Origin of the sequence: Anoxybacillus sp. PDR2 (assembly GCF_009834045.1) — a bacterium.
Classification (GTDB): Bacteria; Bacillota; Bacilli; order Bacillales; family Anoxybacillaceae; genus Anoxybacteroides; species Anoxybacteroides rupiense.
The window spans coordinates 3,523,529-3,581,199 of record NZ_CP047158.1 but is presented as its reverse complement, the minus strand read 5'-3'; the positions used below and the strand labels follow the sequence as shown (position 1 = coordinate 3,581,199).

51 protein-coding genes and 2 pseudogenes (2 of these 53 running past the window's edge) are annotated in these 57,671 nt (G+C 44.7%); 34 read left to right on the top strand and 19 right to left on the bottom strand.

All coding sequences use genetic code 11. The features are described from left to right. Positions 1-932, bottom strand: the beginning of a protein-coding gene (locus GRQ40_RS17245) for a DEAD/DEAH box helicase (protein WP_159720548.1). The gene continues 1,837 nt to the left of window position 1, outside the view; 932 of the gene's 2,769 nt are visible here — the first part of the coding sequence; its start codon is at positions 930-932; its stop codon lies beyond the left edge, outside the window. Beyond that, a complete protein-coding gene (locus tag GRQ40_RS17240; protein ID WP_159720546.1) occupies positions 925-2,505 on the bottom strand; it encodes a hypothetical protein in 1,581 nt (526 codons plus the stop codon). Before GRQ40_RS17240 ends, GRQ40_RS17245 begins: the two co-directional genes overlap by 8 nt. Positions 2,506-2,706: 201 nt before the next feature. Here GRQ40_RS17240 and GRQ40_RS17235 point away from each other — a divergent pair, with 201 nt between their 5' ends. Next, positions 2,707-4,335 carry a C40 family peptidase gene (locus tag GRQ40_RS17235; protein ID WP_159720544.1) on the top strand — a complete coding sequence of 543 codons (1,629 nt, stop codon included), beginning with the start codon at positions 2,707-2,709 and terminating at the stop codon, positions 4,333-4,335. 111 nt (positions 4,336-4,446) lie between these two features. Here GRQ40_RS17235 and GRQ40_RS17230 read toward each other — a convergent pair whose 3' ends face one another. Further along, positions 4,447-5,379 (bottom strand): polyisoprenyl-teichoic acid--peptidoglycan teichoic acid transferase TagU, encoded by a 933-nt coding sequence (locus GRQ40_RS17230; protein WP_159720542.1) that lies wholly within the window; start codon positions 5,377-5,379, stop codon positions 4,447-4,449. Between the two features lie 165 nt (positions 5,380-5,544). Between GRQ40_RS17230 and wecB the strand changes: the two genes are divergently transcribed. From wecB to GRQ40_RS17195, 7 genes are all read left to right on the top strand, one after another. Further along, positions 5,545-6,690 carry a non-hydrolyzing UDP-N-acetylglucosamine 2-epimerase gene (wecB, locus tag GRQ40_RS17225; protein WP_080861632.1) on the top strand — a complete coding sequence of 382 codons (1,146 nt, stop codon included), beginning with the start codon at positions 5,545-5,547 and terminating at the stop codon, positions 6,688-6,690. A 204-nt stretch (positions 6,691-6,894) separates the two neighbouring features. Then, the gene (locus GRQ40_RS17220) at positions 6,895-7,290 is read left to right on the top strand and encodes a hypothetical protein (protein WP_044742431.1); all 396 of its coding nucleotides are present in this window, start codon (positions 6,895-6,897) and stop codon (positions 7,288-7,290) included. A gap of 361 nt (positions 7,291-7,651) precedes the next feature. Then, on the top strand, positions 7,652-8,986 hold the full coding sequence (locus GRQ40_RS17215) for a UDP-glucose dehydrogenase family protein (RefSeq protein ID WP_159720540.1): 1,335 nt from the start codon (positions 7,652-7,654) through the stop codon (positions 8,984-8,986). Positions 8,987-9,099: 113 nt separating this feature from the next. Further along, positions 9,100-10,407 (top strand): nucleotide sugar dehydrogenase, encoded by a 1,308-nt coding sequence (locus GRQ40_RS17210; RefSeq protein ID WP_159720529.1) that lies wholly within the window; start codon positions 9,100-9,102, stop codon positions 10,405-10,407. Between the two features lie 11 nt (positions 10,408-10,418). Next, positions 10,419-11,126: a WecB/TagA/CpsF family glycosyltransferase gene (locus GRQ40_RS17205; RefSeq protein ID WP_044742434.1), complete on the top strand. Its 708-nt coding sequence runs from the start codon at positions 10,419-10,421 to the stop codon at positions 11,124-11,126. 10 nt (positions 11,127-11,136) lie between these two features. After that, entirely contained in the window at positions 11,137-12,660 is a 1,524-nt protein-coding gene (gene murJ, locus GRQ40_RS17200; RefSeq protein WP_080861650.1) for a murein biosynthesis integral membrane protein MurJ, read from the top strand. A 14-nt stretch (positions 12,661-12,674) separates the two neighbouring features. Next, on the top strand, positions 12,675-13,943 hold the full coding sequence (locus tag GRQ40_RS17195) for an oligosaccharide repeat unit polymerase (protein ID WP_080861654.1): 1,269 nt from the start codon (positions 12,675-12,677) through the stop codon (positions 13,941-13,943). Between the two features lie 146 nt (positions 13,944-14,089). On the opposite strand, the gene GRQ40_RS17190 is transcribed toward GRQ40_RS17195, so the two are convergent. Together GRQ40_RS17190 and secA2 are read right to left on the bottom strand one after the other, a co-directional pair. Further along, entirely contained in the window at positions 14,090-14,983 is an 894-nt protein-coding gene (locus GRQ40_RS17190) for an accessory Sec system S-layer assembly protein (protein WP_044742437.1), read from the bottom strand. A 2-nt stretch (positions 14,984-14,985) separates the two neighbouring features. Beyond that, positions 14,986-17,349, bottom strand: a complete 2,364-nt coding sequence (secA2, locus tag GRQ40_RS17185; RefSeq protein ID WP_159720519.1) for an accessory Sec system translocase SecA2 — start codon at positions 17,347-17,349, stop codon at positions 14,986-14,988. Between the two features lie 236 nt (positions 17,350-17,585). Here secA2 and GRQ40_RS17180 point away from each other — a divergent pair, with 236 nt between their 5' ends. The 3 genes from GRQ40_RS17180 (at position 17,586) to GRQ40_RS17170 (ending at position 24,557) form a co-directional block, all read left to right on the top strand. After that, a complete protein-coding gene (locus GRQ40_RS17180) occupies positions 17,586-21,044 on the top strand; it encodes a S8 family peptidase (RefSeq protein ID WP_159720517.1) in 3,459 nt (1,152 codons plus the stop codon). 285 nt (positions 21,045-21,329) lie between these two features. Continuing rightward, entirely contained in the window at positions 21,330-22,949 is a 1,620-nt protein-coding gene (locus tag GRQ40_RS17175; protein WP_159720515.1) for an S-layer homology domain-containing protein, read from the top strand. A gap of 147 nt (positions 22,950-23,096) precedes the next feature. Next, positions 23,097-24,557 carry an S-layer homology domain-containing protein gene (locus tag GRQ40_RS17170; RefSeq protein ID WP_159720513.1) on the top strand — a complete coding sequence of 487 codons (1,461 nt, stop codon included), beginning with the start codon at positions 23,097-23,099 and terminating at the stop codon, positions 24,555-24,557. 90 nt (positions 24,558-24,647) lie between these two features. Here the strand turns inward: GRQ40_RS17170 and GRQ40_RS17165 are convergent, their stop codons facing one another. After that, a complete protein-coding gene (locus tag GRQ40_RS17165) occupies positions 24,648-25,631 on the bottom strand; it encodes a C40 family peptidase (RefSeq protein ID WP_159720511.1) in 984 nt (327 codons plus the stop codon). 429 nt (positions 25,632-26,060) lie between these two features. Here GRQ40_RS17165 and GRQ40_RS18705 point away from each other — a divergent pair, with 429 nt between their 5' ends. The 16 genes and pseudogenes from GRQ40_RS18705 to GRQ40_RS17080 form a co-directional block, all read left to right on the top strand. Then, positions 26,061-29,618 carry an S-layer homology domain-containing protein gene (locus GRQ40_RS18705; protein WP_236546367.1) on the top strand — a complete coding sequence of 1,186 codons (3,558 nt, stop codon included), beginning with the start codon at positions 26,061-26,063 and terminating at the stop codon, positions 29,616-29,618. Between the two features lie 448 nt (positions 29,619-30,066). Further along, positions 30,067-30,576 (top strand): JAB domain-containing protein, encoded by a 510-nt coding sequence (locus tag GRQ40_RS17155; RefSeq protein ID WP_159720509.1) that lies wholly within the window; start codon positions 30,067-30,069, stop codon positions 30,574-30,576. 14 nt (positions 30,577-30,590) lie between these two features. Beyond that, positions 30,591-30,890 carry a hypothetical protein gene (locus GRQ40_RS17150; RefSeq protein WP_159720507.1) on the top strand — a complete coding sequence of 100 codons (300 nt, stop codon included), beginning with the start codon at positions 30,591-30,593 and terminating at the stop codon, positions 30,888-30,890. A gap of 39 nt (positions 30,891-30,929) precedes the next feature. Continuing rightward, complete coding sequence (locus tag GRQ40_RS17145) at positions 30,930-31,181, top strand: hypothetical protein (protein WP_159720505.1); 252 nt, start codon at positions 30,930-30,932, stop codon at positions 31,179-31,181. Between the two features lie 396 nt (positions 31,182-31,577). Continuing rightward, on the top strand, positions 31,578-32,489 hold the full coding sequence (locus GRQ40_RS17140) for a tyrosine-type recombinase/integrase (protein ID WP_159720978.1): 912 nt from the start codon (positions 31,578-31,580) through the stop codon (positions 32,487-32,489). Between the two features lie 19 nt (positions 32,490-32,508). Continuing rightward, positions 32,509-32,904, top strand: coding sequence for a hypothetical protein (locus GRQ40_RS17135; protein WP_159720503.1), 396 nt, complete (start codon positions 32,509-32,511; stop codon positions 32,902-32,904). Between the two features lie 19 nt (positions 32,905-32,923). Next, positions 32,924-33,199 carry a DUF960 family protein gene (locus GRQ40_RS17130; protein WP_159720501.1) on the top strand — a complete coding sequence of 92 codons (276 nt, stop codon included), beginning with the start codon at positions 32,924-32,926 and terminating at the stop codon, positions 33,197-33,199. Between the two features lie 197 nt (positions 33,200-33,396). Beyond that, positions 33,397-33,822 carry a hypothetical protein gene (locus tag GRQ40_RS17125; RefSeq protein WP_159720499.1) on the top strand — a complete coding sequence of 142 codons (426 nt, stop codon included), beginning with the start codon at positions 33,397-33,399 and terminating at the stop codon, positions 33,820-33,822. Between the two features lie 408 nt (positions 33,823-34,230). Beyond that, a complete protein-coding gene (locus tag GRQ40_RS17120; RefSeq protein ID WP_159720497.1) occupies positions 34,231-34,371 on the top strand; it encodes a hypothetical protein in 141 nt (46 codons plus the stop codon). A gap of 35 nt (positions 34,372-34,406) precedes the next feature. Beyond that, positions 34,407-36,215, top strand: coding sequence for a DUF927 domain-containing protein (locus tag GRQ40_RS17115; RefSeq protein ID WP_159720495.1), 1,809 nt, complete (start codon positions 34,407-34,409; stop codon positions 36,213-36,215). A gap of 60 nt (positions 36,216-36,275) precedes the next feature. Next, positions 36,276-37,148: a tyrosine-type recombinase/integrase gene (locus tag GRQ40_RS17110; protein ID WP_236546365.1), complete on the top strand. Its 873-nt coding sequence runs from the start codon at positions 36,276-36,278 to the stop codon at positions 37,146-37,148. Positions 37,149-37,214: 66 nt separating this feature from the next. Next, entirely contained in the window at positions 37,215-38,009 is a 795-nt protein-coding gene (locus tag GRQ40_RS17105; RefSeq protein WP_236546364.1) for a hypothetical protein, read from the top strand. Between the two features lie 900 nt (positions 38,010-38,909). Continuing rightward, positions 38,910-39,551 carry a toxin-antitoxin system HicB family antitoxin gene (locus GRQ40_RS17100; RefSeq protein ID WP_080860014.1) on the top strand — a complete coding sequence of 214 codons (642 nt, stop codon included), beginning with the start codon at positions 38,910-38,912 and terminating at the stop codon, positions 39,549-39,551. A 305-nt stretch (positions 39,552-39,856) separates the two neighbouring features. After that, positions 39,857-40,087 carry a site-specific integrase gene (locus GRQ40_RS17095; protein WP_255458234.1) on the top strand — a complete coding sequence of 77 codons (231 nt, stop codon included), beginning with the start codon at positions 39,857-39,859 and terminating at the stop codon, positions 40,085-40,087. 338 nt (positions 40,088-40,425) lie between these two features. Then, on the top strand, positions 40,426-40,908 hold the full coding sequence (locus GRQ40_RS18700) for a helix-turn-helix domain-containing protein (RefSeq protein WP_231734683.1): 483 nt from the start codon (positions 40,426-40,428) through the stop codon (positions 40,906-40,908). Between the two features lie 18 nt (positions 40,909-40,926). Further along, a pseudogene (locus GRQ40_RS17080) lies at positions 40,927-41,122 on the top strand (ATP-binding protein); the annotation flags it as partial. Positions 41,123-41,587: 465 nt separating this feature from the next. On the opposite strand, the gene GRQ40_RS18695 reads toward GRQ40_RS17080, so the two are convergent. The 3 genes from GRQ40_RS18695 to GRQ40_RS17070 form a co-directional block, all read right to left on the bottom strand. Beyond that, positions 41,588-41,782 carry a PD-(D/E)XK nuclease domain-containing protein gene (locus tag GRQ40_RS18695; RefSeq protein ID WP_052660992.1) on the bottom strand — a complete coding sequence of 65 codons (195 nt, stop codon included), beginning with the start codon at positions 41,780-41,782 and terminating at the stop codon, positions 41,588-41,590. Positions 41,783-41,808: 26 nt separating this feature from the next. Then, positions 41,809-41,952: a hypothetical protein gene (locus tag GRQ40_RS18690; protein ID WP_236546362.1), complete on the bottom strand. Its 144-nt coding sequence runs from the start codon at positions 41,950-41,952 to the stop codon at positions 41,809-41,811. Between the two features lie 464 nt (positions 41,953-42,416). After that, positions 42,417-42,896 (bottom strand): hypothetical protein, encoded by a 480-nt coding sequence (locus GRQ40_RS17070; protein WP_159720491.1) that lies wholly within the window; start codon positions 42,894-42,896, stop codon positions 42,417-42,419. 452 nt (positions 42,897-43,348) lie between these two features. Between GRQ40_RS17070 and GRQ40_RS17065 the strand changes: the two genes are divergently transcribed. The 5 genes from GRQ40_RS17065 to GRQ40_RS18830 all read left to right on the top strand — a co-directional run bounded on the left by GRQ40_RS17065 (position 43,349) and on the right by GRQ40_RS18830 (position 45,299). After that, positions 43,349-43,633 carry a hypothetical protein gene (locus GRQ40_RS17065; protein WP_159720489.1) on the top strand — a complete coding sequence of 95 codons (285 nt, stop codon included), beginning with the start codon at positions 43,349-43,351 and terminating at the stop codon, positions 43,631-43,633. Positions 43,634-44,095: 462 nt separating this feature from the next. After that, the gene (locus GRQ40_RS17060; protein ID WP_159720487.1) at positions 44,096-44,404 is read left to right on the top strand and encodes an AbrB/MazE/SpoVT family DNA-binding domain-containing protein; all 309 of its coding nucleotides are present in this window, start codon (positions 44,096-44,098) and stop codon (positions 44,402-44,404) included. Beyond that, complete coding sequence (locus tag GRQ40_RS17055) at positions 44,404-44,790, top strand: type II toxin-antitoxin system PemK/MazF family toxin (RefSeq protein WP_044744379.1); 387 nt, start codon at positions 44,404-44,406, stop codon at positions 44,788-44,790. The genes GRQ40_RS17060 and GRQ40_RS17055 overlap by 1 nt, the downstream gene beginning before the upstream one ends. Positions 44,791-44,847: 57 nt before the next feature. Then, positions 44,848-45,168: a hypothetical protein gene (locus GRQ40_RS17050; protein ID WP_236546361.1), complete on the top strand. Its 321-nt coding sequence runs from the start codon at positions 44,848-44,850 to the stop codon at positions 45,166-45,168. Beyond that, positions 45,165-45,299: a hypothetical protein gene (locus tag GRQ40_RS18830; RefSeq protein ID WP_255458232.1), complete on the top strand. Its 135-nt coding sequence runs from the start codon at positions 45,165-45,167 to the stop codon at positions 45,297-45,299. The genes GRQ40_RS17050 and GRQ40_RS18830 overlap by 4 nt, the downstream gene beginning before the upstream one ends. A gap of 271 nt (positions 45,300-45,570) precedes the next feature. On the opposite strand, the pseudogene GRQ40_RS17040 reads toward GRQ40_RS18830, so the two are convergent. Next, positions 45,571-46,447 (bottom strand): annotated as a pseudogene (locus tag GRQ40_RS17040) (Rpn family recombination-promoting nuclease/putative transposase). Positions 46,448-46,555: 108 nt separating this feature from the next. Then, on the bottom strand, positions 46,556-47,194 hold the full coding sequence (locus tag GRQ40_RS17035; RefSeq protein ID WP_159720486.1) for a Bax inhibitor-1/YccA family protein: 639 nt from the start codon (positions 47,192-47,194) through the stop codon (positions 46,556-46,558). A gap of 107 nt (positions 47,195-47,301) precedes the next feature. Here GRQ40_RS17035 and GRQ40_RS17030 point away from each other — a divergent pair, with 107 nt between their 5' ends. Beyond that, positions 47,302-47,454, top strand: coding sequence for a hypothetical protein (locus tag GRQ40_RS17030; RefSeq protein ID WP_159720484.1), 153 nt, complete (start codon positions 47,302-47,304; stop codon positions 47,452-47,454). A 185-nt stretch (positions 47,455-47,639) separates the two neighbouring features. Here GRQ40_RS17030 and glpK read toward each other — a convergent pair whose 3' ends face one another. The 7 genes from glpK to GRQ40_RS18820 all read right to left on the bottom strand — a co-directional run bounded on the left by glpK (position 47,640) and on the right by GRQ40_RS18820 (position 54,823). Next, entirely contained in the window at positions 47,640-49,130 is a 1,491-nt protein-coding gene (glpK, locus tag GRQ40_RS17025) for a glycerol kinase GlpK (protein WP_159720482.1), read from the bottom strand. A gap of 34 nt (positions 49,131-49,164) precedes the next feature. Beyond that, entirely contained in the window at positions 49,165-49,995 is an 831-nt protein-coding gene (locus GRQ40_RS17020) for an MIP/aquaporin family protein (protein WP_159720480.1), read from the bottom strand. A gap of 304 nt (positions 49,996-50,299) precedes the next feature. Beyond that, positions 50,300-50,572, bottom strand: a complete 273-nt coding sequence (locus tag GRQ40_RS17015) for an HPr family phosphocarrier protein (RefSeq protein ID WP_080860026.1) — start codon at positions 50,570-50,572, stop codon at positions 50,300-50,302. Between the two features lie 24 nt (positions 50,573-50,596). Next, a complete protein-coding gene (gene dhaM / locus GRQ40_RS17010; RefSeq protein ID WP_159720478.1) occupies positions 50,597-50,989 on the bottom strand; it encodes a dihydroxyacetone kinase phosphoryl donor subunit DhaM in 393 nt (130 codons plus the stop codon). Then, complete coding sequence (dhaL, locus tag GRQ40_RS17005) at positions 50,986-51,615, bottom strand: dihydroxyacetone kinase subunit DhaL (RefSeq protein ID WP_159720476.1); 630 nt, start codon at positions 51,613-51,615, stop codon at positions 50,986-50,988. Before dhaL ends, dhaM begins: the two co-directional genes overlap by 4 nt. A 49-nt stretch (positions 51,616-51,664) precedes the next feature. Continuing rightward, entirely contained in the window at positions 51,665-52,660 is a 996-nt protein-coding gene (gene dhaK, locus GRQ40_RS17000; RefSeq protein WP_159720474.1) for a dihydroxyacetone kinase subunit DhaK, read from the bottom strand. Between the two features lie 117 nt (positions 52,661-52,777). Then, positions 52,778-54,823, bottom strand: coding sequence for a sigma 54-interacting transcriptional regulator (locus GRQ40_RS18820; protein ID WP_159720472.1), 2,046 nt, complete (start codon positions 54,821-54,823; stop codon positions 52,778-52,780). 399 nt (positions 54,824-55,222) lie between these two features. Between GRQ40_RS18820 and GRQ40_RS16990 the strand changes: the two genes are divergently transcribed. Beyond that, positions 55,223-56,887 (top strand): glycerol-3-phosphate dehydrogenase/oxidase, encoded by a 1,665-nt coding sequence (locus tag GRQ40_RS16990; protein WP_159720470.1) that lies wholly within the window; start codon positions 55,223-55,225, stop codon positions 56,885-56,887. 271 nt (positions 56,888-57,158) lie between these two features. Here GRQ40_RS16990 and GRQ40_RS16985 read toward each other — a convergent pair whose 3' ends face one another. After that, positions 57,159-57,671 carry the 3' portion of a LysR family transcriptional regulator gene (locus tag GRQ40_RS16985; protein WP_044744366.1) on the bottom strand. It continues 396 nt past the right edge of the window, so 513 of the gene's 909 nt are visible here — the last part of the coding sequence; its start codon lies beyond the right edge, outside the window — the gene reads right to left on this strand; its stop codon occupies positions 57,159-57,161.

The window sequence follows — 57,671 nt, the reverse complement described above, 5'->3', positions numbered from 1 at the left end:
GAAGAAGACTTCACTTTTGCTTTTAGCGTGAGGCGTGTCTGTTTGACCGCTTCCCACCAAGAAGGCAATAAAATGCGCACGCCGGCTTCTACGAGCTGTTCGCTTGCCTCCGATAAAAAGCGCCATGCTTGTTCATCATCCAAATCAACCAAAAGCCCGCCGTTTTCATCGGCAAGCCAAGGTACGACTTTCATCCAGAGGCGATAGGCGCGCTGAATGGCTTGTTCGTGCTCCCGCCATCCATCTGGCCACTCCATGGACTTGTGCCAGACGAGCGCTTCCGTTTCATCATGAGCAACGAGCACCGTTTCTAGAGACCAATGGGAGAAATCCTCCATCGGCTCGGTAAGGCGCAGCGCTACCATAAAAGGAGGACGCTGGCCATTCCAGCCAATTTCATACAGCCAGTCGTCTTCATTGGTGAGCCAATAGGGGATATGGCTGGTAGTGAGCGGATAGGTGCGAACAATTTCCTCCCATGTTTCGTTTAGCTCGCGGTCGCGTCTGATCCACTCATTGATCGCAAGCGCCCGCCATTTTATTAAAAAGGGATCTTCATCAGCTCCATCCTTCCGTTTCCAACCGAATCCGCCTTTTTTCCATGCGGAAAAATCGGGCATGAGGCGCATTTCGCAAATATCGTCCATCATTTCTTGCGCCCACTGTCGCCAAGTAGACAAGCTTTCGCTCCACTCAAGCGGAGCCAGCTCATTTTCAGGGGAAAGTGCAAAAAAAGTAGCCGCTTCCCATGGAGAAAGCAAAACTCCTTCCTCATGGCCTATTTTGGCACTCGACAAAAGCGTGCCGTAAAAGCTTTCCTCATGCCAGGAAAAAGCGATCGTTTGCCAAAGATTCAAAGGGACGTTGCTGTAGAGGAAAAAAGCTTCTTCCTCATCAAGCCATCGTCCCATAAGTGTAATGGTCTTAATCATTCAGCAACTTTCCTTTCTGCATTTCTTCATAAAACGCTCGCATCCGCTTCGTTTCGACCAACAATCGCTCACGGTATTCGAGCCATATATGATATTTGCCCAATGACCGGTAATAGGAGCGCAGCTTTTTTAAATATTTAACGGCGCGTTTATAAGCTTGGCGATTTTTCATTTGAATCATTTTTTGTACGCCGTGATGGTAAAGCGGCAGCAATAATGAACGATCGCTCTTTTCGATCTCGGCCAAAAACGAGCGGTGGATATCTTCAATTTCCATATGGGCAATGAGATGCAAATCGACCCATTTTTTATATTGGCCGCTTGCCATGAGAAAATGGCTGTAATCATAGGCGCTATATGGAAGCAGCTTTTGCAGCATCCTCTCGTAGTAGGTTCCATCTCCAGTAGTCTCTGTATAGTGTTCCAATAGATGGAGCACTTCTCTGATAATTTGCGTTCTATTATGATGAGAGATGGTCTCGAGCGAAGCGACAGCATCTAGGCACAGCGGCCACCACGCCTTCATCCGCGTCCACTGTCGAGTATGGGAAAGCTCCCGAAGCCAAAACAGCAAATACGAAACAACCGGCATATCAGACTGTTTGAGAAACGCGAATGCTTCTCCATCATGACGGCGCAAAAAGGCGAGATGGGCTAAAGCGATCAGGCTTTCCTTCTTTGAAGAGGGATGCTCTAGCTTCGGCTGCAGCTTCTCTCGCTCATGCTCCGTAGACAATCCGCCTTGAACGAGCATGTTCCATACGGTTTGATACACGCGAATGCGCAAGTCCGGCAAATTTGGACCGGTAAATAAGAGAGAATGCACATATTCTTGAGTTTCTTTCAGCAGTGTGGAATAGGCTGCTGGTATGGACATGCTGGCAAGAGATGCGCATTTATTGTGAATGACGCTTACGAAGTCAGAAGCGGCTGCTTCCCAATAGGAGCGATGGTAGGAATATCGCTGAAACCGTTCGCTATATTCGATCAGCTGCTCAAAGGTAAACAGTGCAGCGTGAAGATGATAAAGCTGTTTTTCAACGGACAAATCAGGAGCTTTATCGAGCAGTGATGGAAAAAAACGGTCGCATAAATGATGGGCGAACCAATAGTCAATCATGCGATAATGAGTTAAAAAGCGGTGATAAGCCTGTTCAAATTGTTCCCGCCAACTGCTCGATGAACCTGACGGCTTTCCGCTTTGGCTGGCTTTGGTCAGCTTAATCGATGGTTGTCTTTGAGTCCACGTTCGGACCAGTTCTCCGACGGGACCGACATTTGCGTACAAATAAAAAAAGAGCGCCAATCTGTGCGAGCATATAGGAGCGGCTCCGCATTCGCAGCGGCCTTGTGAAAGATCGGTAAAATGAAGCGTTAATTGGTGCACCTTTTCGTCTAATACGTGAGCGTGCACCGTTTGAGAATCGAGTAAATGAGCGTTATAGACGAAGCCTTCTCGATAAAGCTTCAATCCTTTTTTTAAATCGGCTTCGTGCAAAGGAAAGGCTATTTCTCGTTGAAGCTGGCGGGCCGTTTCCTCCAGCGCCGCTTTCGACAGACTTGTTTGCAGCAACTGTTCTCATCCTTTCCCGAATCGTTTCTATTCTTTCATTCTAATTGCTTTTCTCGTCATTTATACAAGAATTATAACAAAAGTCTCCTTCAATAAAAAAGAAAGTTTCGTTATACTAGAACTAGCGCCAGTCGAAAAAAAGAATTCAAGTGCTGGATTCCTTTTTTCGACATGGCGAACGGTTAAAGGAGGGAGAGCAGAATGCAATGGAAGGCGCGGCACGTCATCATGACATCGGCATTTGCTTCAGCGCTGTTTATGCTGCCTACAGAAGGGAAAGCGGCGCAGTTGAAAATCGGCATGAGCGACGCGAAAGTCAAAGAAGTGCAGCAGCTGTTAAAAGCGGCGGGTTTTTTCACGTATCCAACGGCAACTGGCTATTATGGAACGATCACGGAGACGTCGGTAAAAAATTTCCAATCCTCTGTTAAGCTTCCAGTCACAGGGGTGGTCGACGATCAAACGTATGCAAAATTAAAGACCGCATCCAGCCCGCAGCCTGCATTAAAGCAAGGGGCTTCTGGTGAAGCGGTTAAAACGCTGCAACAGCAATTAAAAACGCTCGGCTTGTTTACCTACTCAGAAATTACCGGATATTACGGAACGATCACGGCCGACGCGGTGAAAAAATTCCAAAAGCAAGCAGGGCTTCCCGCGACAGGAGCGGCGGACAATGCGACGCTTACCAAGCTGAAGGACGCGGCAAATGCAAAGACAAAGACGTCGACGTCCTCTGTTAATAAGGCGACGATCTACTTAACGATTGGATCAAGCGGCGATTTGGTGAAGGAAGTGCAGACGAAGCTGAAGCAGCTCGGTCACTTCACTTATCCGGAAATTACAAGCTATTATGGAACGATCACAGCCGATGCGGTGAAAAAATTCCAAAAGCAAGCGGGCCTTTCTGCGACAGGGACGGTGGACAATACGACGCTTACCAAGCTGAGGGAAGCGGCGCAGCCGAAGGAGACCGCGCCATCGGGCGGCAATCAGGCGACTGTCTACTTAACAATTGGGTCCAGCGGCGATTTAGTGAAGGAAGTGCAGACGAAGCTGAAGCAGCTCGGTCACTTCACTTATCCGGAAATTACAAGCTATTATGGAACGATCACGGCTGACGCGGTGAAAAAATTCCAAAAGCAAGCAGGGCTTCCCGCGACAGGAACGGTGGACAATGCGACGCTCACCAAGCTGAGGGAAGCGGCGCAGCCGAAGGAGACCGCGCCATCGGGCAGCAATCAGGCGATCATCTACATAACGATTGGGTCCAGCGGCGATTTGGTGAAGGAGGTGCAGACGAAGCTAAACCAGCTTGGTCTTGTCACCTCTGCGCAAATTACCGGCTATTACGGAACGATTACAGCTGATGCAGTGAGGCAATTTCAGCAAAATGCCGGCTTAAAAGTGACAGGGATTGTTGATGATACGACTTATCAACGGCTCAAGACCCAAAATTCGGTACAGAAGGTCGATCCGATTGAGCTGGTAGCGGATGCCGCTTTATTGTTGGGCAAGCCATATGTATGGGGAGGACAAACCCCGGAGCAAGGCTTTGATTGCAGCGGGCTTATTTATTACTTATTCCAGCAGCAAGGCGTCAAGGTGCCGCGAACGGTCGCTACGATGTGGAACGCGGGCACTAGTGTTTCCTCTCCTTCCATTGGCGATATGGTCTTTTTCAAAACGGAAGGCAATACGGTTTCCCACGTGGGAATCTATATCGGCAACAATCAATTTCTTCATAGCGGCAGCTCTACCGGAGTGACGATCAGCTCATTTAGCAATTCTTATTGGAGCTCTTGCTATGTGGGAGCGAAGCGATATTGGTAATCCGACCAGTTGAAATTGGGAATGGACGGACTTGAAAATGGTTGGCAGACAAGGAAGGCAGTGGAGCGCGGGATGAAAGCTTTTGTCAACCGTTTAGAGCGGCTGATCGCATCAGCCGCTCCTTTGCTGCTTCACTTCTAAATGGGTTTTTAATGCATTCGACACGGCCAACCGCTCTTTTTCAGAGATAAGCACATAAAAAATGCCATTTATTTTTGTTCCGGTTCCTTGTAAATGGAGCTGCTCCATATGCTGGCGTGCCTCTTTGTACCTCTCTTGAATATCTCTCATTTGTGCGAGTGTTAAATTCGTTTTGACATGCTTGGCAATCGCCGCCAGCATATCGTCGTAATAGACGAATGAAGAAAGGCTGGCTCCTTTTTGAATCACGGCTTCAATGATTTGTTTTTGTCGATCCTCACGCCCAAAATCGCCGCGGGGATCATCATAGCGCATGCGGGCATACTTCAACGCTTTATCTCCATTAAGAGCCACTTCTCCCTTTGGAAATGTCACGCCGTCATATGTAAAGGCAAAGGGATTATCTACAGTGACTCCGCCGACGGCATCCACGATATCTTTAAAACTTTCCATATTGACTTTCATATAATAATCAATAGGAATATCAAGAAACTTTTCAACGGTAGCGATGGTCGTATTGACGCCGCCGAATGCGTAAGAATGGTTTATTTTATCCATTTTCCCTTTTCCGACCATTTCGACTCTCGTATCGCGCGGGATGCTGAGCAGCTTAATGGATTTTTCATTTGGATTGACGGTCAAAACGATAAGCGAATCCGCTCGACCACGGTCGCCCTTGCGCTCATCTACGCCAATCAATAAAAAGGAAATCGGGGTTTGCCTTTTTAATGACACAGGCTTTGTGCGTTTTTTGGGAGCGATTGGTGTAACGGGTTCATAAATTTGTTGTGCCGTATGTTTGACGTTGGAATAAATAGAATAAGCATATGCTCCAATACCAGCGAGGGCGAGAACCATTGTTATTCCGATCACCCATATCCATTTTCGCTGTTTCGTTTTCATGTGTATCTCCTTTGTTCGACGTCATGTCTCTATTTTGGAAAGAAGCAAGGGTTATGGACGTATTTTCCTTGGCAAAGATTGAGTAAAAATCAACTTTTCATTGCCGAACGCACATGTTAGAATAGGAACAGACTTTTTATAGCCATCAATATTGTAGGTGAAAATATGAAGCAAAAATTAAAAGTGATGACCATTTTTGGGACGCGGCCAGAAGCGATCAAAATGGCGCCTCTTGTATTAGCATTAGAAAAACATGACCAACATATACAATCAATTGTGACCGTAACGGCACAACATCGTCAAATGCTTGATCAAGTATTGGACGTGTTCCGAATTACGCCAGACCACGATTTGAATATTATGAAGGACCGCCAGACGCTCGCCGATATTACCGTCCGGGCGCTTTCTGGATTGGATCAAGTCATGAAGGAAGTCAAGCCGGATTTAGTGCTTGTGCATGGCGATACAACCACTACGTTTGTCGCAAGCCTTGCGGCGTTTTATAATCAAATTGCCGTAGGGCATGTGGAGGCGGGACTGCGGACATGGAACAAATATTCACCGTTTCCAGAAGAAATGAACCGCCAGCTGACAGGAGTCATGGCTGATCTTCATTTTGCCCCGACCCAACAGGCGCATGACAATTTAGTGAGCGAAAATAAAAAACGCGATTCCATTTTTATTACAGGCAATACCGCCATTGATGCGCTGAAAACAACGGTGAGCAACGATTACGACCACCCTGTGCTGAAGCGGATGAATGGAAGCCGGATGATTTTGCTGACGGCCCACCGCCGGGAAAATTTAGGAGAGCCGATGCGAAATATGTTTCGCGCGATTAAACGGTTAGTGCAAGAGCATGATGATATTCAAGTCGTCTATCCTGTTCATTTAAATCCTGCCGTCCGGGAAGTGGCGAACGAGATTCTCGGCCAAGATGACCGCATTCATTTGATTGAACCTTTAGGCGTCGTCGATTTTCATAATTTTGCGGCACGCTCGTTCTTGATTTTAACAGACTCCGGAGGGGTGCAGGAGGAAGCGCCGTCTCTTGGAGTGCCTGTGCTTGTGCTTCGCGATACGACCGAGCGCCCGGAAGGAATCGCAGCTGGAACGTTAAAGCTGGCCGGCACAAGCGAGGAAACGATTTATCAAATGGCGTTTGAGCTGCTGAACGATCCAGCGGCCTATGAACGGATGGCCAAAGCGGCCAATCCTTATGGAGATGGAAAAGCGTCCGAACGGATTGTCCAAGCGATTCTTTATCATTTCGGAAGAACGAATCAGCCTCCACAGCCGTTCAGCTGTTAAGCCAGCCATTCCCGCATCCATGTCGAGCGAGACCATGGTGCGGGGATATTTTTCGTTGTTTATGTACAAAGTAATAAACAAATTCGTCATTCATTGGCAAGCAACGATCGAAAGAGGCCGTTGCCGCTTGGAAATCATTTCGATTGGTAAGGCTATATATACAATCATGTGACAGCACAAAAAAATTTTGGAGGTTTTTTCTTTATGCTAAAAAATCTTCCTCATGGAACAAAAATTAGCATTTCCCGTTCCATTGCTTTCGTTTTTGAAAAATATATGAATCAAATTCAGTGGCAGGAAGAACAGTTTGATCCGGCCGTCTTTATGCAGCACTGGCGGCAATATATTGAAAAACAAGCCGCTTGGTTCCATTCATTAGATGAAGAAATAAAGCAAAGCCCGTCCTTTCATCAAGAATTAGCCGCGAAAATTAATGAAATCATGGAAAAAGTCCTATCAGAAAAGCCGACTGAAGAGCAGTTGCAAACTATCGAGCAGTTGACAAAAGAGCTGCAAATAGAGGATATTCCCGTTTCTTGCAAGGCGGAAGCCAACTACTATATTGAACAGCTTCAAGAAAAGAAAAAGCAGCGCGTGTAACAAGAGAATGCTTTAGAGCACCTATTTCTTCACGTCACAGTCAGGACTAGGAACGATGAGGAGCCATCTATTTTAGTCCACTCGATTTTGGCAGGAGCATTTAGATATCGCAGTGTCAGTCAAAGGATGAACTGGCAAGCCGCCCAACGCATATGCTATAGCTATAATGGCTGTAGCTTTTTTTTGTGGAAAATGCATAGATAGCGGATTTTTCATTTTCCTGTGACCTTTGTTTCAGAGAGGGTTTTTAAAAGTAAAATAATGGATGGGGTATGCGGATGACATGTATTTGCTTTCTTTTCCCCTTTGGTTATTATAGAATGAGGGATATGAGATGATGTCATCGTAGGAGGAACATAGTGTGAAAATCACTGTTACAGGTACAGGATATGTAGGCCTTGTTACGGGGGTTTGTCTTGCAGAAATCGGACATGATGTGATTTGTTATGATATTGATGAGCCGAAAGTGCAAATGATGAAGCAAGGAATCTCGCCGATATACGAACCTGGTTTAGACGAATTAATGAGAAAAAACATGGAGCAAGGTCGGCTTTTTTTTACAGCGGATGAAGAAATGGCGTATGGACAAGCTGATATTATTTATATTGCTGTTGGCACGCCAGAAAAGGAGGATGGCTCCGCTGATTTGACCTATGTGGAAGAAGCGGCGCTGGCCATTAGCCGTTATGTTCGCAAACGAGCGATTGTTGTCATCAAAAGCACCGTTCCGGTCGGTACGAATGATCGCATTCAAAGGATGATTCATGAACATAAAGCGGAGGAAGCGGATATTACCGTTGTTTCCAACCCGGAATTTTTGCGGGAAGGCTCCGCCATTTACGATATGTTTCACGGCGACCGCATTGTCATCGGCGCCAATGATCCCGAAGCTGCGGCCCTGATCGCGGATATTAACAAACCGTTCGGCATCCCGATTATTCATACCGATATTCGCAGCGCAGAAATGATTAAATATGCCGCCAACGCATTTTTGGCGACGAAAATCAGCTTTATTAATGAAATTGCCAATATTTGCGAAAAGGTTGGCGCCAATATTGATGATGTTGCTTATGGAATTGGGCAGGATCACCGGATCGGGCCGCATTTTCTAAAAGCCGGCATCGGCTACGGAGGCTCATGCTTTCCAAAAGATACAAAAGCGCTTGTGCAGCTGGCGGGAAATCTCCAGTATCAGTTTGACCTGCTTGAAGCGGTCATTCACGTCAATAATAAACAGCAGTTATTATTATATACAAAAGCGAAAGAATTATTCGGTTCACTCGCAGGAAAAAAAGTAGCGGTTCTTGGGCTTTCCTTTAAGCCTAACACAGATGACATTCGCGAGGCTGCCTCGCTTGTTTTCATCCATCGATTGCTTGCCGATCAGGCACAAGTCACCGTGTATGATCCGATTGCAATGGAAAAAGCTAAAGCTATACTTGGAGATCAAGTGGTTTATGCGTCATCTGCTGCTGAGGCGCTGTGCGACCAAGAAATTGCCTTTATTGCGACCGAGTGGGAGGAGATCAAAGCGCTGCCGTTTTCACTTTATGTGGAACAAATGAAGGATCCAGTCATTTTTGATGGCCGGAACTGTTACGATATCAAAGAAGCGGAAAGATTTCCGCTCACCTACATCTCGATCGGAAGAAGGCCGATTGTGCAGGCTCCTTCTATGGAGGGCAGCAGAAGATAGGACAACGCCGCAAATGTTTAAAATTCGTTACAAATATATAATCGCAGTTTGTTTTTTGTTATAATAAAGTTTGATTGTAAAAAAGGTACTTCAGTAAAGGAGAAAGACTTCGTATGAGCAAAAAAATTTGTGTCATTGGATTAGGATATATTGGACTTCCAACAGCCGTCATGTTTGCCAATCATGGCTTGCAGGTACATGGTGTTGATATTAACGAAAAAGCAATCAGCATGATTCAAAAAAAACAATTGCACATTGAAGAAAACGGATTGCAAGAGCGTCTTAATCAAGCGATAGACAGCGGAAAATTGACGGTTTCGACAACACCGGAAGAAGCCGATGTATTCATCATTGCCGTTCCTTCTCCGATTAATCCAGATAAAACAGCGAATTTAGATTATGTTCGCTCTGCTACTCAGTCGATTGTTCCTTATGTCCGCGCCGGAAATTTGGTCGTGCTGGAATCAACGGTACCGCCGCGCACGGTAGAGGATGTCATGCTGCCGATTTTACGGGAAACGGGTTTAGAAATCGGCACAGAGCTTTATGTTTCCCATTCCCCTGAACGCGTCATTCCAGGGAGAATTTTTGAGGAATTAACCAATAACGACCGCATTATCGGCGGCATCAATGAAGAATCAAGCCGTTTAACAGCTGAATTATACAAAACATTCGTAAAAGGAACGATCCATTTAACCGATGCGACAACGGCCGAAATGGTAAAGGTCATGGAAAATACGTATCGTGATGTCAACATTGCTTTTGCCAATGAACTAGCGAAAATCAGCGAAAAAATTGGCATTGATGTGTGGGAGGCGATTCGCTTAGCCAATTTTCATCCGCGCGTCAATATCCATTTTCCAGGGCCCGGCGTTGGCGGCCATTGCATCGCAGTCGATCCATGGTTCCTAGTAGAATTGCAGCCGGAATTAGCGAAAATGATTCACCTTTCCCGTCAGACGAACGACAGCATGCCAGAATACACCGCTTTGAAAATTAAGCAAATTTTAAATGAAAAAGGAATTAAGCACGGCCGAGTGGCAGTGTTCGGATTGGCGTTCAAAGGAAATGTGGACGATATGCGCGAAAGTCCATCGCTGGAGGTCATCCATCATTTAGAGCAGCTGGGAATCGACTACACAGCGTATGACCCGCATATTAAGGAGAATCAGTTAAGCCAGCAGACGCAGGAGCTGGAACAAGCGGTGGCGCATGCCGATATGATCGTTATTTTAACAGACCATCAAGAGTTTAAATATTTGCAGCCTGAGCAAGTAGGCGCTCACATGCGCACGTCCATTATTTTTGATACAAAACATTGTATCGAGCGCGGCCTCTGGGAGGAAAACGGATTTGACGTGCATGTGCTCGGAGATGCCAAACACCGCTCCAAGTATGAAAAGCATACCTTTTCTAATTAGGTGATTACAATATGAAAGAAAAGTTTTTAGGGATTGATGTTTGTACAGATACGTATGATCAGCTGGCTGCGAAGCTGTTAGAGGATATAAACCATAACCGCAAGTCTTTTATTGTGGCGATTAATCCGGAAAAAATTATGAAGGCGCAAGAAGACATGGAGCTTCGCGACCTTTTGAATAAGGCGACCTATCAAATTCCTGATGGCATTGGTGTGATTTTAGCCTCGATGATGAAAGGAGGGAAAATCCGCTCCCGTGTCACAGGTATTGATATGATGATGCGCCTTTGTAAAGAAGCCGCCCTCCATGGGAAAAAGGTCTTTTTATATGGCGCCAAACCTGGGGTGGCTGATGAGGCGAAGAAAAAGCTGGAGGAGCGGTTTCCTGGCATTCAAATTGTCGGCACGATGCACGGATACGAAAAGAACGAAAATGTGATTGTCAACGCGATTAATGCGTCCAATCCAGATATTTTATTTGTAGCGTTGGGGAGCCCGGCGCAGGAATACTGGATTGTGAAGCATATGGATTCGCTCGCCCCTAAAGTGTACCAAGGGGTGGGCGGATCGTTTGATGTCGTATCGGGCCGTTTGAAAAGGGCTCCGTTACTATTCCAAAAATTAGGGATGGAATGGTTCTATCGTCTGGTGAAGGAGCCTTGGCGTTGGAAACGACAGCTTGTCCTTCCGAAATTTCTAATTAAAGCCATTAGAGAGTAGAAGGGATTGTATGTCAAAGTTACGAGTAGCGAGCATCTTGTTTTTACTGTCTACGTTTTTTTTGAAATTTTCGAGCATGCTGCGCGATATCGCCATCGCTCATTTATTCGGCGATTCCTATGTCGTCGACGCGTATATTGCTGCCATGACGATCCCTAATGCCATTATTTTGTTTATGTTGACAGGAATGAAGGATGCCTTTTTGCCTAGTTATTATAAATATGAAAAGCTAGGAAAAGGCTTTTCTCATTTAACGAATGTCGTCAAAGGGACCTTTTGGATTTCTTCGGTGATCGCTGTATGCGGAGCGGTTCTTTCACCGCTCCTTATTCGCTGGCTTTACCCAAGCTTTACAGGACATGGGGCGGAGATTGCCGTTTGGACAGCTGTCATTTACTTTCTATCGGTAGCGCTTGTCGGTGTGAACGCGGTCTATGAAGGCTATTTTGATTCACAAAAGAAGTTTTCGTTTTCAACATTTTCACAAACGATTGTCGTATTATGCACGATTGGTGGAGCCATTTTATTGTATCGGCAAATGGGGATTTATTCCGTTCCGTTTGGCTATTTTGTCGGCACCGTGCTTTCGTTCATCATCAAATTGGTGTACTTAAGGCCGCGCCGTTTTTTAATGTGGAGTCAGCCGGCGGATTGGCGGGAAATCTTGTCCTTCTATAAGGTATTTTTGCCGATCGGTCTGACGATTGCTGTCGGCCAGATTAATTTATTTATCGACACGCTATTTTCCGCAAGACTTGGAGAAGGGGTTGTTTCTAACTTAAACTATGCGTTCCGGCTTGTGAATATTCCACAGGCGATTTTTGGCGTGACCATTGCCACGCTCGTCTTCCCATTGCTTGCGGAAGCGAAAGTAAAAGAGGACATGCAGCTGTTTCGAACGGGAATTGAAAAAGGGCTGAACTATATGTTTTTGCTGCTTGCTCCGACCATTGCTGGAATGATTGTGCTGATGAGGGAATTGGTGCAGGTCGTCTATGAACGGGGAGCATTTACCGCCGCTGCGACCGCCCAGACAAGCGAATATGCGATCTTTTTCACGGGATCGGTGCTGTTTTATAGCATCCAAGCCGTCATTGCCAAAGGATTTTATACGCTTGAAAAGGGCCATTACATCCTGCGGGCCGGCGTGGTATCCATCATCGCCAATGCGATTTTTAACGCGATTTTATCGAATGTGATCGGAGCGGTCGGATTGGCTTTATCGACCTCTCTGGTCGGATTTGTGTATTCTGCCATTACGTTTACGACTTTGTACAAGCTAGCCGGAGGGTTTAGCCTGAGCGTCATTGGCAAAGAATACGCGAAGATCACGATAAGTACGCTTGTGATGTGCGCGGTTCTTCTCTTTGTTAAGCATGGCCTCCATGCGGATCACCTTTCCGTTGTTCCGTATTTAGTCATCATGATTATACTTGGAGCGGCCATTTATTTTCTGGCAGCTTGGCTCTTCCGAGTGGAATCATTTAAGGAAATTGTAGCGAAAGGGAGGATTAAACAAGTTTCTGATTCGTAGAAACTGAATTCGTTATGAAGCGTTTAGGAATATTGCAGAATTGGAATAACAAGATTGACACGTTTTCTCCTTATTTTTTCTTTCCGTTTATCTTAATCTTGTATTTTTTTGTTAGTTTATTTGATTTTGGGAAAATAGAGTATTTTGAAGTGAAAAAAAATGTTCTATGGCCCATTTTAGTCGGACTGGCGTCTTATTTAGCCGCCGTCTATTTCGTGCAGAGGCGAAACTGGTCGTTCCCTTCCTTCGGCTTGAAATTTCTGCGGGGAAAAACGACTTACTTCTTGTATGTGCTCGGATTGATCGGGCTTGTCAGCTATATGATTATGTTGTTTACCGGCCAAGTGGGGATCGCTGATGAGTCGGTCCGCCGCCACTTAGATCCGAAGCTGAACTTTTTAAGCTCTTTCTTATGGTTCGCGGTGTTGTTTTTAATTTGTGACCGCGTTGTCAAAGAAAAAGAACTGACGCGCAGACGAAAGCAGATTTATGTGTTCGTGCTGTTTTTGATTCTTTGTCTATTGGTGCTGATGGGGTATCGCACACCGATTGCGATCATTTGCTTTACATGTTTAATCGTCATCCACTATACGATCAAACGAATTAAGATCTCTTGGCTGCTGGCTTTTTTATTTGTCGTCGGGCTTGCCTTGTCGCTTTTCGGCTTTTTCCGCATGGTGACCGAAGACCAGACGAAGCAATTTAATACGCATGAAGGGCCGGATGTGGAATTAAGCGAGAAAGAAATGAACCGCGATTTAATGCTTGTCCGCAAGATCAATGAAACGCCTAAGTGGGTGCGCGGATTAACGGAAGCCAGCGTCACCGGGAAAATTGTATTAAGCAAATTAATGGAATATACAGATGAGCATGGCTATTTATACGGCAAGCTCCATAAAGGCATTTTCTCGACCATTTTGCCGGGAGAGCAGCTGTCTCCGCGCATGGAAATTACGGAAATGGTCAATTCGATTACAGTGGAAACAGGAAAATATGTCACCCGTCCTGGGCGCACCACGACGCCGACCTTGCTTGGACAGTTTTATGTGGAAGGCGGTTATATCGCGATTATCATCGGATTTGCGCTATATGGAATCATTTTATCCATGCTGTACAATCAAATGAAGCAGTCTGGATTTAAGTCGTATTCCATTATTCCGTATGCGTTCATCACGACGATTTTTATGATTTCCATCCATACAGGCTTGCTTGATTTAGTGTTTTTACTAATGATTGGCTATGCGCTTGTGTCCGGTGGAATCGAAAGAAAACAAAACATTTGAAAAAACAATTGTTATATAAAACTACCGATGGTAAAATATACTTGAAAGAAATATATTATTTCCTTCTGTAGCAATATAATGCAAGGACCTCGGTTGGTAGCCTCAGAAAAAAAACCACCTGCTTTTTAGGTGGTTTTTTTCTGCGTTTATTGGCCGGAAGGAACGATGACCTTCCATGCGCGGAAATCCGGATTTTCCTTGACGACAAGCGCCTTAGGAAAAATAAAGGTCCACGGCTTGCTTGTATTGGCTTTTACTTCAAACTCTTGGAGCGTAAACGCTCCTTGGGCGACAAGATCTCCTGCCGCATCCTCCACTTGCAATGGCAGCTGCTGGATTCGGATGTTTTTATCGCTGCCGTTGCGAATGAGCAGCGTTGCATGGATATCACCGTTTTCAGCCTGTTGAATTTGCAGACCCATGAAATTGATCTCTCCCGGCTTTGGCGGTTGAATCGACTGGACGAGCGTTCGCAGTTTTTCTTTATCCTCATCAGCCAAGCTTTTCTCCCAGCTCTCCGATAAATCGAGAGAGTGGGCGGTTGGTTTGCGCAGCTCGAAGGCGATTTTCCAGTCGACCGCCGGCAGTTCGGCTACCCGCAGCGTCTCGCGCTCGAAAAAGAATTTCCAAGGCCGGCTGCTATGCGGCGGCAGCTCGCCCAGCTCCGCGAGCGGAAAGGTTTTGCGCGCCAGCATTTCCCCGTTCGGTCCGATCAAGAGCAGCGTAGTGTCGGAAAAGGAGATGGCTTTTGCCAAGCTGCTGCGCACAAACGCGGTAACGACATATCCTTTTTCCGTCTGCTTTAATTCAATGCCGGACAGGGAAATCTGGTTTTCCTTGAGCGGCTGCTGTTCATTGTTTAAAAATTGATAATAATAGCGCTCTTCGGCACTGATTGACCAAGATGGATGAATGGAAAGCTGCGGATGAATGTCTTGGTCGGCCGAGGAGGTTTCGTCGGTGTCGAACAGCTCGCTGGAATCGACGACCGTATCTAATCCGTCTTGTTTAGATTTTCCCTTTCGAAAAAATGACAGCATGTTTATTGTCCTCCGTTTGTTTGGATTTTATCAGACACATAGTAAGCCAGCTGGCGGCAAGCATCACGCTCAATTTGCCGATACATATGCACAAATAATTCATATCCTTCCCGTTGAAACTGGCGAATCGGATCCTCTTGGCTATAATAGCGCAGCCCAATGCCCTCTTTCAGACGCTCCATCGCGTCGAGATGGTTGAGCCAATGATGGTCAATCGTGGAAAGAAGGAACGGCTTCAATTGCTGGTGCAGCCCGCGCTCACTTTCAAACAGCTGAAGTGTTTCAATATAGGCTTCCGCCGCTTCGTTAGCGGTTTGTTTCACTTCTTCCACATCATCAGCAGGGGCGTTCCATTGCAGCTGAGATGTCGGAATGAGCTCCCGCAGCTGCGCCGCTAGCCGTTGCATGTTCCACTCCTCTGGATCGACTTCCATTGGACACATTTGTTCAATTTCATATGGAATATAGGAGCGAAGCATACGGACGGCAATCGAGAGCGAATCCTCTGTTTCCAGCACTTGATTTCGCAACGTATAGATCGTGCTGCGCTGATCGTTCAACACATCATCAAGCTTGAGATTGTATTCGCGAATGGAGAAGCTGCTGCCCTCACAAATGCGTTGCACGCGATCGACAAACGCATGAATATCCTTGTCGAGAATCAGGCCGTGTTCGTCCGTTTTCAGCTTCTTCTGCAGCTTTTCGACCTCTTCTTTGGCAAATCGGCGGAACATGTCATCCTCAAGAGAAATGAAAAATTGTGACCGTCCCGGATCGCCCTGGCGCCCAGCCCGCCCTTTCAGCTGGTTGTCAATGCGCCGCGACTCATGCCGCTCCGTTCCGAGCACGAACAAGCCACCCAATTCCGCGACCCCTTCTCCCAGCATAATATCCGTTCCGCGTCCAGCCATATTCGTCGCAATCGTAATTTGCCCTTTCTGTCCGGCCAATGAAATCATTTGCACTTCCTGCTCAATCGTTTTCGCATTTAACAATTGAAACGGCAAATGTTCCTTTCGCAAATATTCCGCTACTTTTTCCGACTGCAAAATAGAAGTCGTCCCAATCAAAACCGGCTGTCCAGTTTCGTGAACGCGCTTCACCTCTTTGGCGACGGCGGTATATTTTTGCTCGATGGTCATAAAGACGCGATCCGGTTCATCGACGCGGATAACCGGTTTATTCGTCGGAATTTGCACGACGTCCATGCCGTATAACGTTTGGAATTCTTTTTCTTCCGTTTTGGCTGTTCCCGTCATGCCGGATAAAACCGGGTAAAGCCGGAAATAATTTTGGATCGTGATCGATGCTTGCGTTTTATTTTCTTCCGTGAGCTCCAGCCCTTCCTTCGCTTCGATCGCCTGATGCAATCCATTGCTTAAGCTGCGTCCTTCCATTGGCCGTCCGGTGAACATATCGATCAAAAGGATTTTTCCATCCTTGACGATATAGTCGATGTCGCGGTGGAACAGGACCTGAGCCCTGAGCGCCTGAATGATATAATGATACAGCGTTTGATGCTGCAAATCGTAAAGATTGTCGATACCGAATCCTCGTTCAATTTTGGCAATGCCTTCTTCGGTTAAATTCGTCGCCTTCGTTTCTTCGTCGAAATAGTAATCGACATCTCGTTCCAACGATTTCACGATGCGCGCGCATAAATAGCTTAATTGCGAGCTCGTCTCCGTTTTGCCGGCGATGATAAGAGGTGTCTTCGCTTCGTCGATCAGCACGCTGTCGATTTCATCAATAATCGCGTAATGAAAGGGACGCTGCACCCGCTGTGACACATCGTAGACCATATTATCGCGCAAATAATCGAAACCGAACTCGCTGCCGATTCCGTATGTAATATCGGCGCGATAGGCTTTTTTCTTTTCTTCTCCATCCATCATCGGCAGATTCAATCCGACCGAAAGCCCTAAAAATTCATGAATTTGGCCGATCAGCTCGCGGTCGCGCTTCGCCAAATATTCGTTCACCGTAATCACGTGAACGCCCTTTCCTTCCAGTGCGCGCAAATAGCTTGGCAATGAAGCGACGAGCGTTTTTCCTTCACCTGTCGGCATTTCGGCGATGTTTCCTTCCGCAAGCACTAAACCGCCGATCAGCTGTACATCAAAATGGCGCATGCCCAGCACGCGTTTGGCGGCCTCGCGCACGACCGCAAACGCTTCCGCTTGAATGTCAAACACCGTTTTGCCATCCTGCAGCGATCGCTTAAAATAAGGCGTTTTGGCTTTTAATTCTTCATCAGATAAACGAGAAATCTCGTGTTCCAGTTCGTTAATGCGAGAGACGATTTGCTGGTAGCTTTTCAGTCTCCGTTCATCGTAATTGACCAATCGTTTAATATAAGACAACATATTTGCAAGTCTCCTCCAAGCTTGTCGAATAGTCTCTTCATACAGTATAGCATCGTTCGTTTTTGGTTTCACCTGCGCGGAAAATATTTCTTCCTTTTTCTCTTATATGGATTATAATGTCATTATCAGGATAAATTTTTAAAACTATGAAACTTTTTCTTTGATCCGATCGTCTATAGAAACGTAGCTTCTTTTTTTACGAGAAAAGAAGAGAATTTCCAGGGGGGGAAATGCTAATGAAAAAATGGACAAAAACCGCACTTTCGGTTGGACTAGCCTCGATGGTCGTCCTGCCGAGCTTTGCCCAAGCGGCCGCAACACCGCCGCTTGAGCAATGGAAAAAGCAGCCGCGCCATGTGTTGAAAGCGCCGCTGGCTTACAAGCAGCTAGAACAAGCGCAAAAACAAATCAGCACGGATACGCTCATCGTCAAGTACAAAGAAAAAATCCCTGCGAGCGTTCACCGCAGCCTAGGCGCGAATGTGAAAAAGTCATTTCCAGCGCTTGGCTATGATGTGGTGACCGTGCAAAAAGGAAAGACGCTGCAGGAAGTGGCGAGAAACTATGCCCAGCTTAAGGCGGTGGCAAGCGTAACGCCGAGCTTTACATATCAAAAGCTTGGAACAAACGATCCGAAAAATGAAAAAATGTACCCGCTTTCTTTGCTGCAAATCGATAAAGCGCTCGAGCTTGCCGGAAAAAATAGCGTAACCGTCGCTGTCATTGATACAGGAATGGATATGAAGCATCCGGATTTACAAGCGCAGCTGCTTCCATCCTATAACGCGGTCAATCCGGCAAGTCCTGGCGTGAAGGACACCCATGGAACACACGTAGCGGGCATTATTGGCGCGGCCGCGAACAATGGCATCGGTGCGCATGGCATCAACCCAAATGTGAAAATTTTGCCGATTGATGTATTCAATGGCGGTTCAGGAGCGAGCGACTATACGATCGCCCAAGGAATTTTATACGCGATCGAAAAAGGCGCAAAAGTCATCAATATGAGCCTTGGCGGTTACTTTAGTTCACCGATTCTCGAAGAAGCGGTGGAAAAAGCGATCGCTGCCGGCGTAACGGTCGTTGCCGCCGCAGGAAACGACGCAACCGATCTATATTCCATTCCTGCCGCTTACGAAGGGGTGATCAGCGTCGGTGCATCAGACAGCAAAAAACAGCTGGCGGACTTTTCAAACTACGGTCCTTCCGTGGACATCGTCGCGCCTGGAGTGGATGTGTACAGCTCCATCTATGATCCGGCAAAAGGAGCTTCTTTCGCGGAGCTAAGCGGAACGTCGATGGCTTCTCCGGTTGTTGCCGGTGTGGCCTCGCTTATTTTGTCAAAACATCCAAACTTAAAGCCGTATCAGGTTGAAGCGATTTTAGAGCGGACGGCGACCGACTTAGGAGCGAAGGGGTATGATCTCAAATACGCGAACGGCCTCGTGAATCCAGTAGCCGCGCTGCAATACAATATCAAAAACTTGCCGACCAAACAAGAATGGACGGATGAAACGATTTTAGCGAAGGCTTCTCCGCTGCAATTGGGCACTGAGCCGTTAACGAAAAAAGGCAGCTTTACAACGCCTGATGAAATTCATTGGGTGAAAGTCAGCCTGAAAGCGGGCGAAAGCGTGCAATCCGTTCTGGATGGAGCGAGTGATTACGATTATAAGCTCATTCTTCGTTTCTATCCGGAAGGGAAAAAACAATCGGACAAGCCGATCAACGTCAATGCTACCCGCGCTGGCGAAACGGAAGGAAAGCTTTTCACAGCTGAGACGGACGGCACGCTTGTCATTGGGGTCAAGGATGTCAACGGCCACTATAGTTTGGAAGGAAAATCAAATTATACGCTGAAGCTGCAAAAGCTCGCACAGCTTCCGGGCGATGAAGCAACCAAAACAGAACCGTTCAACATCAGCCAATTCCCATTTGACAGCGGTTCATTAACGTTTGTTCCCGACAAGAACGCCCAAGAAGCCGATAAAGACTATTTCAAATTTACGGTTGCCGAACCAACCATTGTGAAGTTTCAGCTTTCCGCTGTTCCAGGCGTTGATTCGGAGCTAAGCGTCTACCTTGCGGATGATTTAAATCGCTCCACGAACGCAACGAAACAGGAGCCGCCTATGCCGATTGTCGCGGCAAACAACAATGGAAGCGGAAAGGGAGAAACGCTGACGTTTGAAGCGCAGCCGGGGACGGAATTTGTGCTGGAAGCCTCCAGTGAGCCTGTCAATGACTTTTATTTCTATGATCCAATGAGCAGCGCCAATACAGGAGGCGGGCTGCCTGCTTCCGCGATCCCGTATCATGTAACGGCGGAGACAGTCAAACTGCCGGCCGATGAAGACGGCTATCCATCCTTTGACGATTCAGGGGAAAAGGGAGAAACACAAGAAGGCAAAGAAGCAGCGATCCAGCAGCAGCGCAGCCAAAATGCGAAGCGGCGGAACGACTTGATTATCGTGGAAGATGGGACATGGCGCTATTTTGAAAAAGAGGATATCCAAAAAATTAGAGAACAAGCCCTTCCTTACCATTTCGGCAGCCAGCAGTCCGGATATATTCAATTCAGCGATGATCGCGATTTTTATAAAGTGGTCGTGAACGCAACGGCGATTTATCAATTTACTTTTCATACGCCGGACGGAATGGCTCCGTGGGCGACGATCTATGAATATGATGAGAAGCAAAATGATTTATTGCCGATTGCCGAGTATTACGGCTATGACTATTTCACCGGCCAAAAAACGTCGGAATTCACAACCGTTCTAGAAAAAGGCAAGGAGTATTATTTATCGATTGCCAACGACCGCTACCAACCGGTTTCTGATCCATATACATTTACAGGGAAAAAACAAATGGATGCGCCAAAAGACGCCAATGAGAATAATAACGAACCGATCCGCGCAACAGTGGTTCAGCCAAATAAAGCGGTAACCGGCAACTTTGTCCTTCCGAACGATACGGACATTTACTATTACAAACATCGCAAAGCCGATGAAGTCTTTTCTTTCTTTGCGCGCCCGAACAAGCTCGATCACGCGGAAAGCCTGCCAGCGGCGCTGCGCGGCACATTAATTCCGTACGTGACAGTGGTGGAAGATACTAACGGCAATATGAACATCGATGAAAGCGAAGCAGGAAAAGCGATCGATTTTTGGCCGACAGGCTGGAGCCCGCTGTACGATGTGAACGGTTCGTTTAAGGCGAAAAAAGACACGGGCTACTTCTTTATTACCAGCAGCATCCTTTGGAACGGCTTGTCACTGCAATCGTATCGCTTCGGCATCGAATCGTTTCAGGCCAAAGATGAAGATGCCGGATCTGTCGTGAAAAACAACGTGCCATCCAAGCCGCTCGGCTTCAAGAAGGAAGGCCGGGCCTATAAAGCAACCGGCTACTTAAACGCGGGTGTCGATTATGGCGATAAGGACTATTATACATTGACCGTGACAAAGGAAGGCGCATTTACGCTGAAATTAGACGGATCCAGCACATTCGATGGCGTGATTTCCATCTATAATGAAAAAGGCGGACTTGTGCAAACAATCGATTATTACGGCGAAGGCGACAGCGAAGTGGCAACGGTGACGCTGAAAAAAGGAAAATATTATTTCGCCGTGGAGGATTCGTTCGCACGTCCGAATACCCAGCCGTACACACTGTCCATTTCCCCTCAAAAATAATCGATGAAAAACGCGCTGATTCATTCAGCGCGTTTTTGTTAGAAATCGCAACAGCGGTTGATGTTTGGTGGACGCAGGCTGATAGGCATTTTTAAAACAAAAGTCCGCCAACGCCTATTTTTTGTTCGACTGACGAACGGCCATCATTCGAAAGTCCTGGCTAGGAAAGCTCATTTTGCTTGCTGACGTTTAACCGTTACATGGCTAGGAAATCAATGGGTCACATTCTACTGGCAATCTATGATACTATAAAAATAGAAAATATAGATAAGGGAGAAAAAGAGAATGCGTAAATATGCGGTCGCGGTTTTCTTACTTTTTGCGATGTTTCTTGTCGGCGGAAAAACAGCCGATGCCCATGTGATTGATTTAACGAACAAAGCGCAAATCCAAAGCTACGAAGACTTCTATCCACTGATTGCCCGCTACAAAGGAGCCAGCGGCGTAACGATCGAAAGCTACAGCAGCAAATGGCGCACAACGGCGCAGTTGAAGGCGCTGGAAGCGGAATTGCTCGCGAATAAGCACGGCCCTGAGCTGTCCCTGCTTGGAAAAGTGATGATTTTTCCTGATTATCCGGCGGGCGCCAATGTGCTTGGCCAATATTTGGCCGAATATCAAATCAGCGGCACGAAACTGTCGCTTTCGCCCAATCGCGTCATTCAGCTATACGGCGGCAATGAGTTCACGACCGTCGAGCAGCTGGCGACCACGCTATCCCATGAGTACGGCCACCATTTTACTTATTATTATTTGATTAATAAAGAGCAGCTGCAGCCAAATGCCTGGCTTCGCTCGAAATACGCGGCTGCGCGCGAGCTGTTCCGCTATCCGTCTGTCCATGCCGATGACGACGGAGCGTATGAATGGCTGCTTCCTGAAATTTTAGCCGAGGATTATGTGCAACTATTCGGCTCCAACCTTGCGCTAAAAGGACATATGCAAATGAATCCGGCGCTGCCGACTCCGTTCGAGCTGTCGGGAGTGGAAAACTACTGGCATCAGCAGTTGGGCAACGACTACACGGTTCAAGCGCCTCTCTCTCTTTTATTAACGGGATATGCAGCCGATACATTGGATCCTTCGTACTATCATTTACGTCTTTATTTATACAGCCCGAAAACGAGCGCCTATATAAACGCGCAGGATGGAAAAGGCCAGTACGCTTCCGTCTATTTAGACACGCTTTCCAGCGGGGTGACGGAAAAATGGTACGACCCGCAAAAGCTGAGTGATGATGTTTCTTGGCTGTTCGAAAAGAACTGGAACGACAGCGTTTTATTCCGCGCCGTCCAACATGCGCAAAAAGGATTCAACCGCGGCTCGACCACGCTAAAAATCAGCTATGGCAGCATCGACTCGGCGGTCCGCACCCGTCCGCTTTTCCCGGATCTTGAGGATGAAGAACTCAAGCAGGCGGTGCAGCGCCTATATGAGCGAAGCATCGTGACCGGCTATCCTGACGGAACCTTTCGCCCAAATGAAAAACTGCTTCGCCGCCATGCCGCGCGCATGATCGTAAAGGAGCTGGGGCTCAAGCTTCCAAAAGGCTATCAGCCCAAGGCGACCGACATGAAGCCGGGCGACGCCGGCTATGAAGACATGGCGATCGCTGAAGCTTACGGCCTATTGGGCCAAGACGGAAGGCTGCGGCCAAACGAGTATTTGACAAGGGCGCAAATGGCGGCTGTGCTCGTTCGCGCGTATGAAAATCTCTATCAAAAGCCGGCGGTGAACCATTCCTTTGCGGATGTTGCTCCGTCGTTTTGGGCTTATCAGGAAATCAATACACTCGCCGATAATCAAATCACCGTCGCCAATCCATTCCGGCCGAACGAGTATGTCACACGAGGTCAAATGGCGCTATTTTTAAAACGAACCATCGACAAAAGACCTGCACCGTAGCCCCTATGCACCCAGCGCAAAGACGAACGGAAAACCGGCATCCGTAGGGCAAAGACATCTGATTTTAGACGTTGCTGAAGCGCATAGGCGAGCCGTTGCGCTGGCGATCTATGAATCTATGAAACTGCGAAGAGGAGGAAAATAGAAATGAAACGTGCGTTCATCCAAATAGGCGCCGCTTTTAGCCTTTTGCTTGTTCCGCAAGCAGCCGCCCATGCCGAGTCCAGCGATCCGGTGAAGCCGGCCGCCGCTCTTGATGCGGTGAAGGAGCTGACAACGGCGGAAATCAAGCAGCGTCTGCATGAAGCGGCGGACCGCTATGGCATCCCGGGGGAAATTTTAAAGGCGATGGCTTATGTCGAAACGGGCATGAAGCAATTTGACGAAAACGGCAACCCGATTGTGACAAGCGATGGCGGCATCGGCATCATGCAGGTGACATTAACGGATGAGGAAATGCGGGCAAGAAACATCGATAAAGAAAAGCTATTGTACGACACGGCATACAATATCGACATTGGCGCGCAAATTTTAAAGGAGAAATGGAACTGGGCGGGCACGCGAATTCCGAAAATCAATGACCAAAACCCGGATATAATCGAGAATTGGTATTTTGCGGTGATGGCCTATAACGGTTTATCGAAGCGCAACGACCCGAACTTGCCGCATGATCAAAAACCGTACCAAGACCGGGTGTTTGATGTGATTCGCGACCATAGTCTTGTCGATGTGAAAAGGATTCCCCGCTTTCAGGCCGAGTATTCGGATGAAAACCAGCCGGATATTATGTACTTTCCTGTGAAACAATATCACTGGCCGCAGCTGGATACGAAGACAACCCAGCATTACCATGCGGGAGACAAGCTATATACATGGAACAGCCAAGCATCGTATTCCAACATCCGCAACGGAGTCGATGGCCCGATTATTCTCAAAGCGCCTCACTATACGCCGCTTGAAATCGTCGGCGGCCCTTATGAATCAGCGGCCAATCCGGCCAATCATTATGTCTTTTACCGCGTAAAGGGCAATGGAATCGACGGCTATGTCGCTTCCTCGAATGTAGTGAAAGCCGATGTGAAAATCTTTTCCGATCTATCGGATCGCGAGGTCGTCTCAGCTGTGACCTATCTTTATCTAAAGAACGTGATTACCGGGTATGAGGATGGGACCTTTCGCCCAAATGACCGGCTGCTTCGCCGCCATGCCGCAAAAATGCTCGTCAATGAGCTAGGCTTGGAGCTTCCTAAAGGCTATGTTCCAAAGGCGAAGGATATGAAGCCGAGTGATCCTGGCTATAAAGAAATGGTCATTGCCGAAGCCTATGGATTCATGGGCCAAGACGGAAGGCTGCGACCAAACGAGTATTTGACAAGGGCGCAAATGGCTTCGATTTTAGTTCGCGCCTATCGCGCTTATTACGATGCGCCGAAAACGCAGAAAGCCTTTAAAGATGTGCCGCTCCATTTCTGGAACTACAATGATATTAACACGCTCGCTTATAACGGCATTACCGTCGTGGACACCTTCCGCCCGAATGAAAACGTCACGCGAGGGCAATTTGCTTTATTTTTAAAGCGCACGCTCGACAAAAAGGAAGAACAATAAAAAGAGGCTGAGTCCAAAGGTCATGAAAAAATGACGTTTGGACTCAGCCTCATCTGCCTTTTTGAAAAGAACAATGCGGCCGTTTGCCGCTTATTCGTGAGCCGCGCGATAGAGGAAGACGGCAAACTGCGCGCGCGTGACGGTATCTTCAGGACGGAACGTGCCGTCTTCATATCCGGTCGTAATGCCCGAAGCAGCGAGCGCCTGAATATCCTTATAAGCCCAAAACGAAGGCGAGACATCGGTGAAGGACTGATCGACAGCCGGCTGCTTTAAGTCAAATACTCTTGTCAAGATGGCCGCCAGCTGGGCGCGCGTCAATGTTTCTTCAGGACGGAAGCTGCCGCCGCTGCCGGTAATATAGCCTTTTTTCTGCATGGCGTTAACCGCCCCGACCGCCCAATGCTCCAAAGGCACATCGCGGAAAATGGCGGAACGGTTCGAAAGGTCGAGCTGTAAATATTCCCCTAGGTATGAAGCGACCTCCGCGCGGGTGATCGGTTCGTTCGGCTTAAAGTAGCTGTTTTCATACCCGAGGATCAGCCCGTCCTCGGAAAGCGTGCGAATTTCGTCATAGGCCCAATACGAGCTTGGAATGTCTTGAAACCGTCCCGGCTGCAAGCGATACGCGAGCACCCGCTTGGCGCCGACATATCGTTTTCCCCAATAATACGGATCATTCACCGAGGAAACCATAACCCCTTTCGAGGACGCGGAATGGATAAATTGGCCGTCGCCTATGTATATTCCTGCATGGGACACGCCGCTGCCGCTGGTGTTGAAAAAGACGAGATCCCCGGTGCGCAAATCGCTTTTCTTCACGCTTGTCCCCATGCGGTACATCTCCGTCGTCGTTCGTGGAACATCAATGCCGAGCGAACTGTACACATGGCGGATAAAGCCGGAGCAATCGAAGCCTTTCGCCGTCGTGCCGCCCCATTGATACGGAACGCCGATGTATTTCTTGGAGGCGGGAATAATTTTGTCATAATTCACCGCCGCGTGCGCCGGAGAATGGCCCATCCACCAAACACCCCCACACATGAGCATCGCCAAAAGCAACTTCCGTCGCATATCGACATATCCCCCCTGATGCATAAAAAATTCTCCGAATTTTGTCACTATTGGTAGTCTAACATATTCAGCTTTTTGCGGACTTTACATTTTTGTAACAAATTTTAAGTCATGAAACAGGGTGAAAAGTCATAAAGTAATCGTGTTGGAAAGGGAGGAAAGAAGTGGAGATGAGAAAAAGACAAATTTTTATGAAAAAACCTTGCATAACATGAGATTTTTAGTAGAATATTAGCTAGAGAGATAGAAATTTGTCCATTTTTTGTGTGGAATATAGGAACACATTGACAAATGGCTTATTAAAAACTATACTAGTAATTGTTTGGTAACTAAATTTAAGAGTATTGGGGAAACATAGAGAAAGCGGTCTCTTAAATTTAGTTTAAAATAATTATAGAAACAACTATAACAAGGGAGGAAATAATACAGATGGCTTACCAACCAAAGTCTTACCGTAAATTTTTGGCTGGCTCTGTGTCTGCTGCGTTAGTAGCGACAGCAGTTGGCCCAGTCGTAGCAAGCGCTGCGTCCTTCAGCGATGTAAACCCTAACGACTCTCATGCTGCAAACATTGAGAAATTAGTCGAAAAAGGATACATCAAAGGCTACGAAGACGGCACATTCAAACCGTACAACAACGTTACACGCGGTCAAGTAGCGAAAATTTTCGCTCGCATTTTAAAAGATAACGGCTTCCAAGTTCCAGCCGACAAAAAAGCGTTCGACGATGTTCCTGTTGACGCAAAAGACCAAGAATTAGTCGAAGCGGCTGCCATCGTGAAAGCGGCAGGCGTGATGACTGGAAACGAAGGCAAATTAAATCCAAATCAAACGATGACTCGCCAACAAATGGCGAAAGTGCTTGTAGAAGCATTCGACTTAACAAAACCAGCAGATTTCACATCTAAAATCACTGACCTAGACAAAGCGGACGAATGGGCTCGCGATTACATCAAAACATTAGAAGCAAACGGCGTAACAGTTGTAACAGAGTACAATCCAAAAGGAACGGTCACTCGCGCAGCATTCGCTTCATTCGTCGTTCGTGCGTTGGATGCATCTTCTCAAACAACAGCACAAGACATCCAAGGCGTTCAATATGTTGACCAAAACACATTAGAAGTGACATTCAACGGCGAATTGAAAGATGTGAAGAAAGAAGACTTCGCGATTGAAGGCGTTGAAATCGACTCTGTTTCAATCAAAGCAGCCGCTGCTGAAGAAGCAAAAACAACAGTTGTTGTGATCAAAACAAAAACTCCTTTAGAAGAAGGTAAATCTTACACAATCTCTTACAAAGGCCAAACAACTGACAAAACAAAAGTTGACGTGCCTGTTGTAACTCCTAAAGTTGAGAGTGTAAGTGCGATTAACGCTAAAACTTTAGAAGTTAAGTTCAACAAAGAACTTACTGCTGAACAACAAGCTAAAGCAATTGTTGAAGTAAAAGTCAACGGAACTACTTCATTGTTCAAATTTGATGGTTTCACTGGTAACACAGCTAAGTTAGTTCGTTCTAACGGATTAGCTCTTGAAGCTGGTAAATACGAAGTGACAATCAAAGGTGAAGGTTTTGAAGAAAAAACAGTTGAAACAACTGTAGAAGCTGTACAACCTAAAACATTATCTATTGTTAACGATCAACTATTAGATGCAACAGCAAAAGCACCAGTTCGCGTTGAATTAAAAGATCAATATGGTCAAGATGTTAAATTCGCTGGAAGTGATTTTACAGTTACTGCTTTCAATGTAACTCAAGGCAAACCGGTTACATTATCGTATGATTCAACTAAAGGGTTCTATATCGACACAGCTGCAAACAATACTACAGTTAATGATGAGTTCAAAATTGGAGACGAAATTAAAATTTCTTTATTCCATAATGCATCTGGTTTAAATACTACAAAAACACTTAAAGTAGTATCTGGTGCTCAACTTAACTCTGTTGAATTTGGAAATGTTATTTTACCATCAGGTAAAGATAAACTTACTGAAGACTTAACAAATGTAAAAATTGCTTACACAGCTAAAGATCAATATGGTAATTCAATTGACCTTAGCGATTCTAATGTAGCTATCATTCCAAATGATGAAACTATCGTTAACAAAAATGATGTTACATTCACTACTGTTGGTGATGATAAGAAACCTGTAATCAATATTGCTAAGTTTGGAAAAGCAGGAAATGTTTCAATTGCTTTCTTAAACAAAGCTACTGGTGATGTTTACAAACTTAATCTTACAGTAAATGAGAAATCTGGTGTAATCAGTAAAGTTGCTGTAGATTCTTCTAAATTAAAAATTGCTCAAGGTTCTGGTAACTATGCATACCTAAATCTTAATGTTACTGATAACTATGGAACGAAAATTGAAGCAAAAGATTATGTACCAAAAGCTTCTGAATTCACATTTACAGCTACAAACAGTGCTGTAGTATCGAGTGTTGGATTCGAAAGCACAGCTGGAGATAATTATGGTAAGTTAAAAGTTACTTTAGCTCCTACAGCTAAAAAAGGCGATGTTGCAAATGTAACTGTAACTGTTAACAAAACTGGTGCAACTGCTACATTCCAAGTTGAAGTTGGAGAAGCTGCTCTTCCTTCTACAATCAGAGTTGCAGAAAAAGATGAGCATGCAGCTAACTTATTAGTAGGAAGCCAAACTACTGTTAAATTTGATATCTTTGATCAATATGGCAATGCTGCTCAAGATACAACTGGCTACCAAGTTAAATATGAGGTAACAGGTACAGACAAAGACGCTATAGCTCTTTCTAAAACTGAAGAAGCAGCAAATGATTTAACTGGTGCTACAGTAGATGTAACTGCTGCAAAAGCAGGATCTGCTACACTTGTTGCTAAGTTAATGAAAGGTACTGAAGAAGTAGCTAAAGTTGAAGTACCATTCACTGTTGCAGCTAACTCTTCTGCAAAATTCACTTATGAAGTTGCTAGTATCCCAACACTATACAAAGATGGTGATGGTTCTGATACAATTTTAGACGCTAGTGAAATCGGCGATAACAAACATGCAAAAGAAATTAAAGTATTAGCAAAAGCTACAGATGGTTCTACTTTAACAGTACCGAATAGCTCAATTCTAAGTGTGACTCCTGTTACATCTAATGTCAAAGTTGCAAAAGATGCTGCTACTGGTAAATGGTATGTTGCAGGATCTGCTCCATTGATTACCGAAGATGCAACAGGTAAAATCCGTATTAACTTAGCTACTGATGAAGGTACAAAAACACTTGAACAAACAGTCACTATCTCTAAAGATGACATTCGAGTTACAGAATTAAAAGCAATGGATGCTCCAGTTGCAAGTGCTGCTACTGCTAAAGCAAAAACTGAGTTAGTGACTGCTACTTATGCAGGTACATTCGATCTAAGTACTGCTGGAGTTTACTTATGGACAGTTGACCAATTTGGTGTGAAATCTGATTTTGACATTAATAACGCTGATGTAGTATCTACTGCTGGATTTAATAATATTAGATTCACTTCAGATGATACTTTTGTTTCGAGTGCTTCTGACACATTAACAGTTACAGATGTTAACGGTGATACTATTGCTGCTGCAAACTCTACTTATCGCTTAACTATTATTGAAAATGGTGTTGCATTAGATTTACCTGTACGTGTTACTACTGAATTAGCTGATGCGACTCCAACCGCTCCAGCAGGTACTGATTTTGTAATTGCTGATGAAACAAGTGCTGCTGCAAATGATGGTAAAATTGTTGCAAAAGCAACTGGTGTAACCTTCTCTGAGCCAGTTAAAGTTGAATACAAACTAGTTACTAAGGGTGCTACAGCTCCAACTGCTGATACAGCTGCTGATGGTATCTCTGCAAACTTTGTGAAATCTTTTACTGCAAATGCTGTGGTGTTTAGTGGATTAGATTTATCTGCAGCTGCTAACGATGTTTATGTACGCTTAGTTGACCAAACTGGTAATAAAACAGCTTGGGTAAAACTTGGGTAAAAGTTACTGAATAATATTTAGGCGCAACTCACTGTTACTCTCCGACATTTGTCGAAGAGTGATAGGTTAGAAGGAAAGCTCTGCGGAGAGACATCTCCGCGGGGCTTTTCTTTTTGCCCAAATCTGTATCAAGCTCGATTTCAAATATATATTATGATTTTGAATCTACAGTCATAGTGCCTCAATTCCTTTCGGGGAATTGGGGCTATTTCTATTTTAGGAGGGAAAAGGATGAGCAAGTATCAAACCATGGAGTGCGTGCCTGTCACGCCCCGAAGATTGTCGAAGATTGACAGAGACAGAGAGTCATTGATTGGCTCTCTGTCTTTTGTTTTTCGAAATGCGTGTTGAACGGAATTTTAAGCATATATTATATCTTTGAATCAATCGCTAAAGCCTCAATTCCTTTCAGGGAATTGGGGCTATTTTTGTTTTAGGAGGGAAAAGGATGAGCAAGTATCAAACCAACAACCATCAGCAGCTAGAGTTGCTAGAAAGAGAGGTGTCTACCAAACAGCCAGCGAAGCGCATCAACATTGTCAGTCTAAAGCTCGTTCGTGAATCTAGCGTGCTGTACAAGGAGCGACAAATCAAGTCGCCGGAAGACGCATACAAGTTGTTAAAGTCATTCCTCGTTGAAGCTGACCGCGAGTTGTTTGTCGTTGTCTGCCTTGACACGAAAAATCAGCCGACCGCCATCAACATTTGCCACGTAGGAAGTCTAAATTCAAGCATCGTGCATCCAAGGGAAGTGTTCAAATCAGCGATTCTATCTAACTCGGCTTCGATTATTGTAGCTCACAACCATCCATCGTCTGATCCGACTCCTTCAAGGGAAGACATTGAAGTGACAAAAAGGCTAGTCGAAGCAGGAAGAATTGTTGGCATTGAATTGCTGGATCATTTGGTTGTTTGCGAAGAAAAGTTCGTGTCGTTAAAAGAAAAAGGCTACATTTGAAAGGAGATGAGAATATGTCGCATATCGACTGGTTCGTGGAGAAGATGAAAAGCGAGTTTAACATGGAAGTGCCGCATGACGAAGTGGGCTATGAGGCGTATGAGTTCTATCATGACGAAATTGACGAGTTGCTTGTTCCCGCAGAGCACCTAGAGAAGTTGCCGAACCCGCTGCTTTTGGAGGCACTAATGTACGTGGATGCAGAAGGATACGAATGGATTGCCGGAGTGGTCGTCAATGAGGAGACGAGAAAGAAGCTGTACGAAGTGTGGATCAAAGATGGAAAGCAAATCAGCTATAAAATCTACGTTTGAGGATGGCGATATCGCTGTTAGACGAAAGGGGAAAAGAACATGGCAAAATACCATCGCATTGTGATTGACGGTATGGCGTACTATCAAGAGTACAGTTACGGATTGGACAGCTATGGCGACATGTTAAGTGAAGACGAGCTTGTGCAGCTGTTGTTGGAAGAAGTGGTCGAGGAAGAGATCGAGATCAACAAAAGAGATATTGAAGCTGCTTTGCGTCGAATTCCGGACCGTGAGGACCGCAACATCCTACAAAACTACATTCTCTATTTAGAGAGAATTAGCCAAGAGTGAGGAACAACTCACGACATTTCTTTCGGCAATCTCACGACAAAACTAAATGGATTTCAACCATGCATGGCAGATTTGATGAACGACAAGGAACCACCATGCTTCCGGCACCAGAAAAATCCCGTCATTATTATATAACTGTCGTGAGTAGGGCTGAAAGGAGGTGAGAGAGCATGTGGGAAAAAGTTATCACAACAGTGTTAGTTGCCGTTGCCACTGAAGTCGTCAAAGAACTGATCAGCGAGGACTAGGGGGAATAAAATAAACAAGAAGGGGGAGCCATGAGTGAAAATCTTTCCTTGTCCGTGTCCATGCAGTCAACCGTGTTCAGGCTGCATAGTGAAAACGATCATTGACATCATCAAAAAGTAAAAGCCATTGGTGCAAATGCAAGCATCAATGGCTTTTTTGTGTTTTAAGGAGGTGCTTCCATTGCAGGAATTACTCGGTGCATTCAAACAATGGCTCACAGAAGAGGGAAAGTCGCCAAAAACGATTGAGTCGTACGTAGGGGATGTAGAAGGATTTCAAAAATACTTGACCGAAAAGGCGGTTGACACCAGTCAGCCGCTTTCCCGTTTTTCCTTTGTCCGTTACAAACAACATCTGTTAGACAATGAGTATGCCATTGCAACTATCAACAAGAAAATCAATAGTTTGAAAGTGTACAACGACTTCCTGCAGAAGAAAGGAATTGTGAGCGAAAGTTACATTCAGCTCAAACGGGACCGAATCCAAATTGCCGCAGGAAGTGAGCAGATCGTGACTGCTTTATCGGAAGAACAAGTCGAGAAGCTGCTTTTTTACTTAGAGGATCATACAAAAGTGAGCCAACGGAATAAATTAATTGCCTACTTACTTCTGTATACCGGAGTGCGTGTGAGTGAATTAGTCAGCATCAAACTCAGTGACATTGATTACCTTGCCTCTACCCTAACGGTAAGGGGTAAAGGGGGCAAGATCCGGGAAATTAGTCTACGGCAAGATGTGGTCCATTTGATTCGCACCTACGTCAAAGAGGAGAGATTGAAATCAAAATTCAAGGATAGCGAATACTTGCTTCTTAGCCAACGTGCCCCAAAAGTCCATCGGGATGCGGTAAGAGATTGGCTTGCGAACGTTTCGAAGGAGCTAGGATTCAAGCTACATCCGCATTTGTTTCGGCATACTTTCTGCACGCGATTGTTGAAGAAAGGTGTTGATTTAACAACCGTCAGCAAATTGGCTGGGCATAGTACGGTCAACATGACTGCGAAGTTCTATATTCAAACGACACGACAGGAGAAGATGGATGCCGTTCAGCTGCTGTAAGAAAGGAGAAAAGGGAACGATGAAAGTAATTCAATGTATAAATGATATCGAAGCATTAAAAGCATTCGGACAGATACCAAAGCCGCTCATTCAAGTAATCGAACATGATTTCCTGCAGCTTTATAAAGCAGAGGATAGGGAAACAGAGCTCTTTCAATTCTATTTACCATACCAGCAAACACTCATTCTACTGGAAGCAGGGGACGCCGTGATTAAACTGCTAGATGATTCTTTTACATTGGAGTACGTCGAAAGACATCAACAAGGTTTAATCGAATTCTACCGCATAGCAAAACGATTTGGTCATGAATTCCAATTGTTTTATACGTTAATTGGGATTCACGACGAAGATACAGAACAATGGCTCTTTGAACATGCCGAATGGAACGAGGGAAGAGGTGATTTTAGTGTTTGAGCGGAGTAAGCCACGATACATGACACGTGCAGTGGTAGAAGAGTTAAGTAAGGAGCATCAACAATTGATCATCGATTACTTAGAAGAGAAGCAAGAACTGTTAACAGATTACCTGCAAGTATTCGAATTTTATGTGGAAAACAATCAACAATGGCTCATTCAAAGACAAGAAGTACCGAATCGAGAAACAACGATTTTTGTACAGCTTGAAGAAGCCGAACCCATTGAGCGAACGGTGTGGGTGATGGATCAAGGATCAGAGGGAGTCATCATTTTGTTTCCGGAAGACTACTAATGAACAGTTACTGCTTGTTTGCGTATTCTTTGCGTAAGCAAGCAGTGACGATTCATTTAAAAACACGTCATACACAGCCTCCATTTTTTTGTCTTTTTCTTTTCACACAGATAAAAACAATAAAATAATGCGTTTACGTCTACATAAACGTATACATCGACATCAACGTAAACTTGAAAAGAAAAGGAGAGAAAATAATGGACCATTACGATGGGTACTATGGAATGAGAAGAAAACGGAACATTGACCTTAGCCGCTTTCGTCATGAAGAACCCTCAACTTCGATGAAATGGGAGGAAGAACTTGAAGAAGGATACGAATACGAAGAGGTGATCGAATATGACGATGGCGAAGCTTCCCAAGAAGACGTTCACGAGCGAAGTAACGAATGGAAGAACGATGAAAATGAAAAAGAAGTGCTACTCCTAAATGGCAAACCATTTGTGTTTAAGGAGATACCAAAGAAAGAAACGTTTGCGGACACCCATGTTCGGGTGACTACATACTTAGAAAAAAACGTCCACCAAATCATCCAAATGCTCAAGAAGCAGAACCAGATCGAATCGATCACCAAATTCATCAATGATAGCCTTAAAGATTACTTGATGAAGAAATACCAATAATCATTATTGATATAAATTTATATTAATAGCCATTAATAAATGCTCCATATCCCATTACGGGATATGGGCAGAAAAAATAAAAAAATAGAAAAAAATGATTGACAAGTACTATATTGTTAATTTAAGATATCTTTACAACTAAATCGCAGTGTATTCTTTTGTTGCATATAAGGAAGCCTCTGCAGGACAAATCGTTTCCATGCAAGCTAACTCAAGTCAATAAGACAGGCATTAACTACGTGCGAAGCCTGACACTAGACGCCTTAGCAACAAAGACTTCAGTAAATAGAAATGGGTGAAGTGTGCCCTTTTCTTTGAGGTCTTTGTTTTGCTAGGGCGTTTTTTGTTGCGTAAAATGAGGAGTCATTGCGGTTTAGTGACAAGCCTTGCGAGAGGAGAGATGAAGAAATGAGAAAAAGAACAGAAATCTTGACTCAGGCAACGGAAGTGCATGTTAGGCAGGTAATACATATCGAACCTGCTGAAATGCTCCGGCATCCAAAGCCAGTATGTGATGACTTCGCCTCTGATGAAATCGGTGATGAGTGATGCAATTAGTAGAAAAATGAGAGGGGGAATGACCGATGACAACAGGGAAAAAGTATGAGGAATATGGGAAAGATGGACAATGGCGGCTGACGAGCAAAGGACTATGGGTAAAGGATGAGGATAAGTCTGGAAAGAAGTTTTGGAGATTCGTTAGTAAATATCTAAAAATCACGAATGTACGTCAGGTCATGGAAACGAATGATGTCGCGTTCACCCTTCGTTACTTGTATCAAGGGCAGTATCGTACTGAAGAGATTATAAGAGACCAGCTACAGCCGAATGAGTTTCAAAAGCTTAGCCGTAAAGGAGTCGATGTGATCTACAGCAATGTCAAAGATATTCTCCAATTCTTGCGGATACAAGAAGCCTCTGCCCCATACGAAACGGTTCACAATCGAATGGGCTGGGAGGAAGCGGAGGATCAACTGTACTTCAAACATCATACGATTATTGGCAATAATCCTCCTGCTTCTACTTATTGTGGGGACTATAATATAGAGCCAAAAGGAACATTAGAAGGTTGGTTGGATATTATTCGTTCTGAAGTGATAGGAAATACTCATTTAGAACTAGCGCTTGTGTTTGGCTTTTCTGCTCCTGTTGTCGGTTTGCTGTCCAAAGTTAAAGATATGGACACATTGATCGTCCATATCTACGGGAACAGTACGAAAGGAAAAACCACTGCGGCACAGGTAGCCGTTTCTGCCTTCGGTAGACCAAGCAAAAACAAAAAGGGGCTAATTAAAAGTTGGAGTGCGACACACAATGCCATTGTTGCGTTGCTTCGGGACAACTATGGAGTGCCGCTTGTTCTTGATGAAACATCGATGAACACCTTGAAAGACCTGACCTCCCTTCTCTATATGTTTGCGGAGAATCGAGAAAAAGAGCGGATGACTAAAGAGGGAGAGTTGAGGAAACAACGAAGCTGGTCCACTACGATTATCTCAACTGCAGAGCATTCCCTGTTCCAAAAAACCAATGAAAATGCAGGATTGAGAATGCGAGCGTTCGAGTTTGGCAATATCACATGGACGAGTTCGGCGAAGAACTCTGACAACCTAAAAAAAGGACTGCTGGAGAATTACGGACATGCCGGAATCAAATTCGTTCGCTACTTGTTGCAGTTAGGCGTAGAGAAAGTGGTAGAGCGATGTGAGAAGTGGAAAGCATATTGTGAACAGAACCTGACGAAAACGGAGTTTCTTTCGAGGGTGTCCGAGAAGTTTGGCGTTTTCCTTGCGACTGCAGAGATGGTGAATGAGTCGCTCGGGCTTTCGCTCGACTTGGAAAGTATGATGAACGTGTTGTACGAAGTGGAAAAAGAAGCAGCGTTTGAACGAGAAATAGGTGAAAAAGCGTATCAATATATGGTAGAACGAGTGATGCGGCACAGTAAATACTTCCGGATTGAGAGTCAAAAGTTCGATGGAAACGAATGCTGGGGCAAAATCACCTTTAGAGATAAGGTAGAAGTATCGATTTTTCCTCACAAATTCGAGCAATTGCTAAAAGAAGGAAACTTTAGTGATCCAAAAGTAGTTTGTAAGGAATGGAAACAAAAAGGATACCTGAAGACGGAATCGGGAAAATATACCAATCGCCGCAAAGTCTTGGAACCTAGTGATATCGAGTTAAGAAAAAATAGTGGTCTGGAACCTTTGGCAGGGTCAAAAGGGGAAGACAGGGTGTATGTCATGGTGATGGATAAAGAACGAGCCGAGGAGTATGGAATATGCAAAATCTTGAGTGATAAAGAGATTGCAAGAATGCCAAGAAAAAAGAACATCTCAGCATTTGAATCTGATGAAGGAGAAGAGATTAATATTAAGGATTTTGATTAGGGAGAGAAGGAAGGGGAACTGCTCCCTTTCCTTTGATCCAACGATAAGGAGGCAATGCATATGAGTAAAAAAATGTTTCGTGATTGCATGAAAGAGTATATTGCAGGTTTGATGGCTCGAAATGCTAGTCCAGAAACAATTAGCGGATACTCCAAAGACTTAGAAATGGTCAATCGCTTTTTGGAACAACGATATAACGGTTTCGTGATGTTAGAGGATATTCAAACCCAAGATTTAGAGGATTATCTGACGATGTTGCGTGTAAAACGAAATTATCAACCAGCGAGTGTCAACCGCCACTTAAACACGTTAAGGTCTTTTTATAAATATTCCATTAAAAAGGGATGGACAAAGGAAAATGTCGTGGCTCCCATCGATCAACTGAAAGCGCCGAAGAAAGAACGGACGTTTATTGATGAGAAAGAGTATCAACAATTGGTCAATGCCATCGAGCATCCAACGATCAAGACCATCATACAGTTCCTCTTTTTCACGGGTTTACGAATCACCGAATGCTTATCCCTTACACTGGAGGATGTAGATCTAGAGGAGGAAACCATTTTCGTACAAAACGGAAAAGGGAACAAGCAAAGGAAAATACCGATTAGCCCTAAGCTTCTTCCGGTATTAATCGATTACAAAGAGAACATTAGACCGGATACAGAAAGCAACTTTTTCTTTGCGTTAGCCAAAACAGGGAAAGTGTCGGATGTGTACGTCAATCGAATCTTGCATGAAACGACGAAAAAATTGGGCTGGAAAAAGAAAGTGACTTGCCATGTTCTTCGGCACAGCTTTGCTTCCAATCTCGTCAAAAACAATGTTCACATTGTCCATATTCAGAAGCTGCTAGGGCATGCGGACTTGAAAACGACTTCCGTCTATGTCCATGCCAATCAGGAGCAACTAGCACAAGCGATTCACACATTGTAAGCAGGAGAGGCCATACAACCGCCTCTCCTTTTGACCATAAAGAGAACAGGGGAAAGGATGATGATAATGGCAATTCGCCAAGAAGAGAAACCGGTATACGATGAACGTGTAAAAGACATTTTACAAGGATTAGCGGAAGGATTGACGAGGGATGAACTAGCCGAGATGTTCGGGCATGCCAATTATAAGACGCTCGATATCTATATGAGAAGACGAAACTTCACGTGGGATAGTGCAAAACAAACCTATGTTCCGAAACTACCAGCTATCAAAGACCAACACAAAAAAGTATTGCCGACCACAAAGGCAGGCATCGTGATAGAAATGTTGAAACAAAAGGATGTTGATATTGATGAGGTATGCAAAAAAGCAGGATTCAAAGATCACCGAGAGTTAGCAGAATATATGTCAGCAAAAGGATACGTTTGGTCGCCGAATGAAGGAAATTATGTGAAGAAGACCGGAAAAATCGAAATCGCGAAGCCGGAAAGTCACTCAATAAACATCGTTCCTGAAGAAAAGGATGAAAGGAAGGAAACGAAAGGGCAGCCGATCGATAACGAACTACTCAGCAAGCTACAATACTACCTCCCGCTTCTTGAGATGTTGGAAAAGAACAAAGAAAAGCTGTTAGAACTGATTGTACCAACAGGTCCAAGTAACACTATTCCACGCTACATCGTTCCGGGAAGGACAAGCGGAAAGACCATTCAAATGTCAGACCGCTTGCAGGATTTAGCGGTGGAGTTTTGCAATCAGAGAAACATCAAGCAGCGGGAATTGTTTGAAGTAGCCTTGATTGAGTTTTTCAAACGGTATGGATATGAATACGAGATCGAAAGTCTTCTTCGATCAAACTAAGCAGCTGGCACGATCGGTGTCAGCCGTTTTTTTTCTCCACCTTTCCCCCGATCCAATCCCCCAAGATGGGGGCTGTCCAATGCAGTCGTAGCATGGAGTTGCGCCCATTCCCCCGGTTCCCCTGCCTTTTGCGCAGACAGATTTATAATGGCTCAACCAAAATAACTCATAAGGAGTTAAGGTGTTATCCTTCCTTGATGATCTTCGATGGGGATCGATTGTTTTTGGGTGAATATTCTTTTGTATTTATGTTTTTCATTTGTATGGAATCCTTTTCTAATCAACATCTTGTTGATTCACGATTTTTTATCCTTATATGCTGAAGCGATCATCTTTTCCTCGTTGGTTGGAATGATTTGTCTGGCTTATATCTTGCTATGGATATACGGCTTTTCTTTTGCTTTTTCATCACTTTCCGCTTTTTATATGAATGATTCAATCATCGTTATTCCATGATTTTTATTGACAATTCATATAAGCTGGTTCGTTATTTTTTTGAATCAATCACGCAAAATCAATGCTCATGAGGGGAGATTCGTTTTTTAGCGAGTGACTGGATATTGCCTTCATCGTTCTTTCGTGCTTTCTTGCGGAGCATCCATCGTCCATTGATGTTTTCCAAGTTGGACAACACCTTTACTTTTTACAAAATGGGAATTTTTTTGTGATGATTTTTGGGTGGGAAAACTAGGGGATCTGGGGGATTCCTTGTGTGCCATCGACATGCACGATTCAGAAATGTGGGGATGCGATGGGGGATGGGGGACGAGTGTTCTCTGGTGGAATCACTAAGAATAACGATCATTTTAAAAATGATATCAAATCGTACATCTTGCTTGACATGCATTCAGCACGATTATATAATGATATCATCAACGAATCATACTAAAGGTGGCAGTAATGAAAGAATATAGTGGTCGAATCTTACTAAGAATGTCTCCCCAATTACATCAAGAAGTGGCACAATTAGCTTCGTCCTATAGTCAGTCGCTGAATGAATTTCTTATTCAAACTATTGAGGAAAGGGTTGAGAAAGAAATGAAAACGAATGTGTCTTTTTCGCGTGTGAACATTGATGAGTTGAAGGTGAAAGAAGTAAGGGAGGCGGTGATTGTCACTCAACACCCATGGTTTATGGAGTTGCTTCATAAGCACAACGTTTACTTCTTTAATCCTTCCCTTGGAAGAGTGACACCGATGCAGTATTTGCTTTTTTATGAAACGACGAAGCAAGAAAGTGACGGAACAAAAAACGAGCATCCGCGTCATATCGCTTATTATGGAAAAGTAAAGGAAATCATTTATGACATTCAGCCAGGCGATTACATGCATATTCCTGAACTACAACCTTTAATGAACGATCCGAAGTTTTGGGATGAAATTCGCACGTGGGAAACGACGAATGTGGTTCTTTTACGTGAAGTGGGAACATTCGCGAATCCTCTTCCGCTGAAAAATGGTTTAGAGGCGAGATACTTAGTGAACAAAACAACAACTTTGCCTTTGTTAAGAAATGCAACGTATATTGACGAACTATATTAAGTCTCATCTTTCTCAATCCCCTGCATTATGATTGTAAATGGTACAAATGAAGTTGGTATTACTGGCGCAGAAGCTGGGAATGCTTTCACAGTAACTTACTTGTTAGATGGTAAAACAGCAACGGTTAAGTTGACTATTACTGCTGAATAATTTAAAAATCGCTGCTTTGTTTTGGATTGCGGGCCTGTCACGCTCCGAAGTTTGTCGAACATAGAAACAGAGAGTCTGATGACTCTCTGTTTCTTTTTCTCCATAGTGGGATAGGAGGTACCCCTTACACTTAGGAATCTCAACGTTTATTCGCATTGGAAAGATCCATGTTTCTAACAGAGAGGGCCATTCACAAAATGCTAACGAAATACGCGGATTTAGCCAATATGGAGAACATTCCCCCGCACCGCTTCCGTCATAGTTTTTGCAAAAACCTAGCCAATGCCGGAACGCCCATTGAAATTATTAGACGGCTTGCTCGGTATGAAAGCATTCAAACAACAGCTATTTATGAGGAACAGGTGCAAGCATTAAGGAAAATGTAATTATAAATTATTGCTTTTCAGTAGCATAAATGCTACCATGTGTATAATAATTAGTAAAGGGTAGAGGATGTTGTTTGAGGTAATATACACAGGAAATGTAAAGGAATTTGAAGATTATCTATTGAGTAAAGCCGAGCAAGAACTTAGACAAAAAGGTCGTCCGGGTATATGGTGCCATGTTGCTGATGTATATGCAAGGCAACTTACGATTATTCAACATAATCCATATCCTTCTGATCCGGAGGACAACAGCTTTCCGGACGATATAACCCCTCCGTCATTGAAACATCTTAGCATGAATACTCGTTATGATAATTTTTACAGATGGGGTATAAGGGGTGGAAGAACTGGAAATCACAGAATTATATTTGCGATCCACAATTTTTCAAAAGTCATACTGCTTCATTATTTTGACAAGCAGTATAACGGAGCGACAAGACGAGAGGATATTGTGCCTGCTGAATCAGCATATGAAAGTTATTGCGCTGTTGATCCTTGCCTTTATTAATCAACTGGGGGGAAAAAGAATGAGTGATTTTTTTAAGAAATATGCAGCCATTCGAGGCGAGCAGCATGTTCAAAAACTTCAATTAGAAGGAACGATAGCTGCACAGATTAAAACAAGACGTAAGCAGCTGAATATGTCTCAACAGGAACTTGCAGACCGTATTGGAGTTCCAAAATCCACGATTGGGAGAATTGAAGCGGGACTTACAAGTCCTAGGATAGAGACGCTTTTTAAAATTTCGCAGGCATTGAATACTCCTTTCATCATTGATGGTACAAGTAGACAGGATCATAACCTGCATGTTCAAGTTTAGCGCATTGGTTGCGGGCCTGTCATCATCCGAAATGAAATGGCAGAGTTTACGAAAAAGACATTGGATATGCTTCGTCAGCCGTTAGAGACAGGAAAAGTGACGATGAGCCGCGTTGCTTCCAAAGCCACTTATCCTGCTCATTTTATTCTGATTGGGGCGATGAATCCATGTTCAATGTGGATATTTAGGATCAAGAACGCGCTATTGTCCCTGTATATATGTACCCACACTCTTTCCCACTCCCATTTATGAACACCAATATATGAGTTGATTATTTTTCAGGAACAAAAGCCGAACAGAGGCAAAAGTATATGGAATTTGTCAAAGGAACCAATTTCGCTTCTACAAGCGGCTTGTAATCAGTCGCGCGTATGCGTTTTAAAAGGCAGATCTCCTCTTCCCTTCAGCGGTTGCAAACCCTTAAAAAAGAAACAGAGCGCCACCAGATTCTCGGCGATCCGTACCCGTCACACGTTGAAGTGTAATGCCAAAAGGCTCCTCGCAGGGAATGACTGCGGAGCTTTTTCGTCTCATACATTTCCATAAGGAGGGAAGAGAATAGGAGAGATGAGGGAATGCGTTCAAGAAAAAGGAAGGGAATGAAGCCATGGCACGTTTTCGAAGTATCGTGGGAAAGAAATGGATGTTGTAACTAGCAACACTCGTTCGCTTTTAGAAATCAGAAAGTGATTTCCCGAATAATAATGGTTTCCAATTCTTTATCGAAGCCGTGTTTTTCTCTTCGAAAAGCCTTCTCAAAAGCATCAGGGTTTTTTATTAATTTCACTTTATCAAAGATAAACAGGAAAAGATGATCAGCTTCATAATGAAAGGAATCTGAGCCTAACTCTTCCCTTAATTTACGTTCCGTCATGTTTTCTCTTGTACATTTCACCTCTATTAAATTCCGTATTCATCGAGTACGATATCATATCTGACGGAAGCATAACCGGCATCATCTACCACCTCTAATCTAGCATCTGGAAATATGGGGCGGATGAGCGAATATACATCATGCTCATTTTCGATTTTAGTCTTATCCAAATCTTCCTTATTATGTGTGAAAATGACGGTCGGAATTTTACTTATTGTCGGCATATAATAATAAGTGCATGTATTAAGGTGAAAAAGAGGGGGGGTTGCGCTAAATGTGGAAATCGAACTAATTCTAATGACAAATTTTGCAGCAACTGCGGAGCTTCTATATGGCCTCGGCCTAATAAATTATTAGTGACTGCCAATATCTTAATGCTCATTGCTTGTATATGAATGGAAGCAGTATAATAAACAGACAGAAAAGGTGGCGAGCTATTCGGTTGAGCAAGCCAAACAAGAAAGGGCTATTTTTGTTTTAGAAGGGAAAAGGATGAACGAGTATCAACCAACCAATAGTAACTGGAATGATAGAAAAGAGAGGAATCGAGCCATAAATAGTGTACATCAACATAACTTTGGAGCTTGACAGGCACCGTTCCCATCCCCTTCTCAAAGTTTTATTAGATTTATTTTTATAAGATGATATCCCCCTTTTCAGTGACTGGATATACCAACCCGCCAGAGTATTCCGGGTATTGGAAGTGCTCCGGCTGATACGTTTGTTCATCGTGTACTCTGTACTCCGCTGAGCTTCTTTTTCTCCTCATTCTCACGTATAATCGAACATATCGGTCTGTAGTAACTCTTTCATGACGCCTTTTAAAAGGATTCCAAACATTATAGTAGGTGCTCCAATAGGCAGTCCCCGCTTCTACCTCAAATTGTCCAGCACCAAATATTTTCCCCTTATTAGCTAAAGCTTGTTTAAGTAAATCTGGACCTACCTTAGCAGCAAGTTCTTCCAATTGCTGACCAAGATAAGCTGTAGCGCAGCCTAGGTATATACATCCTGCTAATTTTGCTGCTTCACCCCAACCGTACGACTTGGACCAAAGAACGATATCCCATCCTTTCTCTATGTCATTTTTCATTTGCTCAAATGTACTAGGCACTCAAATTCCTCCCATTAACCAAAATTGAGCACGAAATATTTATATTTGAAATGCCTGTATAAAGTTACAAGTAAAAAGAGCAAGTTTTAGCACATTATATTTACTCAGTAATGGAGCAAGAGCATGTGGCAAAACGCATAATGGATGCAAAATACGCACAAAAAGCCCATAAATCGAAGGGAAGCTTGATTTTTCTGCTATCAAGTGAATCGTGTTATCTTGTGTGATAGCTACAATCAACGGAAAGGATGCGTAATGTCACCAAGTGGCTTGGCTCTTTTGAAACAAGCCAGTCACCATCCATTCCAAACACCAATAGTTAAGGACTTTTGGATTATTTGTCAGGTGAAAATTAGGTATATAATGAATGATTGATGATAAAAATCGTTATAGAATTATCATTTACCCTTATTTTACTTATGTTACCATCTATAAAAAAGATAGATGGAGGAGTGAGTCAACATGCATACAGGAAAACGGAAGATGGTCCTACCTTTCGATCGAGAACGAAGCGAAACATCAGCGGAATGGTTCAAACCAACGGGGGAGCTGTACAGACGATGATCCGGCTGAAGCTGGATGAGTTAGAGGAGATCGCCCGGCATATTTCGGATGCCGAAGATGCTTGCGAGCGGGCGCGGACGACCTTGTCGTGGGAGCTTTCTTCTCTCGCGATGAACCTTCCTGGCGTAAGCATGCCCGCGATCGAAGGGTTGCGGGATGAACTCGTTCCTTGACTACAACGTTATGAAGACAAACTGAATGAAGCGAAAGATGCGTCTCTCAACATGATGAAGAAAGTGGAGTAAGGGTTGGTGTCTGTCACTGCTCCAATAGAGGCGCAGGATTTCATCGGAAAACCGCTCGTAAGCTTGTTGAATTATGATAAAGGATGAGTCATATGCATTGCCCACATGAACAAAAACGAGTTTGTCTGATTTTTTATATAGATGCTTTAGATTCTCCTTGAAGATCCTGCCTTTTTTGTTATGGCAAAGCTTTATGCCTCATTTCGCAGTTCAATGTTTGTAACGATACTGGTTGATATATGCTTTTGAGTCTGAAAAAAGCATTTTTCATTTATCGATTCAAATGATCGCCTTTGCGGCGAGAATATTGGTTTGTCGAAAAATCAGGGGTATCCTTTTTCGGAAGAATGTATATACTATGTATATACATTTCGGGGTGGGGGTGATATAATGAACGCAAAGGAACATTTAGAAAGCAAAATCAACCAAAGTAAAGGAGGGGACTACATGTCTACAGTTGTTGCTCAAAAATGGGGAAACAGTTTGGGCATTCGTATCCCAAAAGATGTTGCTGATCAAATAGGGATCAAACAAGGTTCCGAAATGGAATTAAACATGATTGAAAATGAAGGGATCATCACATTAAAGCCAAAAAGAACACGGAAGAAATACACATTGGAAGAACTGCTATCGCAGATTACACCTGAAAATCGGCACGAGGAAATTGATTTTGGGGTAGAAGGGCGTGAATTGATTTAATGCCAGCAGACGTACCAGAGAGAGGCGATTTCGTTGTTTTAAACTTCCATCCACAAGCTGGTCATGAGCAGGCCGGGAGAAGGAATGCTATTGTTTTATCCCCTAAAGAATTCAATCAAGCAACAGGATTTATCGTTGTTTGTCCGATGACCAATCAAAAGAAGGGTTATCCCTTCGAAGTGGATTTACCAAAAGAAGGAATATCCCTTGATGGCGATGGCTATCCAATAACAGGGGTAGTTTTAACGGATCAAATTAAATCATTGGATTGGAAAGCTCGTAATCTAACAATTTTAAAGAAATATAATCCAGAAGATGCACAAATTGAAGAAATAGATAGAATCATTGATGAATGCCTAGCGAAAATAGAAACATATCTGACTTGACATCATCCTTTCTTTTTCAGAAAGGGCTATTTTTTGTCCTTTAAACATTCATGGGTGATGGAACGTACGGGTATTAAGAAGACAGCTTATTATAATTTCTTAAAAGGCGAAGGAAATGTGGAGGAGTATGTTGCAAAGACCAATAAGCTATTCTGCATTAAGGATCCGTTCTTTTTTTACAAGGCAGATATGGAATTCAAAGAAAGAACGTTTGGCCGTAGCCGAGCTGATTCATTTATGAATTATGTGGCACTTTCGTTTTACGGTACAGTGGACGAAGAATTAAAAAAGGGTATGCATCTTTTTAGTGAATTTGTTGAACGGATCGATGTTTTAAAATCAGTCACAAATTCGGAAAATCCAAGGGGGAGTCCTTGATTACAAAAGATAATCTTGAAATGATTTTAGAGCCTAACAAAACACATTTGTCGAAAATGAAAAAGGCAATGGACCGTATTTACTCTCTCAGAGATCCTCTTGCTCATGTAAAGCCGCTTATTTTATTATAAAAACTGATCTTTACGAGCACGCCAATGTATTGCAGTTTCCGATTCAAAATGCTAACGATGGTGGGGCTTGTGTATGACTATAACGGTGATTATTGTGTCCATATTAACACCGCACAGCGAGAATATACGAAAATTTCATGTGGGCGCACGAGTTTTATCATTTCTTTTTTGACAGAGATAAAAGCTTCCTTAAATAAGAACGTTCGCTCCCGCATCCTCTTTTCATTTCTCTTTTCCCGATCTTCGAAAAACTTCGGGACGTGACGAGCATCTATCTCAACTTCTCAATCTCCTCTAAAGACAGCTCCGTCAGTTCATGAATCGCTTGGATGTCCATATCCTTTAGCAAGCATTTTTTTCGCGATGTGGCGTTTTTCTTGTTGCCATCCTTGCGTAATCTTCGCTCCACGCTTTCTTTCCATCCTTTCTCTAGCGCCTTTTTCTCGTACGAAATGATCAATTCCAACACTTGTTCTTTTTCTTTTGTTTCCATTTCATTCACCTCGTTTCATAATTGCTGTTCTTCTTCGTCTGATAGGTTGACATATGTCTCAAAAAAGCCGATTAACAATCGTTGCTTTGCTTTGTCCTCCATACGCACCATCATACGTAAAAATTGCTTCTTTAGCTCTTACTCGTTCATTTTCAGCATGTCCCATTCTGCTTAACAACGCAGCAGCGGTTGGATTGTTATGGCGAATGTAATCACGCTCATTTTGTTTACGCAACTCAACGGTGAAAAAGTGAAAGTCCATGATTTTTCCAAACGGAAATCGAAGTGTAAAGTCTGAAGGTTCATGACGAAGGGAGTCGTAGCTCAACACCGCAATGGGGACAATAGGCTTGCGATGTTTTTCAAACAAGCGGCTAAAATAAATAAACATTCGTTCTGGAAAAGAAGGTTGTACGTAGCTTTGATTTGCAATATGGACGATGATGAGACGATCTTCTCCTTTCCGTTTCGTCTCTGCCAGTATATCGACATGATATTTCTCCCCCGCCGTCCCATCGGTGAACAGCTCCTCCGACAAAAACGATGCATGCTCGAAGTCTATATACTCATACATGTGCGGGAAAAAGAGAAGAATCAACTCTTCAAAAAAAGTCGTGATCAATTCCTTAAACAATCGGTCATGATCAACCGTCATATATGCTTTCGACAAGATGGACAACACTCCTGCTTTGGAAATGAAAAAGAAGAGAGTCCTTCGACTCTCTGTTTCTAGGTTCGAAAAACTTTGGATCGTGACAGGCACTTAGTCTTCGTCGCTGGCGAAGAAACGTAAAATATAGATGAACAAATTAATGAAGTCGAGATAGATGTTAACGACGATCATAGGGATGTCTGCTTCGCTAAACCCGTGGCGGGCAAGCCGGTTGATGTCATAAATCGTAAAGCCGAGAAAAATCAAAATGCCTAAAGCGGCAATGCCCATTTGTCCGACGTTTGAAAACGGAATAAACCACTGGACGATGAGTAAGCCGAGCAATGCGAATGCCCCAAGCGTGAGAAAGCCGCCGAGGAATGAAAAATCTTCTTTCGTTTTCGCGGCGTAAAGAGCAACGCCAGAAAAGGAAATGACCGCTAAAGCAAACGCTTTAAAGACGGCTGCCGCCCCAATAATGGAAACGTAGTAACCGATGACGGGAGCCAACGTGGCGCCTGAAACGAACATAAACGCAAACATTAGCGGGTAGCCCACCACTTTTTGGCGCCGTGAAAAGATCATCACAAGCAGCAAAATGACTTCAAGAATGTAAAGCGGCAAATACCAAGCGGTGGAAATGGATTGCCCCACATACAGCCCGCCTGTCGCTACGGCTAATGCGGCTAAAAAAGCAACAGCTAGCTTAGCAACAGGGCTGCGCGACGGATAAACGACAGATGAGTTCATGTTCCTATCTCTCCTCGCATAAAAATCATGAGCAGATGTTTCTTTTAGTGTAGCAAACCTGACTTTTTTTGTCACTGCCTGATGGCGCGCCTGTGAAGGAGCAGTGCATGAAATCACCGCCTTTCCAACAAATCGGGTGGTTTATGGAAAAAAAAGGAGGCATTATTGCGTTTATCGCCATGATGAACAGCCTAAAAAATAAAACGAGAAGCTATGCTTCTTTTTTCGCGATTTGGCATTGGGAATTGTTGCGCTTTTGATGTTCAAGTAACAAAAGGCTTTGTCGATGCGATGGTTTAGGGCAAAAAAAGCCTTATAGAAGTGAGGAGAGGGCAGATGGTTAAGCGGCTGTGGAGCAAACATCAAAAATGGAACATAATCCATGGAAACGTATACAGAATAAGCGCCGCTCCCCAGAAACGATCAAGGGAGCGGCGCGGTCTGTTTATTTAAAGGCCATCGCCGCTTTGACGGCTTTTTTCCATCCTGCATAGCATGCGTTTCGGGCTTCTTCGCCCATCGTTGGGGTGAATGTCCGGTCGATGTTCCATTGTTGCGCGATTTCGTCTTGGTCTTTCCAATATCCTATCGCCAGGCCTGCTAAATAGGCCGCTCCAAGCGCGGTCGTTTCGTTGACGACCGGGCGTTCCACCGGTACGCCGAGCATATCGCTTTGGAATTGCATGAGAAAGTTGTTTTTTACTGCGCCGCCATCCACGCGCAACGCTTTCAAGGAAATGCCTGAATCCGCTTCCATGGCCGTGAGCACATCTTTTGTTTGATAGGCGAGGGACTCTAGCGTAGCGCGAATCAAATGTTCTTTTTGCGTTCCCCGTGTCAATCCAAAGATCGCTCCTCTCACATCGCTGTCCCAATACGGGGTTCCTAGCCCGACAAAGGCCGGTACCACATACACGCCTTCTGTGGAGGTGACGCGTTCGGCATATTGCTCGCTGTCAGCCGCGTTTTTGAACATGCGCAACCCGTCTCTTAGCCATTGAATGGCAGAGCCCGCGACAAAAATACTTCCTTCCAGCGCATATTCCACTTTGCCGTTAAGTCCCCAAGCGATCGTGGTCAGTAGCCCGTGCTGGGACGCAACCGCTTTTTCGCCGGTGTTCATCAGCATAAAGCAGCCTGTTCCGTACGTATTTTTCGCCATTCCTGCTTCATAGCACGCTTGGCCGAATAGGGCGGCTTGCTGGTCGCCGGCTGCTCCGGCAATCGGAATTTCTTGTCCGAAGAAATGATATGGCACGGTATGGGCATAAATGTTAGAAGATGGCCGCACTTCTGGAAGCATGGACTTCGGTACGGTTAATAAGTCTAACAGTTCATCATCCCATTTCCGTTCATGGATATTGAATAACAAAGTTCGAGAAGCGTTGGAATAATCCGTGACGTGCGCTTTTCCGCCCGAGAGCTTCCAGATGAGCCACGTATCAATCGTTCCGAATAACAGTTCTCCTCGCTCCGCTTTTTCTCTGGCTCCTTCCACATGATCCAAGATCCATTTGATTTTGGTGCCGGAAAAGTAGGCATCAATAAGCAGTCCTGTTTTTTGGCGAAAAGTATCATCAAGCCCCTTCGCTTTTAACTCCTCGCAAATGTCTGCGGTTTGCCGTGATTGCCAAACAATGGCGTTATAGATAGGCTGCCCGGTGTTTTTGTCCCAAACCACTGTGGTTTCGCGCTGATTCGTAATGCCGATACCGGCAATTTGCTCCGGCTTGATTCCAGATTCGGACAAGGAAGTGGCGATGACTGATAAGATGGAGCCCCAAATTTCATTGGCATTATGCTCAACCCAGCCTGGTTTTGGAAAATATTGTGTAAATTCTTTTTGCGACAGATGAACGATTTCTCCTTGTTTGTTAAAGATGATGGCACGTGAGCTCGTTGTTCCTTGGTCAAGAGCTAAAATATAAGTTTCCATTTTCTTCACCTCATTTTTATTTAATCACCATTTTTTAGCTTGATACTTTCGTATTCTTATAGAGGTTGACGCTTTTTTGTTCTTTATTGCCGACTAGCGCTGCTGCTATGATAGCAGCAACTACGATGGTGAAAATCCAAAAGGCAGGGGTGCTGTCTCCTTTAAAAGCCCATTGATAAAATAACGCTCCATAAGTGCCTCCGATGATCGGCCCGACGACAGGAATCCACGCATAGCCCCAGTCGGAGCTTCCTTTGCCCGGAATCGGCAAAAGGAAATGGGCGATTCGCGGGCCTAAGTCCCGGGCTGGATTGATGGCATATCCCGTCGTCCCGCCTAGGGAGAGCCCGATGGCCACAATGAGAAAGCCCACGATAAACGGATTGATCCCGTCCGCGAATCGATTCGCTCCAAGCGACAGCAAGCCAAGCAGCAAAATAAACGTGCCGATGACTTCGCTTAAAAGATTGGCCGCCGGATTTTTGATGGCCGGATCGGTGGAGAATACCGCTAGCTTGGCCCCCGGGTCGTCGGTCGCTTTCCAGTGGGGTAGGTAATGCAAATACACGACGACGGCGCCGATAAAGGCTCCGATCATTTGAGCGGCAAGGTAAGCGGGTACATCGCTCCAAGGAAACTCCCCGATCGCCGCTAATCCGATGGTCACTGCCGGATTCAGATGGGCGCCGCTAACTTGGCCGACAGCGTATACAGCCATGGCTACGGCAAGTCCCCATCCCATCGTAATGACAATCCAGCCGGAATTTTCGGCTTTTGATTTTTTGAGGACCACGCCGCCGACTACGCCACCTCCAAAAATAATCAATATCATGGTACCAATAAGTTCGCCAAAAAACGCAGACATTCCTATTTCCTCCTTTTCTTTTGGTATGGTCGTTTTTTGTGAGGAGATAGCTGTTTTAGCTCATAAAAAAGATCCACAGCAACTCCCCCACGCGCCTGCAGTGAAGCAGACTGCTATAGGGAATGACTGTGGATCTCCATTTCTCCGTCACAACTATTAACTTAGTTTCAGCTTACGATAAAAAGAAAGCGTTGTCAATTATTTTTTTTGAATTGTTAGATTATTTTTGTGACATACGGATAAAATGGAGCCACATCATCATCAGATTATGAAGTTTTGCTGCTGCGGTGATGCCAACGCTTCGTTATCGCAGAGTAGATTCATTGCCCGGTTGGAGAAAAGAAGCGATAAACGTCCATGCTTCTTGCTCATCCTCCCCGTCGACCATCACTTTGATGGTTTGCCCTTCGGAGATGGCCACACTCATCAGATGAAGGATGCTTTTTGCATTAATCTTTTGTTGGCCGATCACAAGCTCCAGTTTGCTTTGATATTGGCTGGCTTGTTGGACAAGCTGGGCCGCTGGTCGGGCATGGAGCCCGTTTTCAATAGTGACGGTCACTTCTTTTTCGATCATTGGGTTCACTCCTCAAATGTTTGACTAGCGATGAATTTTCACAAGTTCCTTTGCGCTTTCGCTCGCCCGGACGACTTCTGCCAACGAGCTTCCTAAGCCGGCCTCCACGACCGCTGCATAGGCTCCTTCTACGAGAGGGGCGTCGGCTATCCTGATGTTTTCGTGCGGCTCCATCATTTCAAGGGCCATTTCCGCATTGATAAGCGCGCTCCCTAAATCAAATAAGACCACAACGCCTTTTTCGGAATAGACGGATTCAATCGCTGTTTGGATGTCGAGCGCATTGGTTCCGATTCCGCCTTCCGCTCCTCCGGCGATGGCGATCGGTACGTCAGGCTGAACTTGGCTCAGCAGTTTTTTTAACCCGCTGACAATTTCATAGCTGTGCGAGATTAAGACAAGGCTGACATATTTCATGGGGCTGACTCTCCTTTTTCGAATGATTCGGCTAAAGAAGCAAATAGTAAATAGGAGGAAACGGCTCCGGGATCAAGATGGCCGACAGACCGCTTTCCTAAATAAGCCGCCCGGCCTTTTTTTGCTTCCAGCTCTTTCGTATCTTCCATTTTTTCTTTCGATAAATCCACCAATTCGTTTGCACGAATCGTTTCATGGCTTTTCATCCACGCGATGACCGGATCCCACACATCGATCATCGTCTTGTCTCCGACTTGTGCCTTTCCCCGCATTTTGAGCCCGTCCAAGGCGGCTGAGAACGCCGCAACGAAAGCGTTCCTATCCGCTTCTTTTCGGTCTTTAAGAACAAGAGAAGCTTTCATGAAAGCCGTTCCATATAATGGGCCTGAAGCTCCGCCCACCTTCGCAATGAGCGTCATGCCGACATCTTTAAACAACGAGCCGAGGTCGTCGTAGTGGCTGTCTGCGATTTTGTTGGCCGCCTCTTGAAGTCCCCGCGCCATATTCAAACCGTGATCTCCATCGCCAATGGCTTGATCCAGTTCCGTTAAATACACTTTATTTTCTTGAATGTTGTCGTTCAACCGTTTGATCCATTTTTTCGCTTGTTCTACATTCCATAACATGTTGGATCTCCCTCCTTTTTTAGCGGCGACTGATCAAAAAGCAAAGCCGTTATTTTTTGAAAGCAATGGTGTCCGCTTGCGCATCGAGCAGTTCGCTGAGCTGGTCGTCTAATTTTAATAATGAAATAGAGCAGCCGGCCATTTCGAGCGAGGTCATAAATTCGCCGACGAACGTTTCATGTATATGGATGCGCTTTTCTCTTAAAATCTCGGAAACTTTTTTATGGATAATATACAATTCCATTAACGGCGTGGCGCCTAAGCCGTTGATCATGACCGCCACCTTGTCGTGTTCCTTCCACGGCAAGTCCTCGAGAATGTTGTTGAGAAGGATTTGGGCGATTTCATCCGCCGATTGGATGGAGGTTTTTTCGATGCCGGGCTCCCCATGGATTCCCATGCCGATTTCGATCTCATTTTCACCCAGTTCAAATCCCGGTTTTCCAGCTGCGGGAACGGTGCAAGGAGTTAAGGCCATTCCCATGGATCGCACATTTTCCACTGTTTTCTTCGCGACCGCTTCCACCTCTGCGAGCGTGGCCCCTTGCTCCGCTAGAGCACCGGCGATTTTGTGGACGAACACGGTACCGGCGATGCCCCGCCGGCCTGTGGTGTATGTACTATCTTCTACTGCCACATCGTCATTTACCACCACTTTTGCGACCTGGATTCCTTCTGCTTCCGCCATTTCCGCCGCCATTTCAAAATTCATCATATCCCCGGTGTAATTTTTGATAATGAGCAACACGCCTTTTCCGCTATCAACCGCTTGGATCGCTGCCAAAATTTGATCGGGGGTGGGGGACGTGAACACTTCACCGCATACGGCTCCATCAAGCATGCCTTTGCCGACATATCCGGCGTGCGCCGGCTCGTGACCGCTTCCACCGCCGCTGATGACGCCGACCTTCCCGGAAACCGGAGCGTCTTTTCTAATCATGACGTTCGTGTCTGGCAATCTTTTTAGTTTATCAGAATGGGCTTCCACCATTCCTGCCAGCATGTCATCGACTACTTGGTTCGGGTCATTGATTAATTTTTTCATAGACTTACCTCCTCTGAATGATTTCTTTATTTTATAACTGCAAAAATCATGCCAAAAATGAAAACGCTTTATTATAGCGTTTTCATTATGGGATGACGAATACGTTGGGAAAAAGTATCAATTTGTTTGATACTTTTTCCCAACCAAGTGCTCCAAGCCGTATTCTCTTATTTTTTTGGCGGCCGTTTTATGAGTGATTCCCAGCGCTTGGGCCAGCTGGTTATAGCTCGGATAATACTGGCAGGCAAAAGCAAAAATTTGTTTTTCATATTCTTTGAAGGGCCGCACTTCGTTGCCCCAATCGATTGCTTGTTTCTCAGGCGTGTTTTGCTGTTCATGGCATGAAGGGTGGGAGATGTAGTAAGGCAAATCCTTGCAGCGCAAAATATCGTCATCTGCGAGATTAAAGAGCCGTTCAATCACATTTTGCAATTCTCGAATATTCCCTGGCCAGTGATAGCTAAGCAGAGCTTCCATGAATCCTTTTTCATAGCCCTTGATATTTTTTCCCAAACGCTCATTCAGTTGCTGACGAAACGCTTCTACTAAGAGGGGAATATCTTCTTTTCTCGCCCTTAAAGGGGGGAGATGAATCGGCACGACATGGAGCCGATAATAAAGATCTTCGCGAAACCGCCCCTCGTCCACCATTTTTTTTAGATCGTGGTTGGTCGCGGCAATCACGCGAACATCCAATGGAATCGGCGCATATCCCCCGATTCGTTCCACTTCCTTTTCCTGTAGCACACGTAAAATTTTAGCTTGCAACTCCAAGCTTAAATCGCCAATTTCATCTAAAAAAATCGTTCCTTTATGAGCGAGTTCAAATTTGCCGCGGTGTGTTTTATACGCCCCGGTAAAGGCTCCTTTTTCATAGCCGAACAGCTCGCTTTCCATTAAATGAGGAGGGATGGCCGCGCAATTTACGCGAACTAATAGATGGTTCTTTCTAGAACTGGCCTCATGGATCGCTTTCGCAACGAGTTCTTTTCCTGTGCCGCTTTCGCCTGTGATGATGACCGTTGAATCGGTTTTTGCCGCCTTTGCCGCGATCGTTAACGATTCTTTAAGGATCTCGCTATTTCCGATGATTTGGTGAAAGGCTTCATGAACCCCTTGGTGTTTCGCCAGCTCTGACTCTAGGTATTTCGTTTTTTGCTCCATGAGATCAATTTTGTCAAGAAGTGTTCGAATATCATCGAAAGGAGTCAGCGTGGCGACTGCTCCGCGAAATGCGCCGTCTACAAACACCGGATTGATTTTCGTGATATAACTAGATTGTTGGTTTACTTGGATGAGCTTTACTAGCTGCTTTTCGGCTTTTTTCACGTGGTTCCATTCATGCGGGCCGATGATCGATTGAATGTGGGGCTCGCCTTTGATCTTTTTTAGCAAAGCGTTCATTTCCTCATTCGTGTAGATCAACGTCCCATTTTCATCTGTTAATCCGATCAAATCCGAGACCGATTTTAGAACGAGATGCAACCGTTGCTGCAGCTCTTTTACTTCATTTAATTCTTTGCTGATTTTCTCGATGGTTGATATATCTTGAAAAATCGCGACGGCTCCAATCACTTTTCCATTAAACATAATCGGGGAACGGGTGGTCAGCAGCGTATGATGATGGATCGTTTGTTTTCTCGATAATTCCGTTTTTCCCGTCTTTAGCACTTCATGCAGTCGGGAATGGGGGATGACTTCGTCTGCGCGCTGATTGATCAGCTCATGAGGATTGGTTTGCAAAAGCTGGGCTGCCCGCGCGTTGACGTAAGTAATGATATTGTCGCTATTGACCACGATGATTCCATTCGGTAAAGCTGAGATGGCTTCATGAAGGGTAAGGGAATTTTCCATGAGAAGACGATCGGTTTCCGATTGCTGCGAGTCTTCAAGATCTGTTGGCGCGAAAAATCTTTGAATTTGCTGGACGGTCGAATCGTCAAGTTTTTCGGCAACGTGCAGGATAAATTCCTCTCCTTGGCCGATCTTTAAGGACACTAATGATAGCAGATTGTTCACCTGCACTTTTTGATCGCGATAAAGAACGTACGTCTTTTTCAGTGTTTCTTGATTCGGAAGCAGGTTTTGAAGCAGCGAAATGAACGCGGCCGCCATTCGGACGTGAAGGCCGTTCTTTTTATGGACGGTGAGTTTTAGAAACATTTTATTTCCTCCTTATGGCTATTTTAACAGAGCGGTTTTTTAAAACCCTTATCCTAGATCCCGCATTTTCCCATGTTTTTATTATGTGAATTGTTGGGAAAAGCGAGAAAGATTGGAGAAATCCTTATTATCTCCATTATACGACAAAGGGGGATGCCTGGCATCGAAACGTGAAGGGAGAGGAATCTATGCGCTGGGTCGCGGATATAGATGGAAAAAATTCATTGTATTTACATGCAAAAAATTTTTCAGAAATCGAAAAATATGATACAATACATACAAAGTTAATATTCGGTTGGAGACAAGGAGAGACCACATAACATTGCGTCTGTAAAAGGAGCGTAGTGTGTATGTGGTCTCTTTTTTTCAACTTTTGACGGATCATAGGAGGAATCATTCATGAAGAAACCTGTATTTGCACAGCAAAGACAAGAAATTTTAGGAGAGGTCGCAGGCAAAACCTTCGATGTCATCATTATTGGCGGCGGCATTACCGGCGCGGGGATTGCGCTCGATGCAACGACAAGAGGAATGAGTGCCGTTTTATTTGAGATGCAGGATTTTGCCGCTGGAACCTCCAGTCGTTCCACGAAGCTGGTGCATGGAGGGCTCCGTTATTTAAAGCAGCTGGAGGTGAAGCTCGTCGCTGAAGTGGGGAAAGAACGCGCGATTGTTTATGAAAACGGGCCGCATGTGACTTCGCCTGAATGGATGCTGCTGCCGATTTATAAAGGAGGAACCTTTGGTAAATGGAGCACCTCGATTGGACTAAGAATATACGATTATCTGGCGGATGTGAAAAAAAGCGAGCGAAGAACGATGTTGACGGCGTCGCAAACGATGGAGAAGGAACCGCTCTTAAAGCAAGAAGGATTATTAGGCGGGGGATATTATGTCGAGTATCGAACAGACGACGCACGCTTGACGATTGAAGTGATGAAAAAGGCAGTCGAATGCGGCGCCAAAGCGCTCAATTATGCCAAGGTCAATGCGTTTATTTATGAGAAGGGGAGAGCTGTAGGGGTAAGCGTAGTGGATCAAATCACCGGAAAGTCCTATCAGGTTTTCGCGAAGAAAATCATCAACGCCACTGGCCCTTGGGTCGATACTTTGCGGGAAAAAGATCACAGCTTGAAAGGAAAACATCTGATTTTGTCAAAAGGCATTCACTTAGTGTTTGACAAAAGCCGTTTTCCATTAAAACAAGCGATCTATTTTGATACATCTGACGGCAGAATGGTGTTTGCCATTCCGCGTGATGGAAAAACATATGTTGGCACAACGGATACGTTTTATGAGGGGGATCTGGCCCATCCGAAAATGACCGTGGAGGATCGCGATTATCTCCTTCGGGCGATTCATGATATGTTTCCAACGGTCGGCATTACCGCGGAAGATGTTGAATCCAGCTGGGCTGGACTCAGACCGTTGATTCATGAGGTAGGGAAAAGCCCGTCGGAAATCTCCCGAAAAGATGAGATTTGGATAGCAGATTCAGGTGTGATCACGATCGCCGGCGGAAAATTAACGGGATACCGCAAAATGGCGGAAACGATTGTGGATCGGGTCGCTCAATTGCTAAAAGAAGAAGGAAACGCCAGCTTTTCCCCTTGCCAAACGAAAAAGCTGCCCATTTCCGGGGGCGATTTCGGAGGCTCCGCCCATATGGAAACGTTTGTGGCCAAAAAAGCCGAACAGGGAGAAAAGGCGGGACTTTCGAGAAAACAGGCCGAACGATTGGCTCGCTTATATGGCACAAATGTAGACCGGGTGTTTGAATTAGCCGTTCAATTAAAGAAAGAAGCGGCCGAGCTTCAATTGCCGGTCGATGTGTTGGCTTCCCTTCAATATGGCCTGGAGGAAGAGATGGTTGTTAAACCGGAAGACTTCTTTATTCGAAGAACGGGAGCATTATTTTTCAATATTCATTTCGTTCGTCAATGGAAGGAATCGGTGATTCACTATATGGCGAAAACCTTGGAATGGAGTGAAGCGGAGCAACACCAGTATCAAAAAGAATTAGAAACATATTTGCATGATGCCGTCACACCTGTTCAAATATGATACTTGCCATCTCTGAAAGGATGTCGAGCCGGCATTCAAGGAAGCCTTGTAGAGCGCTTTTCTCTATAAGGCTTCTTTCGTCTTTTGGCGGTTGGATGACCAAACAACACTACATCCCGACAAGTTCATTGATCCGGATGTATCCTGTTGGTCGTTGTGTAACGAAGGCAAGTCAGTCTCCTTGCCTTCGACTGTAGAAAAAATAGGAATCTATTTTTGGATGAACGATAATTTCAATATTCTAGTGGCTATTAAGATAGACGGTGATGAACTAAGTCATCTCGAGATTCCATTTGCTAGCATGCTTCCTCAAAAGGGTTAGAAATGTTCGCATCGAAGGCGAGAGCCACTTATCTTTATGATAAGACAAATAAACAGATAAATTTTCACTGGATGGCAAAGGTTGAGCATGCATGAATCCCTTACTTATTTCTTGACTGACTGTGCTATACGGTAATAATCCTATACCGAAGCCACACATTATACACTGCTTAATAGCATCTATGCTCCAAAATTCAATGCTAGATTGCTTCCAATATTCTGGTGATGTATCTGGAATATTTTCCATAATGATCCTTTCAAAGATTGCGCGATAACTGCATTCTTTCTCGGTTAATAAAAACACTTGTCCTTTCAATGAATGTAATTCATTCAGTTTAATGGGTTTGGCTGAAATAAGTGCCATCGTCTCGTCACATAACTTTTCCAAAATAATGTGATTGTCTTCATTTTTATCCTTCTCGATTACTAACGCTAGATCAACATTCCCTGTACTTAAATCTGT

Excerpts from the sequence above, each read along its gene's own strand:
- GRQ40_RS17175 (WP_159720515.1), top strand. The coding sequence starts at position 21,330 with ATGCGTAAATATGCGGTCGCGGTTTTCTTACTTTTTGCGATGTTTCTT.
- GRQ40_RS17100 (WP_080860014.1), top strand. The coding sequence starts at position 38,910 with ATGAAAGAATATAGTGGTCGAATCTTACTAAGAATGTCTCCCCAATTA.
- wecB (WP_080861632.1), top strand. The coding sequence starts at position 5,545 with ATGAAGCAAAAATTAAAAGTGATGACCATTTTTGGGACGCGGCCAGAA.
- GRQ40_RS17235 (WP_159720544.1), top strand. The coding sequence starts at position 2,707 with ATGCAATGGAAGGCGCGGCACGTCATCATGACATCGGCATTTGCTTCA.
- dhaM (WP_159720478.1), bottom strand. The coding sequence starts at position 50,989 with ATGAAATATGTCAGCCTTGTCTTAATCTCGCACAGCTATGAAATTGTC.
- GRQ40_RS18705 (WP_236546367.1), top strand. The coding sequence starts at position 26,061 with ATGGCTTACCAACCAAAGTCTTACCGTAAATTTTTGGCTGGCTCTGTG.
- GRQ40_RS18695 (WP_052660992.1), bottom strand. The coding sequence starts at position 41,782 with ATGACGGAACGTAAATTAAGGGAAGAGTTAGGCTCAGATTCCTTTCAT.
- GRQ40_RS17030 (WP_159720484.1), top strand. The coding sequence starts at position 47,302 with ATGAAATCACCGCCTTTCCAACAAATCGGGTGGTTTATGGAAAAAAAA.
- secA2 (WP_159720519.1), bottom strand. The coding sequence starts at position 17,349 with ATGTTGTCTTATATTAAACGATTGGTCAATTACGATGAACGGAGACTG.
- GRQ40_RS17135 (WP_159720503.1), top strand. The coding sequence starts at position 32,509 with ATGAAAGTAATTCAATGTATAAATGATATCGAAGCATTAAAAGCATTC.
- GRQ40_RS17230 (WP_159720542.1), bottom strand. The coding sequence starts at position 5,379 with ATGAAAACGAAACAGCGAAAATGGATATGGGTGATCGGAATAACAATG.
- GRQ40_RS17015 (WP_080860026.1), bottom strand. The coding sequence starts at position 50,572 with ATGATCGAAAAAGAAGTGACCGTCACTATTGAAAACGGGCTCCATGCC.
- GRQ40_RS17165 (WP_159720511.1), bottom strand. The coding sequence starts at position 25,631 with ATGCGACGGAAGTTGCTTTTGGCGATGCTCATGTGTGGGGGTGTTTGG.
- GRQ40_RS17170 (WP_159720513.1), top strand. The coding sequence starts at position 23,097 with ATGAAACGTGCGTTCATCCAAATAGGCGCCGCTTTTAGCCTTTTGCTT.
- murJ (WP_080861650.1), top strand. The coding sequence starts at position 11,137 with ATGTCAAAGTTACGAGTAGCGAGCATCTTGTTTTTACTGTCTACGTTT.
- GRQ40_RS17145 (WP_159720505.1), top strand. The coding sequence starts at position 30,930 with ATGGCAAAATACCATCGCATTGTGATTGACGGTATGGCGTACTATCAA.
- GRQ40_RS17220 (WP_044742431.1), top strand. The coding sequence starts at position 6,895 with ATGCTAAAAAATCTTCCTCATGGAACAAAAATTAGCATTTCCCGTTCC.
- GRQ40_RS17205 (WP_044742434.1), top strand. The coding sequence starts at position 10,419 with ATGAAAGAAAAGTTTTTAGGGATTGATGTTTGTACAGATACGTATGAT.
- dhaK (WP_159720474.1), bottom strand. The coding sequence starts at position 52,660 with ATGAAAAAATTAATCAATGACCCGAACCAAGTAGTCGATGACATGCTG.
- GRQ40_RS17115 (WP_159720495.1), top strand. The coding sequence starts at position 34,407 with ATGACAACAGGGAAAAAGTATGAGGAATATGGGAAAGATGGACAATGG.
- GRQ40_RS17180 (WP_159720517.1), top strand. The coding sequence starts at position 17,586 with ATGAAAAAATGGACAAAAACCGCACTTTCGGTTGGACTAGCCTCGATG.
- GRQ40_RS17060 (WP_159720487.1), top strand. The coding sequence starts at position 44,096 with ATGAACGCAAAGGAACATTTAGAAAGCAAAATCAACCAAAGTAAAGGA.
- GRQ40_RS16990 (WP_159720470.1), top strand. The coding sequence starts at position 55,223 with ATGAAGAAACCTGTATTTGCACAGCAAAGACAAGAAATTTTAGGAGAG.
- GRQ40_RS17155 (WP_159720509.1), top strand. The coding sequence starts at position 30,067 with ATGAGCAAGTATCAAACCAACAACCATCAGCAGCTAGAGTTGCTAGAA.
- GRQ40_RS17020 (WP_159720480.1), bottom strand. The coding sequence starts at position 49,995 with ATGTCTGCGTTTTTTGGCGAACTTATTGGTACCATGATATTGATTATT.
- glpK (WP_159720482.1), bottom strand. The coding sequence starts at position 49,130 with ATGGAAACTTATATTTTAGCTCTTGACCAAGGAACAACGAGCTCACGT.
- GRQ40_RS17105 (WP_236546364.1), top strand. The coding sequence starts at position 37,215 with ATGGCAATTCGCCAAGAAGAGAAACCGGTATACGATGAACGTGTAAAA.
- GRQ40_RS17190 (WP_044742437.1), bottom strand. The coding sequence starts at position 14,983 with ATGCTGTCATTTTTTCGAAAGGGAAAATCTAAACAAGACGGATTAGAT.
- GRQ40_RS17130 (WP_159720501.1), top strand. The coding sequence starts at position 32,924 with ATGACACGTGCAGTGGTAGAAGAGTTAAGTAAGGAGCATCAACAATTG.
- GRQ40_RS18820 (WP_159720472.1), bottom strand. The coding sequence starts at position 54,823 with ATGTTTCTAAAACTCACCGTCCATAAAAAGAACGGCCTTCACGTCCGA.
- GRQ40_RS17035 (WP_159720486.1), bottom strand. The coding sequence starts at position 47,194 with ATGAACTCATCTGTCGTTTATCCGTCGCGCAGCCCTGTTGCTAAGCTA.
- dhaL (WP_159720476.1), bottom strand. The coding sequence starts at position 51,615 with ATGTTATGGAATGTAGAACAAGCGAAAAAATGGATCAAACGGTTGAAC.
- GRQ40_RS17195 (WP_080861654.1), top strand. The coding sequence starts at position 12,675 with ATGAAGCGTTTAGGAATATTGCAGAATTGGAATAACAAGATTGACACG.
- GRQ40_RS17140 (WP_159720978.1), top strand. The coding sequence starts at position 31,578 with ATGGCTTTTTTGTGTTTTAAGGAGGTGCTTCCATTGCAGGAATTACTC.
- GRQ40_RS17110 (WP_236546365.1), top strand. The coding sequence starts at position 36,276 with ATGAGTAAAAAAATGTTTCGTGATTGCATGAAAGAGTATATTGCAGGT.
- GRQ40_RS17150 (WP_159720507.1), top strand. The coding sequence starts at position 30,591 with ATGTCGCATATCGACTGGTTCGTGGAGAAGATGAAAAGCGAGTTTAAC.
- GRQ40_RS17055 (WP_044744379.1), top strand. The coding sequence starts at position 44,404 with ATGCCAGCAGACGTACCAGAGAGAGGCGATTTCGTTGTTTTAAACTTC.
- GRQ40_RS17050 (WP_236546361.1), top strand. The coding sequence starts at position 44,848 with ATGGAACGTACGGGTATTAAGAAGACAGCTTATTATAATTTCTTAAAA.
- GRQ40_RS17125 (WP_159720499.1), top strand. The coding sequence starts at position 33,397 with ATGGACCATTACGATGGGTACTATGGAATGAGAAGAAAACGGAACATT.
- GRQ40_RS17210 (WP_159720529.1), top strand. The coding sequence starts at position 9,100 with ATGAGCAAAAAAATTTGTGTCATTGGATTAGGATATATTGGACTTCCA.
- GRQ40_RS17120 (WP_159720497.1), top strand. The coding sequence starts at position 34,231 with ATGAGAAAAAGAACAGAAATCTTGACTCAGGCAACGGAAGTGCATGTT.